We start from the raw sequence: 57,201 nt of genomic DNA, 5'->3' as shown, positions 1-57,201 counted from the left end.
GACATCGGCGAAGCGCTGGACTGGCTGGACAGCGTCAGCGAAACCAGCGTCGAGCCCTATCTGGGCGCCGACGAGGGCAGCAGCCTGCGCGTCTACGCCGACAGCGAGCTGGAACACCTGCCGCCCGACGTGCGCGGCCTGATCCAGTTTCTGGAAGACAACGGCGCGCTCAGCCCCGCCCAGCGCGAAATGGTGATCGACCGCCTGCTGGAGCTGGACCCCGAGGATCTGGACGTCGATACCGCCAAGCTGCTGGTGCTGATGGTGTTGTGGGCGCAACAGGCGGAACTGCCCATCTTGCTGGGCGAGGCGCTGCTGGAAGCGGTGCATGGCGAACCAACCATGCAATAGCTTGTCAGCCTCGGTGTAGCGGGCTTAACATGCCGCCGACCGATCGTGACCCCATTTAGTATTCAAGAGCGCCCTTGCGCTCTTGTTTTGTTTGACGGATATAACAAGATGTGTCGGCCGGGCGCGTCCGGCCTCGAATTTTGCTGAAAAGATAATATGCCCTCCAGCCTCCTGATCGTTGAATCGCCATCGAAGGCGAAAACGCTGAAAAAATACCTGGGCCCGGACTTCGAGGTCCTGGCCTCCTACGGCCACGTGCGCGACCTGGTGCCGAAAAACGGCGCCGTCGATCCGGAAAAAGACTTCGCGATGAAGTACCAGCTGATCGCGCGCAACAGCAAGCACGTCGACGCCATCGTCAGCGCGGTGCGCGAAGCCGACCACGTCTATCTGGCGACTGACCCGGACCGCGAAGGCGAAGCCATTTCCTGGCACCTGGTACAGATCCTAAACAGCAAGAAGCTGCTGAAGGACAAGACCGCCCAGCGCGTGGTGTTCCACGAGATCACCAAGAACGCGGTGCTGGACGCGATCCAGAACCCGCGCGACATCGCGCAGGACCTGGTGGACGCGCAGCAGGCGCGCCGCGCGCTGGACTACCTGGTGGGCTTCAATCTGTCGCCGCTGTTGTGGAAGAAGATCCGCCGCGGCCTGTCCGCCGGCCGCGTGCAGAGCCCGGCGCTGCGGCTGATCTGCGAGCGCGAGAACGAGATCAAGGCCTTCGAGCAGCAGGAATACTGGTCGGTCCACCTCGACAGCCACAAGAGCCGCACCAAGTTCTCCGCCAAGCTGACCCAGCTCGCCGGCAAGAAGCTCGACCAGTTCGACATCCCGAACGAGGCCGAGCAGGCCGCCGTGCTGGCCCGGCTGCAGGGCCTGCCGGCCACGGTCGGCTCCATCGAGAAGAAAAAGAAATCGCGCAGCCCCGCCGCGCCGTTCACCACCTCGACGCTGCAGCAGGAGGCCGTGCGCAAGCTGGGCATGACCACCGACCGCGCGATGCGCACCGCACAGCAGCTGTACGAGGGCATGGACATCGGCCAGGGCACCGTCGGCCTGATCACCTACATGCGTACCGACTCGGTGGCGCTGGCCAACGAGGCGGTGGAGGAGATCCGCGGCTATATCGGCCTGAAGTGGGACGCCGACTTCCTGCCCAAGAACCCGGTGACCTACAAGAGCAAGGCCAAGAACGCCCAGGAAGCGCACGAGGCGATCCGCCCGACCTCCATCCTGCGCACGCCGGAGATGGTGAAGCCCTTCCTGACCACCGACCAGTTCAAGCTCTACGACATGATCTGGAAGCGGACGCTGGCCTGCCAGATGGCACCGGCCAAGTTCGACACCACCAGCGTCGACATCCTGGTGGGCGAAGGCGTGTTCCGCGCCAGCGGCCAAGTGCAGACCTTCGCTGGCTTCCTCGCCGTGTACGAGGAAGACGTCGACGACGCCGAGGACGAAGACAACGCCAAGCTGCCGCAGCTGGCCGAAGGCGAAGAGCTACCGGTGGACAAGCTGTACGGCGAGCAGCACTTCACCCAGCCGCCGCCGCGCTTCTCCGAGGCCAGCCTGGTGAAGGCGCTGGAAGAGTTCGGCATCGGCCGGCCGTCCACCTACGCCAGCATCATCTCGACGCTGAAGGACCGCGAATACGTGATCCTGGACAAGAAGCGCTTCCTGCCGACCGACACCGGCGACATCGTCAACAAGTTCCTGACCGAGCACTTCGCCCAGTACGTCGACTACAACTTCACCGCCAAGCTGGAAGACCAACTGGACGAGATCGCCAACGGCGGCCGCCAGTGGGTGCCGGTGATGGACACCTTCTGGAAGGGCTTCAAGAAGCAGATCGACGAGAAGGAAAGCATCTCGCGCGCCGAGGTCACCACCGAGAGCCTGGACGAGGACTGCCCGAAATGCGGCAAGCCGCTGTCGATCAAGTTCGGCAAGCGCGGCCGCTTCATCGCCTGCACCGGCTACCCGGAATGCGACTACACGCGCAACATGGGCGAGACAGCTGAGCAAGCGGCCGAGGAAGCCGAAGCGCCGACGGTGATCGAAGGCCGCTCCTGCCCGGACTGCGGCGGCGAGCTGCACATCAAGAAAGGCCGCTACGGCAAGTTCATCGGCTGCGCCAACTATCCGAAGTGCAAGCACATCGAGCCTTTGGAGAAGCCGCGCGAAACCGGCGTCACCTGCCCGGAATGCAAGACCGGCCAGCTGATCGAGCGCAAGAGCCGCTACGGCAAGCTGTTCTACAGCTGCAACACCTATCCGAAGTGCAAATACGCGACCTGGAATCCGCCGATCGCCGAGCCGTGCCCGAAGTGCAACTGGCCGATCCTGACGATCAAGACCACCAAGCGCCGCGGCACCGAGAAGGTGTGCCCGCAGAAGGAATGCGGCTACGCCGAGCAGATCGCGCCACCGGAAGGCAAGGAAGCGGCGCCCGCCGAAGAGGCGTAAGCCCGGCGCTCCCGAACCGATCAACAAACAGCCCTGCCGGCGTTGCCGACAGGGCTGTTTTCGTCTCCGGTCAATCGACCGGGCTGGTCAACTCGGCCGGCTTGGCCTGCAGGCTCACTCCCCAGCGCCCAACAGAGTGAAGTTCCCCAAGGGCATATGCACGCTTTGCAATGCCGGCACCGCATGGACTGCGCCGAGCAAAGTCACGGCTTTCAGGTAATGAGGATGCGAATGAGGCACGCACCAAAGCATGCTGATATCCACTGCGGCATCGCTCGGCAGCAGCTTGCCATCCGGCCCCTCCAGATGCAGCTTGAGATGGCCAGCATAATGCGGCGGTACAATCGTGGAGACATGCAGCTCCTGGAAATTGTTCACCACATTCACCAGACCGCTATCAAAGGCCGCCGCCGGATCTTCCGAATACATCCGCAACTTGGATCCAGGCGGCACGCGACGGCATTTCAAGACAAAACTGAATTGCTCAGGCGTTGCGTCCTGATTGTGAAATACCAGAGACTCGTCTTCGCTCTTGAGCTGCGGATCAACATTCCTCCACGCCATTGCGCCGTTATACTGAATCCACTGCGCGGAATTCCAGTTTCCCGTCGTATAAGTCAGCGGATTATTTTTGCTGAAAAATGGATAAGACACCGTAGAGACTATGCAGACATGCTGAGGGGTTCTCAAATCGAGAATAAAGCCTTCCGACGCCCCTTTATCTCCCATATTCAAAAGAGCAAGTCCGCCACGTTCATTTAAAACTTCGCCCTGCTGCTTCCCGCCATCCACAGTACGGCATTGCACCCAAGAGGAAGGCGGCTGATTAAATCCACCATCAGCATAAAACATTTGCACTTTTGCATGGCTTATCTTGCCATTGAATGCCCTATTTTGACAGCGGGTATAAATATAATTCTTGCCAACTTTAGGAATCTTATAAAACTCGGATTCCCATTGACTAATCAATTGCTGAGACGTCAATGGAACATCTTGATTGCAAACAATGTCCAAGGAGTCAGTATAAACCGCTTCAGGTAGAGTGCCTGTATCATATTTGTTTTTCCTGCATAAAATTCCTCTCCACTGCCTCATGGCATTCCTGGCATAGTTCAAGGATGTTTCATAACGAATACCCAAGGCCTCGGTCAGATGATTAGCCATCACTTCAGGATGCTGGCCATCATCCTGCCAGTAGGAATCGATATATACCCCAGCAAACACATTCGCCATATCCTGAGCCGTAAGACTGGCAGACATCTGATCGTATATCTGCTCCATCGCCAAGACATCGCTGATTGGAATTGGAGGATTATCATGCAATCGGCACTTGATAACGGCCTGCCACAGTTGATCCACATTTTGGATCTCATTCAAGCCAATTGCTGATTCTTTCAAAAAATCATTCATGACATAGACTCCCAAATAATTAAAAGCCAGGAATTAGGAGAAGTCCATTTCACGCACAAACACCTTCTCCTATTTTGTGTGCCACCCCATAATATTGGTTTTGGCCCACTGCACGCCCACCATTCGCACATTCAAATCGGCATGTCAAAACGTATGAATAGCAGTTGAATGAAATATCGGCATTCATCAGGAGAAGGTTGAGATATTTTGAAACAAATAAGCCTGACAAAAAGATCAGTCAAAATAATGTTGAAACCTGCTCTTTATAACAGGACTTTGCTGAGAATTTTCAGGATATTGGGTTTTAAAAATAGTAAACCACAATATGGAGTGCCACCTTTGGAACAGCCAGGATTCTACGGATTGACAAATGTTGATGCGGAAGAAGGATGTCAGCCTTGCAGGTGCTGGCCACTGCAGCCTGATGTTGTCGACGGCCGCCGGATGCGGCGCATCCAAGTGCCATGGCGTCCATGACAGAGGGAGCCCCCTGCTCAGAAGAAGCCGGCCACAGCCGCCGCTGATGCAGGTAGGCATCCCCCCAGGCAAGTACCACCGTTGCAGGCGGAAAGCCGGAAGCATGTGTAAGTTATTGATTATATAGAAAACAACTATCCATCCAGCGCTATAGTCGCGGTCTATGGCGAGCCTCCCTCAATCCAATCTGTCGCGGCGCCGCGGATCGCTGCCGCGACACGCCGCCAGCGCAGACCGTGGAGGCCGCCGAATCCGCATCAATGGATAGAAACCATGAAAGTCAGCACTCACCGGCGCCGCCATCCTCACCCTGCTTGGCTTCGCGGGCCACGCCTACCTGATCCTGCCTGTTGCCTTTCCGATCGCCATCGTAGGCCTGTCCGCCGCCGACCGCGAGCAGATCGCCGACATGACGCCGAGCGATGCTGGTGCCGGCGTCCGAACGCCCGTTGCTGCCGCTGGACGCCTTCCGCGGCCAGGATCTGATGTTCTACCAAGCCGGCAGCCCGGTGTACCGCCCCCTGGCCGCGCGCGACTCGCGCTGGCAGCTGCTGGGCGAACAGGGCGAGGTAACTGAGGAGCCCGCTGGCATCCAAGCCTATCCAGACTATCTGTACCGCCAGCAGCCCTGAGAGCTTGTTTCAAGTCCGGCCCGGCAAACTGCCTGCCTCCGCTTCGCGGATCTCGCGCGCCAGGAAGTAATTGAGCGCGGTGCGCAGCACGGCGATGGCGCCAAGCTTGCCGATCTGGTCCCAGCTGGGCGCCACCGCGGTGGACAGGATGTCGGCCGCCAGCTGCAGCTCCAGCGCCAGGGCGAGGAAACGCGCGAAGATCAGCCGCAGCCGGTTGTAGTCGCTAGGCAGCCCGGCCAGGGTCTGCCGCAGCCAGCGGCCCGCCACCAGCAGCACGCCGGCGGCGATCGCCAGCGCGCCGCAGGCCTCCACCGCCAGCTTCAGCCACAACGCCAGGTTCTGCACCAGCTCTTCGACGCCGGCCTGTTGCGGGGAAATCCACATATCGCACTCCTGTTTCCGGACAAGACAAAGGCCCCGCCGCTGCGGGGCCTTGTTGTCAGAACCGGACGACCGCGTTCGGTTCCCTCAGCCGAACAGCACGATGCCCCAGACCGTGGCCAGATTGATCAGGCCCAGCAGCTGGGCGGCGCTGCCCATGTCCTTGGCCCGCTTGGCCAACGGATGGCGCTCCAGCGAGGTGTGGTCGACCGCCGCCTCGATCGCGGAATTGAGCAGCTCGATGATCAGAGTGGCCAGGCTGCTGGCCACCAGCAGCGCGCGGGCCAGCGGCGTGGTGTGGACGATGAAGGCGGCCGGGATCAGGATCAGCGCCAGAATGGTCAACTGGCGGAACGCGTCCTCATGGCGGAACGCCGCCTTCAGACCGTCCAGCGAATAGCCTAAGGCATTGACCAGCCGGGTGATGCCGGTCTTGCCCTTGAACGGACTCTCCTGCGGTTTTCCCATCATCGCTCCACAATCCGGCGGCGCCGGCTTTCAAAAGACCGGCATGGTAGCGCGGATGCGCCGCGCGGAAAAGCGCTCAGTGCTGGCAGCGCCGCTCCAGCGCGTCGAGGTACAGGCCGGCGACGTTGATGCCGGTCTGGTCCATGATCTCGCGGAAGCAGGTCGGGCTGGTGACGTTGACCTCGGTCAGGTAGTTGCCGATCACGTCCAGGCCGGCCAGCAGGATGCCGCGCTTCTTCAGCTCCGGCCCCACCGCCTCGGCGATCTCGCGGTCGCGCGCGCTCAAGGGCCGGGCCTCGCCGCGGCCGCCGGCCGCCAGGTTGCCGCGGGTTTCGCCGGCCGCGGGAATGCGCGCCAGGCAGTGGTCGACCGGCACGCCGTCTATCACCAGGATGCGCTTGTCGCCGTCGCGGATCTCCGGGATGTAGCGCTGCGCCATCACCGTGCGCTTGCCGCGCCAGGTGATGGTTTCGATGATCACCGACAGATTGGGATCGTCCGGCTTGACCCGGAAGATGCTGTCGCCGCCCATGCTGTCCAGCGGCTTCAGGATCACGTCCTGGTGCTGGTTGACGAAGGCGCGCAGGCGGTGGGCCTCGCCGGTGATCAGCGTCGGCGAGATCAGCTCCGGGAAGTGCAGGATGGCCAGCTTCTCGTTGAAGTCCCGCAGCGCCTGGCCGCTGGTGAACACCTTGACGCCCTGCTCCTCGGCCAGCGAGAACAGCTGGGACGCGTACAGGTATTCCATGTCGAACGGCGGGTCCTTGCGCATCACCACCGCGCTGAAGGCGGTCAGCGGCTGGCGCAGCTTCTGGCCCAGCTTGTACCAGTTCTGGCGATCCTCTGTGATGGCCAGGTCGCAGGCGTCCACCTGCAGGCGGCCGCCCTCCACCGACAGCTGGCGCGCCTCGGCGAAGCTGAGCGCATGGCCGCGGCGGTGCGCCTCCTCCATCATCGCGAAAGTGGTGTCCTTGTAAATCTTGAAATGTTCCAGCGGGTCGGCAATGAACAGGATGCGCATGTCTATGCTCCAGCGGGGGTTATTCGGCGTCCGGATCGGTGGCTTCCAGCTCCAGCGAGGCCGCCAGCAGCGCCAGCCGCGAGATCACGCCGTAGGCGTAGAAGCGGTTGGGCGCGCAGTCGGGCAGGCCCTTGCGGTCCGGCAGGCAGGCCGTCTCGAACGACAGCGGCACGAAATGCATGCCCGGCGCATTCAGGTTTTCGTCGATGCCGCGGCCGGTGTGCACGCGGTAGAAGCCGCCGATCACGTAGCGGTCCATCATGTAGACCACCGGCTCGGCCACCGCCTCGTTGACGGTCTCGAAGGTGTACACGCCCTCCTGGACGATCACCTCGGACACTTCCAGGCCTTCCTTGACCACCGACATCTTGTTTCGCGCCTTGCGGTTGAGGCCGATCACCTCGTCCGGACTCTTCACGCTCATCACGCCCATGCCGTAGGTGCCGGCGTCGGCCTTGACGATGACGAAGGGGTCGTTGTCGATGCCGTATTCGCGGTATTTGCGGCGGATCTTGTCCAGCATCTGCGACACGGTCTCGGCCAGCTGCTCCTCGCCGGCGCGGGCGTGGAAGTCCAGGCCGCCACAGCTGGCGAAATAGGGGTTGATGGTCCACGGGTCGATCGAGATCAGCCGGGCGAACTCGTCGCTGACCCGGTTGTAGGCCTCGAAGTGGTGGGTCTTGCGGCGCACCGCCCAGCCGGCATGCAGCGGCGGCAGCAGCGTCTGCTCCAGGTTCTTCAGCTGGTCGGGGATGCCGCCGGACAGGTCATTGTTAAGCAGCACCACGCAGGGGTTGAAACCGTCGGCCAGCACCAGGCGGTTGCCGCGGCGCTCCAGCGGCTCCAGGGTGAGCTTGTCGCCGTTGGCGGCGACCAGCTCGGTCGGCTCGGTGATCTCGGGATTCAGCGAGCCCAGGCGCACCTTCAGCCCGGCCTGCTCGAAGATGTGCACCAGCGTGGCGACGTTCTGCAGATAGAAGGTGTTGCGGGTGTGGTTTTCCGGAATCAGCAGGATGCTGCGCGCTTCCGGGCATACCTTGTCCACCGCGCTCTGCGCAGCTTGCACCGCCAGCGGCAGGAATTCCGGATTCAGATTGTTGTGGCCGCCGGGAAACAGGTTCATGTCCACCGGCGCCAGCTTGAAGCCGCTGTTGCGCAGGTCCACCGAGCCGTAGAACGGCGTGGCGTGGGCATGCCACTGGCTGCGGAACCAGTGCTCGATCTGCGGCTGGGCGGCCAGGATGCGGCTTTCCAGCTCGTAAAGCGGACCGGTGAGAGCGGTGGCCAGGTGCGGAACAGGTGGCATGATATCCCCTTGGAACGGACGTTGAATTCGCTAATGGTGGGGGTGGCGACAGTCATATTCAAGTGCCGGCGCGCAATGCGGCCCGACAGGCAGGCGAAAATCCGGCAGCCGCGGCCCCAGCCGCAGAGCGGCGGCAGACAGTCCCGCGCCGGAGGAATCTCCTCGCCCTTCGCCAGGACTCTCATCATAGTCCGCCGGACAAACAAAAAGGCGCCGCGAAACGCGGCGCCCTCCAAGGCATGACGGCCAGGCCGGATTACAGCGGCCATTCCTCGCCATAGGCTTCGAAGTAGATGTCCTTCAGCGAATCCCAGTCGAAGAAGTGATTCTGGCAGCCCGGCGTGGTGACCTTGATCGCGCCGATCACATTGGCCAGGCGGCCGGTGATCTTCCAGTCCACGCCGCGGCTGATGCCCCACAGCAGGCCGGCGCGGAACGCGTCGCCGCAGCCCATAGGATCCACCGGCTTGATGGGCATCTGCACGCGCGGGATCAGGTGCACGGTGTCGTCGACGTAGATCTCGGCGCCCTTGGAGCCGCGGGTGACGATCAGCGCCTTCACCTTCTTGCGCAGGTCGTCGACGGTCAGTCCGGCGCGCTCGCGCATCAGCTCGCTCTCGTAGTCGTTGATCGCCACGTAGCTGGCCAGCTCGACGATCTCGTGGATCTCGTCGCGCGACAGCAGCGGCAGCTCCTGGCCCGGATCGAAGATGAACGGGATGCCTGCCGCCGCCAGTTCCCGCGAGTGCTGGATGAAGGCGGTGTAGCCCCCGGGCGACAGAATGGCCAGCTCGATCGGGTCCTTGATGTCGGACACGTGGTTCTCGGTGGCGAAATCCATCGCGCCCGGATGGAAAGCCATCAGCTGGTTGCCGTCCTTGTCGGCAATGCCGAAACATTGCGGGGTATACTGCTTGCGGATCAGGCGGATGAAGCGGTCGTCCACGCCCACCCGCTTCAGGTGCTGGCGATATGGCTCGAAGTCTTCGCCCACCACGCCCATCACGATCGGCGTCTCGCCCAGCAGGCACAAGCTGTAGGCGATGTTGCCGGCCATGCCGCCGAATTCGCGGCGCATCGTCGGAGCGAGGAAGGTGGTCGAAATCTTGTGCAGCTGATCCGGCAGGATCTGGCTGTCGAATCGGCCATGGAACGAGAACAGGGTATCGTATGCGAGCGCCCCGCAGACGAGGATAGACATGCCCACTCCGCAAAGTAATCAATCGAACATTTTAACATAAAGTTTATTTTTCGATCATCCCCGGAGAGCCGCAAGTTGCGGAAATCCAAGACAATTCCAATGACATCACAGGAAAAGCCGATGAACACCAAACGCTTGTTCGCCTCCCTGCTGCTGGCCGCGCTGCCGCTGGCCGCCCACGCGGCGCCCTCGCTGGAGCAAAGCCGCTTCGCCGACCTCAACGCCAAACCGGTGGCCGTGTCCGCCTACAAGGGCAAGGTGACGGTGCTGAACTTCTGGGCCACCTGGTGCGGCCCTTGCCGCGAAGAGATGCCGATGCTGAACGGCCTGCGCAAGAAGCTGTCGCCAAAGGGCGTGGAGGTGGTGGGCGTGGCGCTGGACAGCAAGGAGCAGGTGGAGCCCTTCGTCAAGCAGCTGAAGATCGGCTACCCGATCCTGCTGGGCAACGACGACACGCTGGACCTGATGCGCGGCCTGGGCAACAAGACCGGCGGCCTGCCGTACACGCTGGTGCTGGACCGCCAGGGCAAGGTGGCGGCGACGCTAACCGGCAAGCTGGACGAGAAGAAACTGGAAGCGGCGGTCAAACCCTACCTGTAATCGCTTCTCCCGCGGCCCTTCCCTCATGCAGAAAAGGGAGGGGCCGGCTCTTCGCCAACCCGCTCCCCTCGCGCGGCTTATCCCGCGCGCCGCAAGCGAACCCGCTCCATCAGCTCCGCCATCTCCTCCGGCGCTTCCCGCTCGATCAGCCAGTAGCGGCGGCAGTCTCCGGTGCGGCCTATCCAATCGCCCTCCACCAGCTCGCGCCGGATCAGCACGTGGTCGCCGAAAGCCTCCAGCGCGCGGATGGCCGCGTTGACCGCTGGCTCATCCCACGCTTCGCCGCGCGGCAGGCCCGACCACAACGCCCACAGGCAGGCGCGCTGCTCGCTGAATTTCTTCGGCCAGCGCAGCAGCCGGCCTTCGTCGTCGAAATGGCGCAACAGGCGGCGGACGTCATTCGACACGGTTTGCGGCTCCGCCGGCGCCGGGCGGTCGTGCTCGGCTCGCAGGTGCTGGAAATTCTGGAAGCCGGCTGAGCGGGCCAGCATGTTGAGGATCTGCAGATGGCCGGGCGCTTCGGCCTCCGCCATCCACTGCCGCTTCAGGGAACGGGCAAGGGACGAGATATCGCTGCTGTAGAACGGATAAACGGTGCGAGACATGGTTCGAATCCTGTCTGCGTGCCAAGGTCGGGAAGGACTGCCGCGGTCGCCGTTGCGGCCTGGCACGAGTTCGAGCCAAGCGAGATGATGGATGCTGCAAGCCAAGACAGGTTTAGCGTGGCGAAATCGCCGGCGACGCCTGGGTGAACTGTTGACCCGCCGCCATGCTAACACCATGGCATGGCCTTGCAAAGCGCGGCGGCGGACCGGCGCAAAAAAGCCGACGCGGTCGCGTCGGCTTTTTGTTTGGCTGCCGGATCAGGCGATCAGGCTAGGCGGCCGTGGCACTGCTTGTACTTCTTGCCGCTGCCGCAAGGGCAGGCGTCGTTGCGGTTGATGCGCAGGCCTTGCGAGGCCAGCGCTTCCGGCGACAGCGGATTGTCCTCGTCGTCGCCCAGCGCCGAACCCGGCTCGGCGTGCTGCATCTCGAAGTCCGGCAGCGAATGCGGCTCCACCGCGTCCACGTCTTCCTGGCCGCGGATCTGCACCGTCATCAGCACTTGCACCACGCTGCGCTTGATGCGCTCCAGCATGTCGGCGAACAGCTCGAAGGCCTCGCGCTTGTACTCCTGCTTCGGGTTCTTCTGCGCGTAGCCGCGCAGATGGATGCCTTGGCGCAGGTGGTCCATCGCCGCCAAGTGCTCGCGCCAGTGGTTGTCCAGCATCTGCAGCACCAGGCTGCGCTCGAACTGGCGCATCACGCCGTCGCCGGCCTGCTCCACCTTGGCCTGGTAGGCGGCGGCGGCCATGTCGACGATGCGCAGGCGGATCTGCTCGATGTCCAGATTCGGCTCGGCCTTCAGCCACTCGGCCACCGGCGCTTCCAGCAGGAAGTCGGACGCCAGCGTCTTCTCCAGGCCGGCCAGGTCCCACTGCTCTTCCAGCGATTCCGGCGGCAGGTGCAGGTCGACCAGGTCGGAGATCACGCCTTCGCGCATGTTCACCACCACGTCGGACACGTCCTCTTCCACCAGGATCTCGTTGCGCTGCTGGTAGATCACCTTGCGCTGGTCGTTGGCGACGTCGTCGTATTCCAGCAATTGCTTGCGGATGTCGAAGTTGCGGCCTTCCACCTTGCGCTGCGCGTTCTCGATCGAGCGGCTCACCCACGGATGCTCGATGGCCTCGCCTTCCGGCATCTTCAGGCGATCCATGATCGCGGCGACGCGGTCGGAGGCGAAGATGCGCAACAGCGGATCTTCCAGGCACAGGTAGAAACGGGACGAGCCCGGATCGCCCTGGCGGCCGGAACGGCCGCGCAGCTGGTTGTCGATGCGGCGGGACTCGTGGCGCTCGGTGCCGACGATGTGCAGGCCGCCGGCTTCCAGCACCGCGGCGTGGCGTTGCTTCCACTCGGCGCGGATGGCTTCGATCTTGGCTTGCTTGTCGGCGTCGGACAGGCTGTCATCGGCCTCCACCGCCTTGATTTCCGGCGCCGGGTTGCCGCCCAGCACGATGTCGGTGCCGCGGCCGGCCATATTGGTGGCGACGGTGATCACGCCCGGACGGCCGGCCTGCACCACGATGTCCGCTTCGCGGGCGTGCTCCTTGGCGTTCAGCACATTGTGCGGCAGCTTGGCCTGGGACAGCAGATTGGCCACCAGCTCGGAGTTTTCGATGCTGGTGGTGCCCACCAGCACCGGCTGGCCGCGCTCATGGCAGTCCTTGATGTCGGCCAGGATCGCTTCGTACTTCTCCTTGGCGGAACGGTACACCTTGTCCTGCGAATCCTTGCGGATCATCGGCTTGTTGGTCGGGATCACCACGGTTTCCAGATTGTAGATGCTCTGGAATTCGTAGGCCTCGGTGTCGGCGGTGCCGGTCATGCCGGACAGCTTGCCGTACAGGCGGAAGTAGTTCTGGAAGGTGATCGACGCCAGCGTCTGGTTCTCGCGGTTGATCTCCACGCCTTCCTTGGCCTCCACGGCCTGGTGCAGGCCGTCGGACCAGCGGCGGCCCGCCATCAGGCGGCCGGTGAACTCGTCGACGATCACCACCTCGCCGTCCTGCACCACGTAGTGCTGGTCGATATGGAACAGCGAATAGGCGCGCAGCGCGGCCATCAGGTGGTGCATCAGCGTGATGTTGGTGGCGGAGTACAGGCTGTCGCCTTCCTTCAGCAGGCCGAGGCGGGTCAGGATTTCCTCGCTGCGCTCGTGGCCGGCTTCGGACATCAGCACCGAGTGGGCCTTCTCGTCCACCCAGTAGTCGCCTTCGCCTTCTTCGGTTTCCTGGCGGACGAGCAGCGGCGGCACCGCGTTCATGCGCTGGTACATGTCGATGTTGTCGTCGGCCGGGCCGGAGATGATCAGCGGCGTGCGCGCCTCGTCGATCAGGATGGAGTCCACTTCGTCGACCACGGCGAAGGCCAGCTTGCGCTGCACCTTCTCTTCGACGCTGAACACCATGTTGTCGCGCAGGTAGTCGAAACCGAACTCGTTGTTGGTGCCATAGGTGATGTCGCAGGCGTAGGCGGCCTGCTTGTCGTCATGGGCCATCTGCGACAAATTCATGCCGACCGACAGGCCGAGGAAGTTGTACAGCGGCGCCATGATGCCGGCGTCGCGGCTGACCAGGTAGTCGTTGACGGTCACCACGTGGACGCCGTCGCCGGACAGCGCGTTCAGGTAGACCGCGAGCGTGGCGACCAGGGTCTTGCCCTCGCCCGTCTTCATTTCGGGGATCTTGCCCTGGTGCAGCGCCATGCCGCCGATCAGCTGCACGTCGAAGTGGCGCATGCCCATCACGCGGCGCGAGGCCTCGCGGCAGACGGCGAAAGCCTCGGGCAGCAGGTCGTCCAGCGTGCCGCCCTTGGACAGGCGATCGCGGAATTCCTGGGTCTTGGCGGCCAGCGCCTCGTCGGACAGCGCCTGCATCGCCGACTCCAGCGCGTTGATGCGCGCCACCTCTTGGCGATATTGCTTGAGCAGACGATCGTTGCGGCTGCCGAAAACCTTCTTGAGTAGCGAAGAAATCATGTAGTCGAATCCAGAAACCAGCGGGCCGTTGGGAGTGTCCGCAAAAAATGCTGAAAAGTGTAGCACATTCGCAGACAAGGTTATGGGGGCATCCATGCGCCACATCAAGATGTGAGTCGAGAAATCGCTGTTGGTTTTACGCGACGCTCGCTTAGAGCAAACGCTCGATTCAATTGACCGCCCATTCATGCAACTTAAATATTGACCCGCGATAATCCGCAACTTTGTTCATTCCTACAACAAGCGACAATCTCGGGAGAAACGATGGATAGGCGGCAATTCCTCAAGTGGGGCAGTTTCCTGACGGTATCGGTGGCCGCGGCGGGCTGCGGCGGCGGCTCGGACAGCTCCGATTCGGGCAGCCAGCGCCAGCTCGCGGCCGGCCAGGGCTTCGGCCTGGGCGTGGCGTCCGGCGATCCGCGCCCGGACAGCATCATCCTGTGGACCCGCGTCGACGGCGGCGATGGCGCAGCCTCGCTGTCGGTCACCGTGCAGCTGTCGGACAAGGCGGACTTCTCCAACCTGCTGGTCAACCAGGCGCTGAGCGCCGATCCGGGCTGGGACTACACCGTGCGCCACAAGGTGACCGGCCTGGCCAGCGCCACCACCTATTACTACCGCTTCCTGACCGGCAAAACCGTCAGCGCCACCGGCCGCACCAAGACCGCGCCGGCAGCCGGCACCCCGCTGTCGCAGCTGAAGTTCGCCTATATCACCTGCCAGGACTGGAGCGTCAACCACTGGGGCGCCTTCGACGAAATCGTCCAGCTGGACCTGGATTTCGTGATGCACGTCGGCGACTACATCTACGAAACCGTCGGCGCCGGCTTCCAGACCGGCAACAACGAAACCCGCCACCCGCCGCTGACACTGCCCAACGGCACCAAGCGCGCCGACGGCGCGATCTACGCCACCACGCTGGCCGACTACCGCTACCTGTACAAGAGCTACCGCGCCGATCCGCGCATCCAGGCGGTGCACGCCAATTTCCCGGTGATCTCGATCTGGGACGACCACGAATTCTCCGACGACTGCTGGCAAGACCGCCAGGTGTACTACCCCGGCGACGACAGCGCGCCGCAGACGCCGCGCCGCCGCAGCGCCAACCAGGCCTGGTTCGAATACACGCCGGCGGATGTCCAGCTAGACCTGGCCAATCCCTCGTTCCAGAACATCCAGATCTACCGCAGCTTCGCCTTCGGCAACCTGGCCACGCTGGTGATGACCGACCAGCGCCTGTACCGTTCCGACCACATCATTCCGGAAACCGCCGTGCCCGACACCGGCCTGGCCAATCTGGGCAGCCGCTATTTCGTGCCCAAGGCCGCGCTGGCCCAGGCCGAGGCCGCCAAGATGGCCTCCACCGGCGGCAACCTGCTGAACGTGTCTATCCTGGGCACGGCCCAGCGCGCCTGGTGGCAGCAGCAGATGCAGGGCGCCGCCACCACCTGGAAGCTGTGGGGCAACGAGGTGTCGCTGCTGCGCATGGGCGTGGACGGCACCATGGCGGTGGCCAGCCTGCTGGAGCAGGGCCTGTCGGCCGCGCTGGCGCAGAATTTCGGCCTCAACCTCAGCGCCGCCCAGCAGCAACAGCTGACCGGCGCGCTGTATCAGGACCTGCTCGCCGCCGACACCAGCGGCGCGACGCCGGTGCTGAGCTACGCCAACACCCAGCCGCTGCTCGCCGGCTTCAGCGGCGGCGCCATCAGCGCCGGCGTGTTCGCCGCCTCGGTGAAGCCGGTGCTCAACGGCAACCTGCCGCCGAGCATGCTGCTGAACCAGTACATCCTCAACGCCGACCAGTGGGACGGCTACAACGCCGAGCGCAAGGCGCTGATGGCCTTCCTGAAGGGCAACGGCATCGGCAACGTGGTGGGCATCACCGGCGACATCCACGCCTTCTTCGCCGGACAGGTGTATGACGACTTCGACGCCGCCAGCCCGACGCCGGTGATGGTGGACCTGGTCACCGCCGGCATCTCCAGCAACTCCTTCTTCAGCTATTTCAAAAACGTGGTGGACACCGTGCCGGCCTTCGCCAAGGCCGCGCCGCTGATCTACCAGACGGTGAACGGCCAGACGGTCAACACCTTCACCGGCACGCTGCAAACCTTCAACCCGTGGCTGAAGTACGCCGACACCGACGCCCAGGGCTACGCGGTGGTGACGCTGACGCCGGGCAAGCTCAGCTGCGCCTTCCACAAGATGGCCAAGCTGGCGAACGGCGTCGCGCCGTCGCCGGCCACCGCCAGCGTCAAGACCGTCGAGGTGCTTGCCGGAACGCCGGCCGTCAACGTGCTGTAAGCGGTTTCTCTCCCCAAGGTTGGCCGCGCTTGCGCGGCCAACCATTTCAATCAGTACATTTCGTCACAAAATCCCTACAAAGCCTCCTGGTTTTTAACATTCGTTTTATGGCTTCTCTGGTAGCATCCATGCCCTGAAACCGGAAGGCGCGACGCCGCTTCCGGGATTGCTTGCAATGCTCTCCAGCACGGCTTTTGACATGGCGGACGCATCGTTGCGCGGCGCTCGGCATGCCGAACGTCGAGGACGCCATCCGCCACCCGCTCCAGAGTTGTCATAATAGAAGCGGGCCGGTTGCCGCCCGCCGCGATAAACATAGAAAACGGAGAGGCCTGATGACCACCGCCGTCCGCCACTTCATGCCCGCCACCGCCCGGCGGCTGATCCCCAACCGCTGGGACCTGATCGCGTTTCCGCTGATCCTGGGATTCCTGTTGATGGCCACCACCGGCATCCGCGAAACCTGGGCCCCGATCACCGCGCTGCAGACCGCGCCGATCTCGCTGGAGCCCGGCAACCTGCCCGAATACGCGCTGCGCACCACGCTGCGGATGCTGGCGGCGATGGCCGCCGCGCTGGCCTTCACCCTGGTCTACGGCACGCTGGCCGCCAAGAGCCGCCGCGCCGGCCTCTTGCTGGTGCCGATACTGGACATCCTGCAATCGGTGCCGGTGCTGGGCTACATCTCGTTCACCGTCACCTTCTTCCTCGCCTTGTTCCCCGGCCGGGTGCTGGGCGCCGAATTCGCCGCCATCTTCGCCATCTTCACCAGCCAGGCGTGGAACATGACCTTCAGCTTCTACCAGTCGCTGCGCACCGTGCCGCGCGACTTGCAGGAGGTATCGGTCAACCTCAGGCTCACCGCCTGGCAGAAATTCTGGAAGCTGGAGGTGCCCTACGCCATGCCCGGCATGATCTGGAACATGATGATGAGCATGTCCGGCGGCTGGTTCTTCGTGGTGGCGTCGGAGGCGATCACCGTCGGCGACAAGACCGTGATGCTGCCCGGCGTCGGCTCCTACCTGGCGCTGGCGATCCAGAACAAGGATCTGGCCGCCGTCGGCTGGGTGATCCTGACCATGTCGGTGGTGATCCTGATCTACGACCAGTTCCTGTTCCGACCGCTGGTGGCCTGGGCCGACAAGTTCCGCCTGGAGGACACCGCCAGCCAGAACGCGCCGGAATCGTGGGTGCTGAACCTGATCCAGCGCACCCATTTCATCCAGCAGCTGCTCAAGCCCTTCGGCAAGCTGCTGAAGAAGACCGCCCGTCTGCGGCTGAACGTCAGCCTGCCCAAGGGCATCCACTCGGAAGACCACACGCCGGTGTCCCGCGGCATCGACGTGCTGTGGTGGGCGCTGGTGGCGCTGCTCGCCGTCGCCGTCGCCAGCAAGCTGGTGCACTTCATCGCCACCGAAGTCGGCGCCTGGGAGGTGCTGCGGGTGTTCGGCCTGGGCCTGATCACGCTGGTGCGCGTCAGCCTGCTGATCGCCGTCGCATCGGTGATCTGGGTGCCGCTGGGCGTGCTGATCGGCCTGCGCCCCCGGCTGGCCGAAAAGGTCCAGCCGCTGGCGCAGTTCCTGGCCGCCTTCCCGGCCAACCTGCTGTTCCCGGTATTCGTGATCGTCATCGTCCACTACAAGCTGAACCCGGACATCTGGCTGTCGCCGCTGATCGTGCTGGGCACCCAGTGGTACATCCTGTTCAACGTCATCGCCGGCGCCACCGCCTTCCCCAACGACTTCAGGGAAGCCGCCGACAATTTCCGCATCCGCGGCTGGCAGTGGTGGCGCAAGGTGATACTGCCGGGCATCTTCCCCTACTACGTCACCGGCGCGATCACCGCGTCCGGCGGCGCCTGGAACGCCAGCATCGTGTCCGAGTTCGTGTCCTGGGGCGACGACAAGCTGGCCGCCCACGGCCTGGGCGCCTATATCGCGCAAACCACCGCCGCCGGCGACTATCCCAAGATACTGCTGGGCATCGTGGTGATGTCGCTGTTCGTGGTGCTGTTCAATCGCCTGCTGTGGCGCCCGATGTACGCCATCGCCGAAAACAAACTCCGTCTCAACTGAGGGGGCATCAAGCATGACTACCGAAAACAACGCCCTGGGACAGGAAATCTTCAAGCTGAAGAACGTCTGCCGCGGCTTCTCCAAGGGCAGCGACGAGATCCAGGTGCTGGACGATGTGAACCTGACGCTGCGCGAAGGCGAGATCGTCGGCCTCCTGGGCCGCTCCGGCTCCGGCAAATCCACGCTGCTGCGCATCATCGCCGGCCTGATCCCGCAAAGCGGCGGCGAGGTCAACTACCAGGGCAAGCCGCTGAAGGGGCCGGCCGAAGGCGTGGCCATGGTGTTCCAGACCTTCGCGCTGTTCCCGTGGCTGACCGTGCTGCAGAACGTGGAGGCCGGCCTGGAGGCGCTGGGCGTGGACGCCAAGGAGCGCCGCCGCCGCGCGCTGGCCGCGATCGACCTGATCGGCCTGGACGGCTTCGAGAACGCCTACCCGCGCGAGCTGTCCGGCGGCATGCGCCAGCGCGTCGGCTTCGCCCGCGGCCTGGTGGTCAACCCGACGCTGCTGCTGATGGACGAGCCGTTCTCGGCGCTTGACGTGCTGACCGCCGAGACGCTGCGCACCGACATGCTGGACCTGTGGAGCGAAGGCCAGCTGCCGATCAAGTCGGTGCTGATCGTCACCCACAACATAGAAGAAGCGGTGTTCATGTGCGACCGCATCCTGGTGCTATCGTCCAATCCCGGCCGCGTGGTGGCCGAGATCAAGGTGCCGTTCCCGCACCGCCGCAACCGGCTGGACCCGGCCTTCCGCAAGATGGTGGACGACATCTACGCGCTGATGACCGCGCGCCGCAGCGCCCACACCCTGCACAAGCTGCCGCTCGAGATCGGCAGCCACCTGACCGAGGTGTCCACCAACCTGATGGCCGGCCTGATCGAGGAGGTGGCGCAGGAGCCCTACTTCGGCAAGGCCGACATGCCGGAAATCGCCGAGAAGCTGCTGCTGGAGGTGGATGACCTGTTCCCGGTGGCCGAGGTGCTGGAGCACCTGGGCTTCGTCGAGCTGAAGGACGGCGACATGCTGCTGACCGCCGCCGGCAAGCTGTTCGCCGACTACGGCACCCAGGAGCGCAAGGTGATGTTCGCCGAGCACCTGTTGCGCCACGTGCCGATGGCCGCCCACATCCGCAAGGTGCTGCAGGAGCGCCCCGGCCAGCGCGCGCCGCGGCTGCGCTTCGCCCAGGAGCTGGAAGACTCGCTGTCCGACCAGTCGGCCGAGGAGACGCTGGACACCGTGATCAGCTGGGGCCGCTACGCCGAAATCTTCTCCTACAACGACCACACCGAGACCTTCAGCCTGGAAGACGTCGAGGGCGGCCAGTAAGCTTCGGCGAGCCACGACAACGGGCGCCCGGACGGCGCCCGTTTTGTTTCGCCGGCCGCAAGCCTGCTCGATGCTACAATACGGCATCGACCGTTTCCCCACACGCCCATGTCCGGACGCCCGCTCAACGACATCACCCGCCAGGATCAGACCCTGGCCCGCCTCTCCGCCGCCGCGCACGAGTTGATGGCGCTGGACCGCGCCTTCAAGAAGCTGATTCCGCCGGCGATGGGCGAGGCTTGCCGCGCGGTGCGCATCCGCGACGACGAGCTGGTGATCCACGCCGACAACGGCATCGTCGCCGCCCGGCTGCGGATGACCGCGCCCGGGCTGCTGCCGCAGCTGGCGCAGCAGGGCTATCCGGCGTCCAAGGTGCGGGTCAAGGTGGCGCTGCAACTGGTCCGCGTCAAAAAGCCGAAGACCCTGGCGATCAGCGAAACCGCGCTGGACGGCATGGAGCAGGCATCCGACTGCATCAGCCACCCCGACGTCAAGCGCGCGCTGCAGCGGCTGATCGCGCGCCAGCGCCGCGGCTGACTGTACCGACAGCCAGTTTTCCCGCCGCGGCGTTTCGACGCCAATAGTCTCCTTTCGATTGATCTCCGCAGGAAGCGCCATGACCGCTCTGCAACGCTTCTCTCCCGATCACCCCGCATCCTGCATCGCGGCCGCGCTGGAGCGCGACGGCGGCGTCATCATAGAAGGGCTGCTCTGCCCCGAGCGGCTGGCCCGCTTCCGCGCCGAGCTCTTCCCGCTGCTGGACGCCGCGCCCGACTGCCAGGGCGACTTCTACGGCTACGCCACCCGCCGCCTGTCCGGCCTGATCGCCCGCGTGCCCGTCTGCCGCGAGCTGGCCATCCACCCGCTGATCCTGCAACTGATGGACATCATGCTGCTCAGGGGCTGCCGCGAATACCAGCTCAACCTGACCCAGGCGATACGCATCGGCCCGGGCGAGCCGCGCCAGTTCCTGCACAGCGACGCGCTGATGTTTCCGGTCAAGGTTCCCGGATCGGAAACCATGATCAACTGCATGTACGCGCTGGACGACTTCACCGAGGACAACGGCGCCACCAACGTCGCGCCGGGCAGCCACCGCTGGACCGAGGAGCGGCTGCCGGACGAGAGCGAAGTGGTTCCGGCCGCGATGCCCGCCGGCTCGGTGCTGATCTATTTCGGCTCCGTCATCCACGCCGGCGGCGCCAACCGCACCGGCCAGCCCCGCACCGGCGTGGTGCTCAGCTACTGCCTGGGCTGGCTGCGCCAGGCGGAAAACCACTACCTGGCGGTGCCGCGCGAGCTGGCGCGCGAACTGCCCGAACGGCTGCAGCGGCTGCTCGGCTACTTCGTGCACGCGCCCAACCTGGGCAGCGTCGACGGCCAGGACCCGGTCGCGCTGCTGCGCGAGCCGCCGGCCGAGCCGCCGCGCTTCGCCGAATTCCTGCCGGAAGAAGCCAAAACGCTGCTGGCCGAGGCCCGCGCCGCCATGCAAAACGATTGATCGCCTTCAGATAGACATCAAAGCGGAGTAAAGTGGCGGTTTCCCGCTCTACGTCCAGCACCACAGGATAATCGCCATGTCCGAACACGATAAGCCCGAAACCACTCCCGAAACCGCGCCTCAGGACCCGTCGCGCCGCCGCCTGTTCGAAGGCCTGGCCGTCATCGGCGCCGCCGGCGTGCTGCCCGCCGTCGCCAGCCAGGCGGCCGACGCCACGCCGGCCGCCCACGGCCCGCTGGACGACAGGCTGCGCCATCACGTGAAGAACGTGGTGGTGATCTACCTGGAGAACCGCAGCTTCAACAATCTGTACGGCAACTTCCCCGGCGTCAGGCATCCGCTGTCCAAGGCGCCGGCCGAAGCCTGTATCCAGCTGGACCGCGACGGCTCCAGGCTGAAGAACCTGCCCAAGATCTGGGGCGGCATGGTGCAGCGCGGCCAGACCGTGGCCGGCAAGTACTATCTGATCGAGGAAGACAAGATCCAGAACCTGCCCAACGGCCCGTTCCCGCTGAAGGACGCCGACGGCGAGCCGCTGCCGGAAGCCGTGATCACCCGCGACCTGTGGCATTTGTTCTACCAGAACCAGATGCAGATCAACGGCGGCAAGAACGACCAGTTCGCCGCCTGGGCCGACTCCGGCGCGCTGGTGATGGGCTATTACAGCGAAACCGCGAAGAACCTCAACCAGTGGAAGATCGCCCAGCAATACACGCTGTGCGACAACTTCTTCATGGCGGCCTTCGGCGGCTCCTACCTGAACCACCAATTCCTGATCTCCGCGCGCACGCCGGAATACTTCAACGCCAAGGACACCGCGGCGGCGAAGAAGATCGCCGTGCTGGACGACGGCCCCAAGGGCTACAAGCTGAAGGTGAAAGCGCCCAGCTCGGCGATGGACGGCCCGCCGCAATTCGTCAACAACGGCGCGATCACGCCGGACGGCTACGCGGTCAACACCATGGCGCCGCCGTTCCAGCCCAGCTACGTCAAGCCGGCCGAAGGCGGCGACAAGCGCTACGCGGACCCGGCCGACGCCAGCACCCTGCCGCCGCAGACCTACGACACCATCGGCGACCTGCTGTCGCGCAAGGGCGTGGCTTGGGCCTGGTACGGCGGCAGCTGGCAGGCGGCGCTGGACGGCAAGGGCGGTCCGGACGCGCCCAACTTCCAGTACCACCACCAGCCGTTCAACTACTTCAAGAACTTCGCGCCCGGCACCCAGGCCCGCGCCGAGCACCTGCGCGACGGCGGCCTGGGCGACAGCCCGATCAGCAACCGCTTCATCGCCGACGCGGTGGCCGGCAAGCTGCCGGCGGTGGCCTTCTACAAGCCGCAGGGCAATCTGAACATGCACGCCGGCTACTCCGACGTGGAAAGCGGCGACCGCCACGTCGCCAACGTGCTGCAGCACCTGATGAGCGGGCCGCAGTGGAAGAACATGGTGGTGGTCATCACCCACGACGAGAACGGCGGCTGGTGGGACCACGTGGCGCCGCCCAAGGGCGACCGCTGGGGCCCGGGCAGCCGCATCCCGGCCATCGTGGTGTCGCCGTTCGCCAAAAAAGGCCATGTCGACCACACCTTCTACGACACCACCTCGATCATCCGCTTCATCAGCCGCCTGCACGGCCTGCCGGAGCTGGAGGGCGTAAAGGTTCGCAACCAGGCCTTCCGCGAGCGCGGCGCGCAGCCGCCGGGCGACCTGACCGGCGCGCTGCAACTCTAAGCCCATGGCCGGTTCGCCCCCGCGGGCCGGCCGCCTTTTCCCCCATCATTCCGCGTGCGCACCTTGGAAAACCATAAAAACATGACTCGATACGTCCTACGCCTGTCCGTCCTGCTGCTGCTCGGCCTCCTGTCCTTCCGCGCCTTCGCCTGCGCCGAAGAGACGATGTACAGCCACCATTACGACCAGTGCATGGATCAGGCCGGCGGCGTCACCGCCGGCATGCTGGATTGCCTCTCGGCAGAACACACGCGCCAGGACAAGCAGCTGAACGACACATACCGCAAGCTGATGGCCGCCTTGCCCGCCAAGCGCCAGCAAAGGCTGCAAGTCGCCCAGCGGCTGTGGCTGAAATACCGCGCCGCCAACTGCAGCGCCTACGTCGACCCCGACGGCGGCACCGCAGAATCGCTGGTGGCCGCCGACTGCGAGCTGGCGTCCACCGCCGCCCGCGCCGCCGAACTGACCCGGCTGCAACCCATCCCGCGCTGAATCCCTCGCCCCGCGCCCCGGCGCGGGGCCATCGCCGATCCCGCTGGCCCCGGCCCGGCCTGCCTCTGCATGCCCCTTGCCGGACAATAGCCAATCCACATTCCGACTGTCTCTGTTCGCTGTCAGCGCTTTGGTTTAAGCTGCAAACAATCAGAAAACAACAGCACCGGGACTCTTCGCCATGAACGTCAAAGAATACATGCAGCAGCTGGGCCAGGCCGCGCGCAAAGCATCGCGCCTGCTGGCCCGCGCCGACACCAACCAGAAAAACGCCGCGCTCCACGCCATCGCCGACGCCATCGTCCGCGAACAGGACGCGCTCTTGGCCGCCAACCGCCAGGACCTGGACGCCGCGCGCCAGGCCGGCCTCGACGACGCGATGCTGGACCGGTTGACCCTCAACGCCAAAGGCGTGCTGGCAATGGCCGACGGCCTGCGCCAGATCGCCGCGCTGCCGGACCCGGTGGGCGAAATCGACGAAATGAGCTACCGCCCGTCCGGCATCCAGCTGGGCAAGATGCGGGTGCCGCTGGGCGTGGTGGGCATCATTTACGAGGCCCGCCCCAACGTCACCGCCGACGCCGCCGGCCTGTGCCTGAAATCCGGCAACGCCACCATCCTGCGCGGCGGCTCCGAGGCCTTCCACAGCAACCAGGCCATCGCCGCCTGCGTGCACGAGGGCCTGGCCGCCGCCGGCCTGCCGGCCGAGGCGGTGCAGGTGCTGGCCACCACCGACCGCGCCGCGGTGGGCGAGCTGATCGCGATGCCGGAGTACGTGGACGTGATCGTGCCCCGCGGCGGCAAGGGTCTGATCGCCCGCATCAGCGCCGAGGCGCGGGTGCCGGTGATCAAGCACCTGGACGGCAACTGCCACGTCTACATCGACGACACCGCCAACCCGGACAAGGCGTTCAACATCGCCATCAACGCCAAGACCCATCGCTACGGCACCTGCAACACCATGGAAACGCTGCTGGTGCACAGCGCCTTCGCCGAATTCATGCTGCCGCGGCTGGCCAGCGCCTATTGGGAAAAGGGCGTGGAGCTGCGCGGCTGCGAACGCACCCGCGCCATCCTGGGCGAGCAGGTCAAGGCCGCCACCGACGAGGACTGGGCCACCGAATACCTGGCCCCGGTGCTGGCGGTGAAGGTGGTGAAGGACATGGACGAGGCGATCGAGCACATCAACCACTGGGGCAGCCACCACACCGACGCCATCGTCACCGAGGATTACGGCCGCTCGCGCCGCTTCCTGCGCGAAGTGGACTCGGCCAGCGTGATGGTCAACGCCTCCACCCGTTTCGCCGATGGCTTCGAGTACGGCCTGGGCGCCGAGATCGGCATCTCCACCGACAAGATCCACGCCCGCGGCCCGGTCGGCCTCAACGGCCTGACCAGCCAGAAGTGGATCGTGCTGGGCGACGGGCAGGTCAGACAGTAGGCCGCTTCCGGCCCTTGTGGCGCCTTCCCCTGGACTGCCGGCCAAACCAGCCGTCGGGAGGGGGAGGACGGAAACGCGCGCAAGGGTGTGGACAGGTCGCGCTGTCGACCACACCTCTGTGCGCTGCGCATCCAGATCCCGTGGCCTGCACTGCCTGCTCCGGCGCGTCCCCGCTCAAATGCGCTGCCGTTTTTGGCCGTCGCCAGCGTTAAGAGTCTGTTCGTCTTGATATTGCGGCAGCGGCCATTTCTGTCAAATACAGAGTGCGAAAAACAGCACGCCGCAATGTCGCTCACGGCCAGGAACGTTTGGCAAAGCCACCCGCCGGCAGGGAATGGCCCGAAGGGCAGCCCGGCCGGCCCGGACTCAAAATCAAATCAATGGCTTGAGCTGCAAAACCTGTTGCCCGATGTTAAAAACGGCCTCCCCCTGGTTCAGCACATTGGCGCCAAGCAAACCATCCACCTCCTCCAGCCCCTTGGCTTTCAGCGAGGCGTTCACGCCGGCCAAGTCCATGGTCATCACCTTCTGCTGCCGCAGCGTGAAACGCGGGCCCAACTGCAGGCTGTCCAATAAGTAAAAATGGCTTTCGACGCTGCCTCCGACGCCATGCACCTGATCCGTTCCAGCCTGCCGGGCCAGATGGAACTTGGCGGCGTGCGCGTCATCGGTGACGAATGTCCCGTCCGCGGCCGTGTCGATGATGAAGCGCCCTTTCACGCCATTGACCACCCCCTCCACCATCAACTGCTCGCCTCCCAGCGACGTCAAGGGCAAGCGATCAAAGGCCGCCGCCGGCTTGGCGTCATTTCGCACGCGCAACTGCTGCTGCCCATAATCCAGCACCGCATGCTGCCCGGCCAGCACGTCCATACCGATGACGCCATCCACCGCGGCAATCCCCTCCTCGGCCAAGCCTTGATTGATCGCGTCGAAATCCGTCAGATACACAGCCAGCTTGTCTGCCGCCAATCTACCGCCCCATTCCAGCGGCTTGTCGGCGGCCCGCTTTATCTCCGTCGTCCCGGCGGATCCATGCGAAGCCCTCGTTATCCCTTCATTTTCCAAACCAAACCGGGCCGCCTGCTTGCGATCCACGCAGGTCATCGACGCCCCGCTGTCGAGCAAGAAGCGGCCATCCACACCATTGAGACGCGCCTGGACCGCCATGAAGCCATTGGCTTGCCTCGTCAAGGGCACGCTGAATGGAATCTGCGCCGAATCGGCTCCGCTTGGCGCGGAATGCGCTTGGGAGGCAAAGCCGAAGGCGCCAGCCAGCAACGCCAGCAGTACATTTGTATTTGCTTTCATTTGATGTTCCTCTTCATTTTTATTGACACGCCAGCTCCCTGCTCAGGCCTGCGTAAAATTTGCTCGCTTCACGTAGCCGGAGCGGCAAACATTCAAATTGTCCGGTAATTGAAATTTTCAATGCCAAAATCATTAACTGTGATTTTCACGCGCGCGTCTTCTTGGCGCCGCCTCTCCTATCGCGATATCAGACATCCCGCTCATTTCACGCGATAATCCCCCTTTGCCTCACAAGCTCGCCTTGCCAAAACATGAAAACCCTGACCAACCAAGACCTCGCCGACCTGTCCGCCAAGGCCGCCTGTGCGCCGCGCCTGCGCGCCCACCACAACATCCACGCCGAGCTGGACGACGTCGTCCAGCGCCTGGCCATCGCCATGGAGCCGGGCACCTATGTCCGCCCGCACCGCCACCCCGGCAGCCCGGAATTGCTGATCATGCTGTCCGGCGCGCTGGACTGGATCGAATTCGACGCCGCCGGCGAAACCGTGGTCGCCCGCCACCGTCTGGGCGACGGCGGCGCGCGCGCGTTCGAGATGCCGGCCGGCACCTGGCATTCGGTGGTGTCGCTGGAGCCGGGCAGCGTGGTGTTCGAAGTGAAGCGCGGCCCATACCAGCCCCTGCCCGAGTCCGATCAGGCCGCCTGGGCCCCGATCGAAGGCGACGCCCGCGTCGCCGACATGCTGGCCTTCCTGCTCCGCTGCCAGCCCGGCGACCGCTTCGCGTAACATCGCTTAACATCTTGCCGCCGCGAATGACGGAACCCGCGGCGGCGGCCGGCCCACCAAAAGGCATTGTTTCACCAACCCATGCCCAAGCCGATGTTCCTATTCCGCGCCGTTCTTCCCCTCGTCGTCTCCTTGTCCCTGCTGGCCTGCGCCACGCCGCTGCGCGCCGCCCCCTCGCTCAGCCTGAACAGCCAGCGCCCGCCGCAGCAAGTGGCCGACTGCCTGCAGCAAGGCTTGCAAAAGCTGCATATCCCCGATGATTTCGTCGAGCGCCGCGACGAGCGCGACGGCAGCCGCAGCCTGGCGCTGCGCAACCCGGTCAGCGACGCCTCCGGCACTCGGGTGGACATCCTGCCGCAAGGGGAAGGCAGCCTGCTGGAGGTCAGATTGAACGGCATGCCGCTCAGCCCGGCCTGGAAGAAGCAGATTCACGGCTGCGCCCGCAAATGACTGTGGATAAGTCCAGCATTCCGCGACTGGCTGTGGATGATCTGGATATCCCGGGATAAGACTGTGGGAAACTGTCAGGAAACCGCTTATTCCTTGCCGACTATGTGGGTAAGTGATTTCATCCACAACAGCCTGTGCATAATGTGGACAATTTCAGAACAAGCTGTGAATAAGCGCCAGCGGCGAAACCTGGCTGGCTTACCGAACCGCGTCGGCAGCGCGCCACCCGCCCCGCGCGGTTACACTGACGGCATACGCCACAAACGGACTCGCCGATGACCACCGCCTCCCATCCCAAGTACGATCAGCACTACGCCGACGGCAAGGCCCGCCGCAGCCAATGCCCTCGCTCCAGCCAGGCCGAACTCCACCTGGCGCCGGAACGCGACGTGGTGGCTCAGGTGGAGTCCACCTCCCAGGGCCGGGTGCCGGCGCTGGTGCCGCTGCGCTACGCGCGCATGCACGCGTCGCCGTTCGCCTTCTTCCGCGGCATGGCGATGATCCAGGCCGCCGACCTGGCCGCCGGCCCCGACAGCGGCCTGCGCCTGCAAATCTGCGGCGACGCCCACTTGATGAACTTCGGCTTCTTCGCCTCGCCGGAACGGCAACTGGTGTTCGACATCAACGATTTCGACGAAACCCATCCCGGCCCCTGGGAATGGGACGTCAAGCGGCTGGCGGTCAGCCTGGTGCTGGCCGGCCGCAGCCGCGGCTTCGACGCCCAGGTCACCCGCGAGATCGTTCAGCGCCTGTCCGCCACCTATCGCCGCCGCATCGGCGCTTTCTCGCAGATGAGCCAGCTGGACCTGTGGTACTGCCGCGTCGATTTCGAACAATTGCTGTCCCAGGCCACCGACGAGGGCATGCGCCAGCAATTGAACAAAGTGGCCGGCAAGGCGCGCAACCAGACCCAGGAACGGCTGCTGCCCAAGATGACCGACCTTGAGGACGGCGGCTTGCGGCTGCGCGACAACCCGCCGGTGATTTTCCACCTCGACGACCGGAACGGCCCGTTGGCCGCCTGCGACGACTGGCTGGGCGGCGACAGCATGGCCAAGATCCAGCGCATGCTGACCGGCTACATCGACACCCTGAAGGAAGACCGCCGCGAGCTGCTGCAACGCTTCCGGCTGGTGGACGCCGCCTTCAAGGTGGTGGGCGTCGGCAGCGTCGGCACCCGCTGCCTGGCGCTGCTGCTGCAGGACGACTACGACCAGCCGCTGTTCCTGCAGTTGAAGGAGGCGCGGCCGTCGGTGCTGGAGGCCTTTACCCAGCCGTGCGTGCACGGCAACCAGGGCAAGCGAGTGGTGTTCGGCCAACGATTGATGCAGGCCACCAGCGACCTGTTCCTGGGCTGGACCCAGGGCGCCGACGGCCATCACTTCTACATGCGCCAGCTGCGCGACATGAAGGCCGCCCCGGCGCTGGAAGCATTCACCAATGCCGAAGAGCTGGCCAGCTACGGCCAGGCCTGCGGCTGGACGCTGGCGCGCGCGCATGCCAAGTCGGGCGGCTGCGCGGCCGAAATCGCCGGCTATCTGGGGGAGTCGGACAAGTTCGACCAAGCGCTGGCCGATTACGCGCAGGCCTATGCCGACCAGGTGGAAGCCGACTACCGGCTGTTCGACGCCGCGGTCCGCGGCGGACGCTTGCCCACCGCCGCGGCATGACGATTGGCATTAGGGAAAATTGCGATGTTGCCAGTTGTGTCATGAACTAGACTGTAACAACAGAAACGTATAATCAGCCGGCGCCGGACCGTCCCCCACGGGCCCGCGCCGCCGCCGCATCTGCGGCGGCTTGTTCCCTTATACCTGAGTGTCGAAAATGCAGCTGAATACTCGCCTGATCATCATCATCGTCGCCAGCTTGGTGGCGCTGCTCGGCCTGTCCACCGTCGCCTTGCTTTCCACCCGCGCCACCCTGCATCAGGAAAAAAGCGAACAAATCGTCCACCTGCTGAAAATGGCCGAGAACAGCCTCACCCACTTCCAGCAGCTGGAGGCCAAGGGCATGCCGCGCGCCGAGGCGCAGAAGCAGGCCATCGCCGCGCTCTCCGCGCTGAAGGTGGACGACATCTACTTCTTCGGCCGCAACCGCGAGCACCGCGTGCTGTTCCACCCCAGCAAGGACCGCGTCGGCAAGCTGGACATGGGCAGCAAGCTGCCGGACGGCCGCACCACGGTGGAAGCCTACGACGATGCGATGAAGGACGCACACTACGGCGTGCTGGTGATCCAGACCAAGCGCAAGGGCAGCGGCGACGAGGAGTTTCCCAAGCTGAACGGCGTGTTCCGTTTCGAGCCGTGGGACTGGACGATAGGCACCGGCATCTTCATCGACGACATCGACCAGCTGTTCTGGAGCGAGGCGCGAACGCTGATGATCGTCGCCGTGGTCTGCGCGGTGGTGCTGGGCACGCTGGTGGGCTGGATGTCGCGCTCCATCCTGCAATCGCTGGGCGGCGAGCCGCGTTACGCCGCCGACGTGGTCAAGGCGATCGCCGACGGCGATCTCAGCGTGGAGATCGAAGTCAAAGGCGGGCCCAACAGCCTGCTGGGCGCGATGAACGACATGCGCGGCAAGCTGCGCCTGATGATAGAGGAGATCGGCCGCGCCACCTCCAGCATCAACCACTCCTGCCATCAGTTGTCCAGCGACATGGACAAGGTGCATGAGGTGTCCGGCATCGCCAGCTCGTCCACCACCTCGGCCGCCGCCGCCATCGAGCAGTTGTCGGTCAGCATAGACCACGTCAGCGCCAGCACCCGCGACACCGAGACCGGCGCGCGCGATACCGCCCAGCTGGCCAGCGAGGGCAAGACCCTGGCCGGCAACGCCGCCGACGGCATCCGCCAGATCGCCGACCAGATCCACGGCGCCAGCGACATGGTGGGCCAGCTGGCCGAACGCAGCCGCAGCATCAGCAGCATCGCCGAAACCATCCGCGACATCGCCAACCAGACCAATCTGCTGGCGCTGAACGCCGCCATCGAAGCCGCGCGCGCCGGCGAGATGGGCCGCGGCTTCGCGGTGGTGGCCGACGAAGTGCGCAAGCTGGCCGAGCGCACCGCCAGCGCCACCGACGAGATCAGCAGCATCGTGCAGGCGGTGATCAACGAAACCGGCAACGTCTCCGGCCGCATGGACGAGATCCGCCCCGCGGTGCAGGCCGGCGTCGAGCAGGTGCAGCAGGCCGCCGAAACGCTGGAGTCGATCAGCCGGCAGGCCAGCACCGCGCTCGAGCACGTGCACAACGTGGTAGTGGCGATGGGCGAGCAGAGCCAGGCCGGCACCAATATCGCCGGCAACGTCGAACAGGTGGCCGGCGTGGTCGAGGAAACCCAGAACTCGGTCAGCCACGCGGTGGAGGCGGTGCGCGACATCGACCAGCAGGCGACCAATCTGCACCAGACAGTCAGCCGCTTCCGGCTCTGAGCGCCGCGCGATACGTTTCCCGCCGCCGCGTCTTGAACTGCGGCGGCAGAACACTCGCCGCGAAGTTGTAAACCGGCTCTGGGCATCGCCGCACTTGCCGCCGCCGTTGCGGCTGGCATAATGGCTACGGGCACACGCTCCATGACAGCAAGAAAAAAAACTGAGGACAGACAGGAACCCCAGCACGCTTCAGTGGAGAATCGTATGTCTGATGCCCGCATGCCGGCAGGCCTCATCGAATGGCTGCAACACAGCAAGGCGCGGGACGTCGAGCTCGCCTTTGCCGACGTCCATGGTTTTCCCCGCGGCAAGACCCTGCCCGCCGCCGCCTTCATCAAGGGGCAGCCGCTGCGCATCGCGCGCGCGGTGCCGCTGCAAAGCTGTATCGGCGAATTTCCCGACTACAGCTTCTACGGCGAACACGATCCGGACGTCACGCTGGCGCCGGACTACGACACGCTGCGTCCGGTGCCCTGGGCCAAGACTCCGCGCGCGATGGTGATCTGCGATTGCGTCGATCACGACGGCAGCCTGTCGCCGCTGGCGCCGCGCTCGGTGCTGAAGCAGGTGCTGGCGCGCTACGACGCCCATGGCTGGACGCCGGTGGTCGCGCCGGAGCTGGAGTTCTACCTGTTCGCCGCCCACGGCGACCCGGCGCAGCCGTTCCAGCCGCCCGCGCTCGCCAGCGGCCGCCGCGAAACCGGCTTCGACGCCTTCGGCTTCTCCGCGCTGGGCGAGCTGGAAGCCTTCTTCGACGAGCTGTACCAGGCCTGCGAGACGCTCGGCATCGCCACCGACACCTGCGTGCACGAGATGGGCCCCAGCCAGTTCGAGATCAACCTCAAGCACGGCGACGCGCTGAAGCTGGCCGACGACACCTTCCTGTTCAAGACCGCGCTGAAGGAAATCGCCCATCGCCACGGCCTCAGCGCCGTGTGCATGGCCAAGCCGCTGCCCGGCCAGCCCGGCAGCTCTATGCACATCCACCAGAGCGTGGTCGACCGCCAGGGCCGCAACGCCTTCAGCCGCGCCGATGGTTCGGAAAGCCCGGAATTCTTCAGCTTCATCGCCGGCCTGCAGCGCTTCCTGCCCGAGCTGATGCCGCTGTTCTGCCCCAACCCCAACTCCTACCGCCGCTTCGTCAAGGGCATGGCGGCGCCGGTCAACCTCAGCTGGGGGTTGGACAACCGCTCGGTCGGGCTCAGGGTGCCGGTGTCCGGCCCCGAGGCGCGGCGGGTGGAAAACCGCCTGCCCGGCTGCGACGCCAACCCCTATCTGGCGCTGGCCGCCAGCCTGGGCGCCGGCCTGGCCGGCATCGAGCGGAAGCTGGTCCCGGACGAGGCGGTGCACGGCAATGTGTTCAAGCAGCAGGCCGCCAGCCTGCCCACCACGCTGGACGCCGCCTGCGCCGCGATGGCAGTCGGCTGCGCCGAGGCGCTGTTCGGGCCCGACTTCAGCCGCGCCTATCTGGCGGTGAAGGAGGTGGAGCTGAACGACTATCACCACCAGGTCACCGCCTGGGAGCGGCAGTATCTGGGATTCCTGGTCTAAAGCGTCCCAACGTTGATTGTTTGTCGACAGGCGCCACATCCCCTTCGGCTCGCGCCGGCAAGACAGCCTTGGTCCAGTGGCCTTTGAGCCGCCGTTTTTTCGATCGGCGGCGTCTGGGCCAAGGCTGTCTTGCCGGGGTTTCGCGGGCCGCAGGGGTCGCCTAGGGTCGTCGGGAAGCTGGCGAAACAGCTCCCCGACCTGCCCGGCGGGCAGCCCCGCCATGGAATCATTCGTCCGCGCAGCGGACTCCATAAACCAAACCGAACCCATGGCCTGGTTCGAGTCAGGCATGGCAGCCCGCGAGTTTGCCCTGGATCAATACCCGCGCTCGCCCGGCGAGACACCGCCGCCGCCATCGGAGTATGCTGAAGGCATCCCACCAAGCCGGTGTTTCGAAGGAGCAGCCCATGTATCGTCACATCATCGCCGCGATAGACGGCAGCAACAATTCCGACAAAGCCCTGCATGAAGCCATCCGCGTCGCCAAGTTCACCGAAGCCAGGCTGAGCCTGATCCACGTCGCCAGCCTGCGCGACCTGGCGGTCGACAGCCTGGGCGTCTACGCCGGCGACCCCGGCTACGATTTGGCGCTGGAGCAAGGCCAGGAAGCGCTGGCCCGCGCCCAGACCATCGCCCGCAACGCGGGCCTGACCGATGTGGTCAGCCATCTGGAGAAAAGCTGGGAAGGCGGCCATGACCTGGCCGATCTGCTGATAGGCTACGCCAGCGCGCAGCAGGCGGACCTGATCGTGCTGGGCACCCATGGCCGCAGCGGCCTGGCCCATCTGTTCCTGGGCAGCTTCGCCGAGGACATCCTGCGCCGCAGCCAGTGCCCGCTGCTGGTAGTGCGCAGCCAGGAAGACGACGACATCCGCGTCGAGTAAGTCCCGGCCAGCGCGCCGGCCCCGTTGCCATCGGGGCCGTCATGCCATCCGGCCCGCCTTGCGCGGGCCTCGTCGTTTGTCAGCGGCGCTCGGCGTGGACGAAGAACTCGCGGTTGCCGTCGCCGCCCTTGATCGGGCTGTCGAACCAGGCCAGCGTCTTCATGTTCTGCTCGGCCAGCACCCGGTCGATCTTGTCCTTAACCTGCGGATACAGGCTTTCGTCGCGGACGATGCCGCCGTGGGACAGCCCTTCCCGCCCCACCTCGAACTGCGGCTTGACCAGGCTGAGCAGACGCCCGCCCGGCGTCAACAGCGGCAGCGCCGACGGCAGCACCAGGCTCAGCGAGATGAAGGACACGTCGCACACCATCAAGTCGAAGCCGTCGCCCTCATTGACTGCCAACAGCGCCGCGCGGTCCAGCGCGCGCGCGTTGACACCTTCGAAATAGCGTACCCGCGCGTCTTCCCGCATCCGCGGATGCAACTGGTCGTGGCCGACGTCCACGCCCACCACCCGGCGCGCGCCGGCCTGCAGCAAGCAGTCGGTGAAGCCGCCGGTGGATTGGCCGACGTCCAGCGCGGTCCAGCCGGCGATGTCCAGCCCGGCCGCGTCCAGCGCGCCGCGCATTTTCAACCCGCCGCGCGACACGTAGCGGTCGGCCTCGTCGGCGACGATGTCGAACGCCGCGTCCGCCGGAAATTTCTGGCTGGACTTGGCCACCACCGCGCCGCCGCAGCTGACGCGGCCGGCCGCCACCAGGTTCTGCGCGGCGGTGCGCGACGCGGCAAGCCCTTGTTCCACCAGCAAAATATCCACTCGAATCATGTCCGTTCCCGCTGCCCGAATTCCGATGAACGCGACAGGTTGGCGAAGCCGCCACCCGCTGTCAAGCGAAGCCGCCAACCTTGTCCATTTGCATCAAATCTCGCAACAGATGTTTACAAGAAAATGCTAATAATGATAGTCTAAAAAGCAATTCATTGATTTTATTCATATATTCAAACAGCCCCGCCGGCATCGGACAGAAAGCGCCCGCCCCATCCCGCGCGCCCTTATCCATCCATGCTGGCCCGCTCCGCCAGCGCCCGGCAGCAAACGGCCGTTGGCGGCAGAGTCCCGCAGCAGGCTCTGGCCCGGGCAAGGCTTTCGCGCCGGCCGTCGCCGGTTTCGCCCGCGGCTCAGGCCTCGCCTCGCATCACCATCCATCACGGCTGCGCGCCCCGCGCGGGGACGCGCGCCGCCATGCAAGGAGTACCGATGGTCCTACGCCTGTCGTTGTTGTTCGCCGTATTGTTCGCGCTCTGGGGCGCCGTCGCCCCCGAGCACATGACCGCCACCGCCTCCGAGTGGCTGAGCTTCACCATTTCCCGCTTCGGCTGGTTCTATCTGCTGTCGGTGTTCGGCTTCCTGCTGTTCGCGCTCTATCTGGCCTTCGGCCGCTTCGGCCATATCCGGCTGGGCAAGGAGGACGACGAGCCGGAGTTTTCCCGCCTGAGCTGGTTTTCCATGCTGTTTTCCGCCGGCATGGGCATCGGCCTGGTGTTCTGGGGCGTGGCCGAGCCGCTGTCCCACTTCGCCACGCCGGCAAGCGCGTCCACCGCGCCGGAATCGGCCGAGGCCGCGCGGCTGGCGATGCGCCACGCCTTCTTCCACTGGGGCCTGCACCCATGGGCGGTGTACAGCCTGACCGCGCTGGCGCTGGCCTACTTCAAGTTCAACCGCGGCCAGAAGGGCCTGATCAGCGCCGCCTTCCGTCCACTCTTGGGCGACCGCGTCGACGGCCCGCTCGGCACCGCCATCGACGTGATGGCGGTGCTGGCCACCGTGTTCGGCGTCGCCACCACGCTGGGCTTCGGCACGCTGCAGATCGAAAGCGGCCTGGAGATGCTGTTCGGCCTGACGCCGTCCGCCACGCTGACCGTGGCCATCGTCGCCATCGCCACCGCGCTGTTCCTGCTGTCGTCGCTGACCGGCCTGTCGCGCGGCATCAAGTGGCTGTCCAACCTCAACATCCTGCTGGCGGCGCTGCTGTTCCTGGCGGTGGTGGTCCTGGGGCCCACCGGCTTCATCTTCGACACCTTCACCACCACGCTGGGCGACTACCTGGGCAACCTGACCAGCACCAGCCTGCGCATGAGCCCGTTCACCCAGGGCACCTGGATGGCCAACTGGACGCTGTTCTACTGGGCCTGGTGGGTCACCTGGGCGCCCTTCGTCGGCATGTTCATCGCCCGCGTCTCGCGCGGCCGCACCGTGCGCGAATTCATCGTCGGCGTGCTCCTGGTGCCGTCGCTGGCCAGCTTCGTCTGGTTCTCCGCCTTTGGCGGCACCGCGCTGGACCTGCAGCTGTTCGGCGGCGCCGACCTGCTGTCCGCGATCAAGACCGACGTCTCCACCGCGCTGTACGTGATGTTCGAGCAGCTGCCCGGCGGCCGCGTCCTGTCGCTGCTGGCGATGACGCTGGTGATCATCTTCTTCGTCACCTCGGCCGATTCCGCCACCTTCGTGCTGGGCATGTTCACCAGCGGCGGCGACCTGAACCCCAGCCACCGCGTCAAGCTGATCTGGGGCGTGCTCTTGGCCGCCATCGCGCTGGTGCTGCTGCAAAGCGGCGGCCTGAAGGCGCTGCAGGCGGTGCTGATCGTCAGCGCGCTGCCCTTCATGCTGATCATGATAGGCATGGCGGTGTCGCTGTACCGCGCGCTGGACGAGGAGGAGCACGACAGCCGCCTGCGCGAGATCCGTCGCCTGCGCCAGCTGGAAGCGCTGGAAAAACGCCAGCAGGATTGACCAGGCCGCGGGACGGCCGGCGGATTTGATGCGATCATGACAGTATTGTCTCGCCATGGAGGATGTATGGACACGCATCAACTCGACCCGATGGAGGTGCGCGTGCTGGGCGCGCTGCTGGAGAAGCAGGCGCTGACGCCCGACGCCTACCCGCTGACACTGAACGCGCTGGTCGGCGCCTGCAACCAGCTGACCAGCCGCGAGCCGGTGATGCAGCTGTCCGAGGCCGACGCCAGCGCCGCGCTGGACGCGCTGATCGCCAAGAAGCTGGTGGCCGAGCGGCTGCCGGCCGGCAGCCGGGTGGCCAAGTACGAGCACCGGCTCAACTACGAGTGGAACATCGATGGCGCGCGGCTGGCCGCGCTATGCCTGCTGACGCTGCGCGGCCCGCAGACCGGCGCCGAGATCCGCGCCCGCGCCGGCCGCATCTACAGCTTCTCCGGCGTGGACGAGGTGGAAACCGCGCTGAACGCGCTGGCCGACAAATACCCGCCGCTGGCGATGAAGCTGGAGCGCCAGCCGGGCGAGCGCGAGGCGCGCTGGTGCCACCTGCTGTCCGGCGAGCCGCAGATCATCCCTGTGCAAGCCTGCGAAGTGATAGACGTGGGCCTGACCGGCAGGGTGGCGGCGCTGGAGGCCGAAGTGGCGGCGCTGAAAACCATGGTGCTGGCGCTGGAGCAGCGGCTGAGCAATTGACGGGCTGAACTTGTTTTTTAGAAATTGGTCACTATCTGTTGTCGTTTGAATCAACAGGAATGGACCGCATGAAGCATTTCGCAATCGCCCTGGCGCTGGCCGGGCTGGCCGGCGGCGCCCACGCCGCCGACTACATGTTCGGCGCCGGCAACGGCACCCAGCAACTCACCCGCACGCCGGACGGTTTCGGCATCGGCCTCAATCTCGACTACCTGCGCGACGACCACAAGGGCAGCGCCGGCGGCGCCGGCCTGGAGTTCGCGCTGCCGCTGGGCCCGCTGACCGTGGCCGGCGGCGGCAAGCTGATGGCGCTGTCGCCGGACAGCGGCTCCGCCACCGCCGCGCTGGTCGGCGGCCGCGCCAGTTTCGACCTCGTGCCCAAGGTCAAGCTGTTCGGCCAGGCCTACTACGCGCCGAGCAGCTTCGCCAGCGGCAGCGTCGACCGCGTCAGCGACTACGCCGCCGGCGTGCGCTGGAACGTGGTCGGCCCGCTCAGCGTGGAAGCCGGCTACCGCTACTTCGACATCCGCCGCGACAACGACAGCCGCAGCCGCACGCTGGCCGACGGCGCCTACCTGGGCGCGGGACTGAGCTTCTAATCCTCGCCCGTCCTCCTCACGGCTCCCCAGGGAGCCGTTTTCTCTTCCACACGCCCGCCGAATCCACGCCTTCTTGAGCGCGATCAACCCCTTTTCCCGCAGCAAACTGTTTACAATATTCAAAAAAGATTATTCCTAACGTATACTATGCCGCCTCACATATGGCATACGTCTAAAAATCCATACAGATATGGTATGGATTACGAAAGGAATGCTTTCTTGAAATCCACGCTACGCTCCTTATGGCTGGCCATTGGCCTATTGCTGGCCGCAACGGCCTCCCATGCCGCCACAGTGACGTTCGCCGGCCTATCCTATTCCGGCGACAGCAAGTCCATTCCCGCCCGCTTTCCCTACAGCCTGAAGCTGGAAAAGACGCTGGCCGCGCGCGGCAACCCGCTGAACAAACAGCTAGCGGCCAAGCTGGCCGCCGACAAGCCGCTGCATTTCGACCTGAACCAGCAGGGCCTGACTTCGCTGAAGGGGCAGGACCAGGCCATCGTCGCCACGCTGCTGATTACCGGCGAGACCGTTTCCGCCGAACGCTTCGGCAATGTCGCCAAACTGATGACCCAGGTACGCGCCCAGGCGATGTTCTTCGATTTCAAGAACATGACCGTGCTGCGCGCCTATCCGCTCAGCTTCGCCTACTTGGACCTGATCGACCACTACCCCAGCGAGCGGGAAATGCACGATCGCTTCGCCGCGCTCTACTACGGCGAACAGGACAAGCCCGGCATTCTGCAGCGCTTCGCCGACATCATGCATGAGGCCGCCGTGCCCGATCAGGTTCCGCGCTTCCTGCAAGTCGCCAAGGTCCGCATCGGCGACGACGCCCGCAAGGCATTGCCCCCCGAGCTGACGCGCACGCCGGGCACCGCGGAAACCTGGGCCGCGGATCTGTTCGCGGAAAACCTGTCCAGCAAGACCGGCGTGCCGCTGCTGCCTTACACCAAGGGCTACGCCATCGGCAACACGCTGTCCATGCGCGTATCCGAGGGCGACGTGTTCATGCTCAAGCTGCCGGAGGCCGACTACGCCATCACCCTGGACATCCCTAAGCTCCGCCGCATCACCAGCGGAGAAGTGGCCGCCGGCACCAGCTATATCTACGGCGCCTACGCCCACGTCAACATCCAGGAGCCGGTATCCGGCAAGAACTATCTGGACGCCGACTTCAAGAACGGCGAGATCAAGCTGGTGCCGGCGTCGCAAGACACCATAGACGACTTCCCCGCCTATCACGAAGCCATCAAGGGCCTGTTCGCCAAGCTGGCCGACAATCTGGCCGGCAACCGCAATGGCTGGCTGAAATCGTCCACCTCCGCGTCCGACATCGACAAACAGATCCAATCCACCCAGCAATTACTGAAAGCCTGCAAATGATCCGTAGTCTCCTGATCGCATTCCTGATGCTGTTCGGCGCCCAGGCGTTGGCGGCGACCGCCACGGCCAAGGGCCAGGCGACCGTCAAGTACGAGTCCTCGCTGTTCGGCAAGAAGGTCACGCCCGAAGTCCGCGCCCAGGCCGTGCTGCAGGCGCAGTTGAAGGCCATCGACAAGTACTATGCCGAGGCCGGCGACTCGCAGTCGCAGAACCTCGACGCCATCCGCGAAAAAGTGAAGGCGGACCCGGATCGGTACATCCTGGATACCGCGATCCTGAACGAGGACGATCGTCCCGACATGGGCCAGTTCACCGTCACCATCCGCGCCACGCTCAACGTTTCCCAACTGAACAACGCGGTCAAGGCATCCTCCGCCGCAGCCCAGGCAGCCAACGGCGGCCAGAAATCCAAGCTGACCTTCATCTTCGTCTCCCGTCAGACCGACAGCTCGCAGCGCTTCGACGACCGCGAGTACCAGGCGGTGGAGCTGAAGGCGCAAGGCAAGGCCGGCCGTTCCGGCGCTCAGTACCGCGAGTCGGTGGAAACCGGCGGCAGCACCACCCGCAAGGCCACCAAGAAAACCTACGCGATCTTCCCCAGCAACTACTTGAAAAGCGTATTCAACGGCGTATTCGCCGGCGCCGGATTCAAGGTGGTGGATGCCGCCTACCTGGAGCCGTACACCAAGGGCCTGCTGAAGATCAAGAGCGTGGAGGCCGACTTCAAATCCGGCAACGACCTGCAGCCGCAGACCGAGCGCAACGTGGCCGCCGGCCTGCAGAACGCCAAGGTGCCTTATATCGCCTATGGCACGCTGGACGTGCGCCTGGCCGACACCGATCCCGCCACCGGCATGTTCCGCGTATCGGTAGCCGCCACCGGCAAACTGCTGGACGCCAGCGACTCCATCCCCGAAACCAAGGCTGAAGTCGGTCCGATCCAAGCCGCCGGCCTTGGTCCGACCGAGGAAGAAGCGCAAGTCAACGCGCTGAAGAAAGCCGCCGAGGACGTCGCCCGCGAATTGCTGAGCCAGATGACCAACGCCGGCATCAAATAAACCCGAAAAAACTCACCCAACAACAATGCATCCGGAGATGAAAATGCGCAAAACCCTGATCGTGGCCGCCCTTGCCGGCCTCAGCCTGACCGCCGTGACCGCCCAGGCGGGCATGTTCGACGCCGTGACCAGCCTGACCGGCGGCGCCGGCAACAGCAGCAGCGGCGCCGACCTGATCGGCCAGCAGAAACAACTGGTCGAATCCTACACCGGCGCCAACAAGCAAGTGCTGATGGCCCAGTCCCAAATGGCGACCGCGCTGGGCGCCAAGGATGCCGCCGCGCTGGCCAAGGCCGAAGCCGAAGCCCTGACCTCCGGCGCCACCAAGGACAGCCTGAGCAAGGCTGACTCCGCCCAGAGCGCCGTGTCCAAGGCCATCAGCGAACAGCAAAAGAACACCGGCACGGTGCTGGACGCCGAGGCGAAGAAAGCCTATGCCGAAGGCCTGGGCTCGCTGGCCAAGGGCGTGCTGAAGTACTCCAAGATGGCCAACCAGTTCAGCGGCTTCAAGGATGCGCTGGCATCCGCCTCCCCGCTGGACCTGCCCAAGCTGTCCTCCGGCGCCTACATCGTCACCAGCCTGCCGGGCAACTCCAAGAACCTGTACGAGGCGCTGAAGCAGGCGGTCAGCTTCGCCCAGAGCCACGATATCCCGGTTCCGAAGGATGCGACCCAGGCGCTCTAAGCCCAGACCCGGCCAAGGAAACGACATGAAATTGCGATACGCGATGAGCGCCGCCGCCTTGGCCCTAGGCCTGGCGGCCTGCTCCCACAAGGAAGACGCGGCGACCGCCCCCAAGGCGGATGCCAGCGCGCCGGTCCAGGCCCCGCCTGACGCCGGCAAGCTGACATCGGTGGACAGCGCGGCAACCGGCATCGGCGCCAGCCCGGCGGAAGCCGTCGAGGAAGCGCTGAAACTGGCGATCAAGCAGGTCAACGGCGCCTCCTTCGACATGTCCTCCGAACAGGTCAAGGCCACGCTGTCCGTCGCCGCCGGCAAGGACGCCGATCAGCTCAGCGCTCACGCGTTCGCCGAATATGTCGCCCAGGAATCCGGCGGCGTGGTGACCGGCTTCAAGCTGGTCAAGATGGAAGAGCCCGGCCTGCTGAACAAGAGCTACAAGGCGAGCATCGAAGCCAAGATCGCCAAATTCGTCCAGCCGGCATCCGCCGGCAAGCTGAAGATCGTGGTCGGTCCGGTGTACATCGATCGCGAATCCTTCAAGCTGGCGGGCATCTCGGTGCCGGCCGAACAGGTCGCCCGCGAGATACACCAGCAGACGCTGGACGCGCTGGCCAACACCGGCCGCTTCTCGGTGCTGGACCGCGAGCTGGGCGACGATGTGCAGCAGGAGCTGGACATGATCAGCTCAGGCCAGACGCCTTCCGCCGAGCGCTCCAAGATCAGCCAGGCGCTCAGCGCCGACCTGATCTGGACCGGCCATCTGACCGCATTCGGCTACGACAAGAAGCGCGCCAGCTGGAATCTGTCGCAGCGCGTGATCAACGTGGCCAACCGCCAGGTGCAACTGTCGAACATGCTCGCCGGCGACGCCGGCAAGCTGGGCGATGGCTCCGCCGATGCCGCCCGCCGCGGCATGGAAGGCCAGATCGTCGATCGCATCGTCAGCGCCATCCTGGTCCGCACCTTTCCCATCTCCGTAGCCTCGCGCACCGGCAATAACGTGATTCTCAGCCAAGGCGGGCAGTCCGTCCGCGAGGGCGCGCGTTACAAGCTGGTATCGCTGGGCCAGGAGGTGAAGGATCCGCAGACCGGACAATCGCTGGGCCGCTCCGAATTCGACTGCTGCGAAGTGGTAGTCGACAAGGTGATGCCGACGATGTCCCAGGGCCATCTGGAAAACGTGAAGATGCCGCTGGAGCAGATACCGCCAGGCGGCCTGCAGTTGCGCGAACTGGCGCCGGCCGCGCCGGCGAAAGCCGAGGCTTCCGCCCCGGCAGCCGGCAAGAAGGCGCCGGCCAAGAAGCACAAGCCGGCCGCCGGCATGTTCGACGCCGACAAGGACAAGTGGTAGACGGCGCTTTCCCGCTGCGCTCCACACAGCCGGGCTCCCGAAGGAGCCCGGCTTTTTTTACCACCACAAATGGAAGCGCTGCGCCGGCGGCAAATACATCTTGTCCCCCGGCTTGACGCCGAAGGCCTGGTAGAACGGCTCCAGATTGCGAACGGTGCCGAAGGCGCGCCACTGGTCTGGCGTGTGCGGATCGGACACCATCTGCTGCAGCGTGGCCGCGTCGCGGCTCTTGCTGCGCCAGGACTGGGCGAAGGCGATGAAGAAGCGCTGATCGCCGGTGAGGCCGTCGCGCACCGGAGCTTCCTTGCCGTCCAGCGCGATCTTGTACGCCTTGTAGGCGATCTCCAGGCCGGCGTTGTCGGCGATGTTCTCGCCCAGCGTCAGCTCGCCGTTGACCTTGTGCCCCTTCACCGGCTCGTAGCCGCCGTACTGCTTGACCAATTTGGCGGTCGCCTCCTTGAAGTGCGCCTCGTCGGCCGGCGTCCACCAGTTGCGCATATTGCCGTCGCCGTCGAACAGATGGCCCTGGTCGTCGAAACCATGGCTGATCTCGTGGCCGATGGTGGCGCCGATGCTGCCGTAGTTGACCGCCGGATCGAAGGCGGGGTCAAAGTACGGCGCCTGCAGGATGGCGGCCGGGAACACGATCTCGTTGTTGGCCGGGTTGTAATAGGCGTTGACCGTCTGCGGCGCCATGCCCCATTCGGTCCGGTCCACCGGCTGCCCCAGATGCCTGGCCTGGCGGCGGTAATTGAACGCCGCGACGCGCTCGGCGTTGCCGATCAGGTCGTCCGGGCGGATCTCCAGGCTGGAGTAATCGCGCCACTTGTCCGGATAGCCTATCTTCAGCGTGTATTTGGACAGCTTCAGGTGCGCCTCGCGCTTGGTTTCCGCGCTCATCCAGTCCAGCGTGTCCACGCTGCGGTCGTAGGCCGCCAGCAGATTGCGCACCAATTCGTCGGCCTGGCGCTTGGCCTCCGGCGTGAAGTACTTGGCCACATACAGCTTGCCCACCGCCTCGCCCATGCCATCGTCCACCAGCGTCACCGCCTTCTTCCAGCGCGGCCGGTCGGCGCTGCGGCCATCCAGCGCCTTGCCGTAGAAAGCGAAGCGCGCCGCCGTCCACGGCTTGTCGAGATAAGGCGCGTAGGCGTCCAGCAGGCGCAGCGTCAGGTAGTCGCGCAGCGCCGGCAGCGGCGTCGCGCGCAACAGGCCGGGCAGCTGTTCCAGATAGCTGGGCTGATCCAGGTTGAGATCGGCTGCGGCGGACAGTTGCGCGTCCTTCAACAACGCCGGCCAGTCGTAGCCGGGCAGGCGCTTGGCCAACTCGGCCGCGCCGGTCTTGTTGTAGGTCTTCTGCGCGTCGCGGTTGTCGACATTGCTCCACTGCGCCTTGGCCAGCCGTGCCTCCAGCTCTAGCACCGCGGCGGCGCGCGGCAGGGCATCCTTTTCGCCGGCCAGCGTCAGCAGCCTGGCCAGATAGGCGCGGTAGGCCTTGCGCGCCGCGGCGAAATCAGCGGATTGGAGCAAATAATAGTCGCGGTCCATCGCCAGGCCGGACTGGCCGACGCCGGCCAGGTAGGCCGCGGAGTTCTTGTTGTCCTGCGCCACGTAGAAGCGGAACGGCGTGTCTTCCGGCTGGTCCTGCAGCCGGCCCATGTAGGCGATGACGGCGTCGGCGCTGTCCAGCGCGGCGATGGCGGCCAGCTTGGACTTCAACGGCGCCAGGCCGCGACGGGCGATGGTCTGTTCATCGAGAAAGCTGCGATAGAGATCGGCGATCTTGCGCGAGTCGACCGAAGCCGCCGGATCGGCATGCTCGATCAATTCCCGCACCCGCTGCTGATTGCGGTCGTACAGCAACTCGGATACGCCGGTCGACGAGCGGTCGGCCGGAATCCGCGCGCGCTTCATCCAGCCACCGTTGGCATGCAGCGCGATATTGTCCTGCGGCCGCACCGCGCGGTCCATTCCCTGGAAATCTATGCCGTACGCGCCATAGTCCAACCCTCCGGCCCAGGCCGCCTGCAGGCACAACAGCATGGCCAGCGGCAGCAATTTCTTCCCTTGCATGGTTTTCCTCTTATCGTTCTGAAGCGGCCGGGCTCTGCCCGGCCTCGAGCGATGGTACGCCCGCGCTTCCCGCGGCGGCAATCGGCAAAATGCAAACGACATCATCACTCAAGGAATCGGCCAGGAAAGGCAGGCCGCAATGAAAAAGGGCGCTCTCGCGCCCTTTGCTGCCACATCGTCGGCCTCAATCGCACAAGCGCTGATACAGATACACCAGCACCCGCGCCAGCTCGGCGGCGGTGTCCTCCTGGCCGGCGTTGCCGGCGTGGCCGCCGCCGTCGGTCTCGTAGAACAGCGCGTCGTGGCCCAGCTCCAGCAGCCGCGCCGCCATCTTGCGGGCATGGCCGGGATGGACGCGGTCGTCGCTGGCGCTGGTGGTGAACAAGGCCAGCGGGTAGCGCGCGTCGGCGCGCAGATTGTGGTACGGCGAATAGGCGGCCAGCGCGGCGCGCTCGGCCTCGTCGTCCGGATCGCCGTATTCGTCTATCCAGCTGGCGCCGGCCAAGAGCTGGGTGTAGCGAAGCATGTCCAGCAGCGGCACTTCGCACACCACTGCCTGGAACAGCTCGGGCCGCTGCGCCATCGCCGCCCCCACCAGCAGGCCGCCGTTGCTGCCGCCCTCTATCGCCAGCTTGGCCGACGAGGTCAGCTTGCGGCGGATCAGGTCTTCCGCCACCGCGATGAAGTCGTCGAAGCTGACCTGGCGTTTCGGCCCCTGCGCCGCCTGGTGCCAGTGCGGGCCGAACTCGCCGCCGCCGCGGATGCAGGCCAGCACGAAGGCGCCGCCCCTGGCCAGCCAGTGCGGGCCGAAGTTCTCGATGTAATACGGCAGCATCGGCACCTCGAAGCCGCCGTAGCCGTACAGCAGCGTCGGCGTGGCGCCGTCGAACGGCGCGTCGCGCCGCCGCACCACGAAGTACGGGATTTGCTCGCCGTCGGGCGCCGTCGCCTGCCATTGCTCGGCGACATAGGGCGAGGGATCGAAAGCCTCCGGCTGGCGGCGCAGGCATTCGCGCTCGCCGCTGGCCAGGTCCAGCCTGTACAGGCCGCTGGGGGTCAGGAAATCGCTGTAGCTGTAGTAGAACACATCGCTCTGCCACGGCTGGTCGGCGATCTCGATCACGCCGTCGGCCGGCAGGTCCAGCGGCTGCGGCGTCCACGCGCCATCCTGCTTGGCGAAGCACAGCATGCGGCTCTTGACGTTGTCCAGCAGGTTGACCAGCAGCCGGCCGCGGGTGGTTTCCACCGCCGCCACAGCCAGCCGCGGCTCGGGCGCCTGCAACAGCTGCGGCGCGGGGCCGTCGCCGATCAGGCCGGACAAGCCGACCGCCAGCAGGCTGCCGCTGGCGTAAGTCTCGCCGCGCCAGGACCAGTCCTCGGCCAGCTTGACGATGAAATCGCCGCCGATATAGGCCTCGATCTCGGCCTTGGGCGGCAAGGGCAGCGCGTGCGCCTCCAGGCCGCCGTCCAGCAGATGGTAGGTTTTGCGGTAGAAGCCGTCGGAGGCCTCGATCAGGTCGACGGCGCTGCCGTCGCTGTCGAGGAAGCGCCAGGCGGCGGTCATCATCGCGTCTTCCGGCGCGGCGAATAGCTGGGTCCAGCCGTGCTGGCCGTCCGCGCCGCGCGCCACCAGCCACACTTCGCGCGGGTAGCCGGAGCGGGTCAGCGGCGCGCCCTTCCAGCCCGGGCAGACGAAGGCGCTGTCCGGATCGCGCCAGGCGATGTGGTTCTTGCCTTCCGGGAAGCTGAAGCCGTTCTCGACCCAGCGCCGCGCCTCGACGTCATACTCGCGCGCCACGGTGGCGTCGCCGCCGCCGTCGGTCAGATGCACCAGCGCCCGCTCGGGCCGGACCGTGCAGTGGGACACGCCGTCCAGATACCAGTCGCGCTCATCGGCGTCGGCCAGCGCGTCGATGTCCAGCACCGCCTGCCAGTCCTGGCTGCCGGCGCGGTAGGCGTCCAAGGTGGTTCTGCGGTAGAGGCCGCGCGGATGCGCCTCGTCCTGGTGGAAGTTGTACAGCCAGCCGGCGTGCTCGGCGAAGTATGGTATCTGTCGCGTGTCGCGCAGGTGGGCGAGGATGTCCGCCTTCAGGCCAGCGAAGCGCGGATCGGCGTCCAGCACGCCCTCGGTGCGGGCGTTCTGCGCGGCCACCCAGTCGGCGGCTTGGTCGGAATCCAGGCTTTCCAGCCAGGCGTGTGGGTCGTGGGATGGCGTCATGATGTCGGCGATAGGAAATCCAAGGATGGCGGCGAGGGTAGCACCGGCGCGCCCCAACCGCCATAGCGTCCTCTCAACGGCGGCCGTGCGCCAGCATCCACGCGCCGGCCAGGCCCAGCGCCCGCGCCTCGATGCCGTTGTAGCCGTGCCAGGCCCAAGGCTGGCATGGATCGCCCTCGTTCTTGCCGCCGTCCAGCAGCATCAGCTCGCGCGGCGCGTCGGCGCGCAGCCGGTCCACCACCGGCCCCAGATTGCCGGGCCGGCTGGCGCGGCATTCATCGCGGCGGTGCTGGATCATCAGCACCGGGATGGCCAGCCTCTCCAGGGGCAGGCCGGCCAGGCTGCCGCGGCCGCTATCTATGCTGGAGGTCAGCAGCAGGCCATCCGCCGCGTCCGGCCGGTTCAACGCCGCCGCCGCCGCGGAGGTGGTGCCGCGGCTGGTGCCGGCCAGCCATACCGGCAGCGCCGCTCCCTGGCGCAGGTAGCCGGACACCGCGGCGATGTCGGCCGCGTGCTCCGGGCTCTCGCGAAAATCGCCCAACAGGCCCCGCGGCATGTCGGATGGCGCGTCCGCCACCGCGACTCGGAAACCCATGTCGGCCCAGCCTTGGCGGGTGCGCACCAGGAAATTCCCCTTGCCCGCGCCCAGCTCGCCCTCGGCCGACAGTTTGAGCAGGCCCTCGCCGCCGGCGAGCAGGATCAGGTTGGCGCGCGCAGGCCCCGGCGGCTCCAGCAGCAGGAAACGCAGCGTGACGCCGGGACGGGTGGGGATCTCCACCAGCCGCTCGGCCCAGGCGGGCAGCGCCAGCAGGCAGCACAGCAGCAGTCGAGTGCGCATGGCGTTCTCCCTTGACAGCGGTTCACGATGTCTGGCGCGGCACGCCAGCGCCTTCCAGCCGGCAGGCGCTCAGGGCAACTCTGCTGCCGCGGCCCGAAACCGGGCGATCACCTCGGACGGCGTGTCCTTGTTGAACGCGGCGTAGAGGCCGCTGTCCAGCTTGTCCAGCCGGATGCCGCGCGCCACGAGCGCGCGGTCCAGACCCAACGCCTTCAGCTTGCCGGCGATCCCGCTCTCGGTGGACGGCAACAGGTCGCAACGGCCGGCCGCCAGCTTCCTGACATTGAGCGTGGAGTCCGGCGACACCTCCAGCCTGGCGAAGCCCTGCTCCTCCAGAAACTCGTGGCGATAGTCGTTCAGCACCACGCAGATGCTGTATTTGCGCGCCTCGTCCAGCGTGCGCGGCTGGATGTCGTTGCGCGCGGCCAGCCGGTAAAAATAGATGTCGGTGTCGATGATCTTGAAAGTGAAGTCCAGGTATTTTTCCCGCTCCCGGGTCCTGGCGATGGGAAACACCATCGCATACGGCCGGCTCTTCGCCTCCTGGTAGGCGCGGGCCCACGGCGCCGCCTGCAGCGCGCTGAACGGCAGGCCCAGCTTGCGCATCACCCGCGTCACCTTCTCCACCGTGGTGCCGCCCATCACTTGTCCGCCCGGGCCCACCATCACGTAGGGCGGATCGTCGTCGGTGTAGATGCGCACCTGCGCCAGGCCATCGGCCCGTCCCGGCATCGGAAACAGGAGAATGGCCGCCAGCAGCGCGCCGAGCTGCAAGCGTAGCCGCATCCGGCCTGCTCCCATCGGTTCCCATCTACTGGTTATAGGCTCCCGGGCCGGTTCTCGATCCTTTTGCGAGCCCCGCGCCCGGGAAACGGCCGGAAAGCGCTCAGTCGCTGAGCACGCGCTGCATCACGTCCAGCAGGCGGTCGATATCGGCGCGCCCCACCTGCCAGTGCGTGACCAGCCGCATCGCGCCCTGATGCGGCGGGTTGGCCAGGAAGCCGGCCTGCTTCAACGCCGACATCAGCTCGGCGGCGTCGATGTCGGCGTTGAAGCGGAACCACACCAGATTGATGTGGACGTCGGCCGGATCGATGTCCACGCACGGCAGCTTGGCCAGACCCTCGGCCAGATAGCGGGCGTTGCGGTGGTCCTCGTCCAGCCGCGCCGCCATTTCGGTCAGCGCCAGGATGCCGGGCGCGGCGATCACGCCGGCCTGGCGCAGGCCGCCGCCCAGCAGCTTGCGCTTGCGGCGCGCCTGATCGATAAAATCGGCGGAGCCGGCCAGGATGGAGCCGATCGGCGCGGCCAGGCCCTTGGACAGGCAGGCCATCACGCTATCGACGTGGCGGGTGATCTCGCGCGCGTCGCAGCCCAGGTGGGCGGCGGCGTTGAACACCCGCGCGCCGTCCAGATGCACCGGCACACCGTGCTCGCGCGCCAGCGCGGCGGTGTCGGCCATCGCCGACAGCGGCAGCACGCGGCCGTTGCCGTGGGCGTTCTCCAGGCAGATCAGGCCGGTGCGCGGCTCATGGATGTCGTCGCCGACGCGGATGCGGCGCTCGATCGCGTCCACCACCATCAGGCCGTTGTCGCCTTCTATCGTCCGCAGGTGGGCGCCGGCGATCACCGCCGCCGCGCCGGCCTCGTGCCAGACGATGTGGCTGTTGTCCTCGACGATCACCTCGTCGCCGCGGCGACAGTGGGTGAACAGCGCCAGCTGGTTGCCGAAGGTGCCGCTGGGGACGAACAGCGCCGCCTCCTTGCCCAGCTTGTCGGCGGCCAGCTCCTCCAGCCTCAGCACGGTGGGGTCGTCGCCGTAGACGTCGTCGCCGACCTCGGCCTCGGCCATCGCGCGGCGCATCGCCGGCGTCGGGTGGGTGACGGTATCGCTGCGAAAGTCTATCCACTGCATCTGCGCTTCTCCTCAAGTGTGGTGATATGCCGGCAGGGCCAGATAGCCCGCCAGCGCGTCGGTAATCGCTTGCTCCAGCGCCTCGGCCTGCGGATCGGCGTCCAGCAGCAGGCCGTGCACCAGGCTGTCGGCCATCCGCAGCAGCAGCCCGGCCCGGGCGGGATCGCCGCCGGCTTCGGCCAGCCAGGCCGCGATCCGCGCATGGAGCGCGGCGTCGATGGGATTGCTGGCCGGCGGCTCGTCGTAGATCGGCCATTCTCGCTCCAGCACCCGGTGCAGGCCCAGCTCGCGCCGATGCAGATCCAGCGCTGCGGCCACCATCGCCGCCAGTTGCTCCCGCGGCGGCCGGCCGGCGCTGCGCGCCAGCGCGTCGTCCAGCGCCGCCAGCGTCTCCTCGCCATGCCGGCGGTGCAGCGCGGCCAGCACGGCCTGCTTGTTGGGGAAGTACTGGTACAGCGAGCCGATGCCGACGCCGGACAGCTCGGCGACGCGGTTGGTGTTGAACGCGGCGTAGCCGTCGCCGGCCAGAATGCGAGCCGCCGCCTCCAGAATGGCGGCGACGGCGTGACGGGAACGGGCCTGGCGCGGCTGTTTGCGCGGCTGCGGAATGGCGGTCATGGGCTTAGCTAAACACGAGTTTTCCGGCGTCGCAAGCGCGCTTACATTAGCGGCTGGCGCGGAGCCGGCCCGCCCTCTCTTTCCATTCATACGGGAATATCGCCATGTCCAAGACCCTGACTTTCTTCGCGCTGATGCGCGTCCACCCCAACTGGCTGCGGCTGAGCCGGCCGGAGCGCCGCCGCTTCGAGGACGATACCCTGAAGCCGATCTACGCCCGCTATCCCGAGGTGCGCATGCGCTGGTTCGACGCCGAAGCCTTCACCGCCCGCTGCAGCGACGTGGCGATGTTCGAGACCGAATCGGCGCAGGCCTTCTATTACCTGATCGACGCGCTGCGCGACAGCCCGCTGATGACCGAACCTTATTTCGAGTTCGTCGACATCATTCCGGCGGTGGAGGATGGCTTCCGCGACTACGACGCCCAGCTGGCGCAATAGGCCGAATGCCGACGGCGGCCGCTGGGGCCGCCGTCATCGGACATGCATCGGAGATTCAGGCTTGGCCTGATAAGGCCGGCGCGGAAGGCCGGCGTCTTGCATTCAACGGATTGTCAGTCTAGGCGGTTCAGTGGATTCGGTACGATTGTCGGATCGCGTCGGCTTGACGCTCCGCCTTCTGGATGTCCGGCGTGGCCATCGTGATGTCGGCGCCGCAACTGCAGCGCAGCGCATGGTCGGGTAACAAGGCCTTCAGATGTTGGCGGGTTTCTCGCCCGCACTCCTCGCAGGCGATGACCACGGTGGCGTTGTAATGCTTATCCAGATCGATGTCGAACCTTTGCTGCTTCATCGGATTCTCCCTAGAACTGAGAGTCGACCGGCAGAGGACCTGCCGACGGCAATTCGTGCCGGTCTCGGAACGCGGCCGGCAAAACCGGCGCGTATAGAAGAAGATAGGGCAACCAGAAAAAGGTTCCAATCTATCAAGCAGTTGGATTGTAAAAAAATCTTCACGCGGAGCCAGAAACGCCACACCCGGAACCCCGCCGCCGCCGCCAGGCCGCGCCCGGACTGGCACCCCGCCCTCGGCTTGGTTATCCTTGGCCGTTTTTGCGCAACAGGTTATCCCGATGGACCACTCCGCCGATCTCGACCGCCGCTTCGGCGGCATTGCCCGCCTGTACGGCGACGACGCGCTCGCGCGCTTCGGCCGCGCCCACGTCTGCGTGGTGGGCGTAGGCGGCGTCGGCTCCTGGGTGGTGGAAGCGTTGGCGCGCAGCGCGATCGGCCGCCTGACGCTGATCGACCTGGACAACGTCGCCGAATCCAACACCAACCGCCAGCTGCCGGCGCTGGACCCGCTGTACGGCATGGCCAAGGTGACGGCGCTGGCCGAGCGGGTCAAGGCCATCAACCCGGCCTGCGAGGTGACGGAGATAGAAGACTTCGTCACCGAAGAGAATATGGACGAGATGCTGGGCCGCGGCTACGACTACATCGTCGACTGCATCGACAGCCTGAAAGTAAAGACGGCGATGGCCGCCTGGTGCGCCAGGAAACGCCAGCGCTTCATCGTCTCCGGCGGCGCCGGCGGCCAGATGGACCCGAGCAAGATCAAACTGGCCGACCTGTCCGAGGTGACGCAGGACCCGCTGCTGTCCAAGCTGCGCTACAACCTGCGCCGCCACCACGGCTTCGCCCGCGACGGCAAGAAGATGGGCGTGCCCTGCGTCTACTCCACCGAGCAGCTGGTCTACCCGCAGGCCCAGGCCTGCGACGCGGGAGACGCGCGCGGACCACAGGGCTTGTCCTGCGCCGGCTTCGGCGCCGGCATGGTGGTGACGGCCAGCTTCGGCCTGTTCGCCGCGTCGCGGGTGCTGACGGAACTGGCGAAGGCCAAGAAATCAGCCAAGCCCGCATAGCGGTTTGTTAGTCTTCCATTCCGCGCGGACCGCTAGCAACGCGCCCATTTTCCCCTTCAGTACGCGCCGGCAAAAAACGTCTGGCCAGGTTTTAAGCCGCCGATATGTTCGACGCCGCGCGACGCTAGCGCGCGGCTAGTTTCGACGGCGCCTGGCCAGATGCTTTTTTGCCGGGGTTTCGCGGACTGCAGGGGCGGCCTGGGATCGCTAAGGGGCTGGCCGCACAGCCCCTGGCCCGTTTGGCGGGCGGAACCGCCACCTGAAACATCGTCCGCGCAGCGGACACATCAGCCTAGGCCAAATGAGCCAACGCCTGTAATTGGGGCATAACTATCAAGCAAGCCCACCTCAGTTGCTGCGCTGAATCAGATCCCACTGATTGCCGCACAGGTCGCGGAACACCGCCACCGTGCCGTAGTCCTGCTCCATCGGCGGGCGGGTGAACTCGACGCCCGCCGCGCGGTAGCGCTCGTAATCGCGCCAGAAATCATCGGTATTCAGGAACAGCCACACCCTGCCGCCCGCCTGGTTGCCGATGGCCGCGCGCTGGACATCGTCGCTGGCCCGGGCCAGCAGTAGGCCGGCCGCCGAGCCCGGCGGCGTCACCACCACCCAGCGCTTGTCCTGCTCGGCCTGGTAACTGTCCTCGGTCAGCTCGAAACCCAGCTTGCCGACAAAGAAATCAATGGCCTCGTCGTAGTCGGCCACCACCAGCGACACCAGCGCCAAACTCTGCTTCATGCTCTCTCTCCGCCGCCGAGCGCCGCCGCCGGCGGGACATCCGCCAGCCTGCGCCGCGCTTCGGCCAGGGCGCGATGATACAGCGGGTGGCTGCCTTCCGGCGCCTCGCGCTCAAGCGGATGCCAGAAAAATTCCAGCAGCAGGCCGCCGTCGTCCATGCAGAAATGGCTCCAGGCTTCCGGCAAGGCGGATTCCGCGACACAAAGCTGGAACGACCAGATCTGCGCCTGGTAGCCCGACGACCACTCGCCCAGGTCGAACGCGAGGCGGGCATCGCCGATGCCCGCCTCCTCGGCCAGTTCGCGCAGCGCCGCCTTCGCCGCCGTTTCGCCCGGCTCCACCGTGCCCTTGACCAATTGGCAGCCCGCCGACGGATGGCGGAACCAGAGCAGCGCGCCGTCGCTTCGCAGCAGCAACGGGCAAGCCTTGTTGGCGCTCACGGCTGCAGAATCCGGCAGGCGTGGTCCTGCAGCTCTTCGGCCGAGCCGCGGTTGATTTCGAACAGATCGGCGCGGGTGGCCAGCAGCACGAAGCCTTCACCGTCGCCGAAGCGCGCCGGCAGCATCGCCATGCCATAGCGGCCCATCTCGGCGCGCGCGCCCGGCAGCTCGTTGGCCAGCAGCCGGAAGGGATCTTCCCTGGGGTCGCCGTTCTGGTCGGCGTCCACCCGCCGCGCCCAGTACGCGTGCCCCTTCAGCTTCAGCTCCACCGGCAGCTGCCGCCAGCGGTAGCCCAGGCCGTCGGCCAGATCGTCGATCTGCTGGCGCACGACGGAATCGGTGCAGGAGATGTGGATGTGCAGCTGGTTCTGGCTGCGGCCGTACTGGGAATTGACGGTCAGGGACAACGCCAGCTTGGGCAGCGGCTGCCCGCGCCGGGCGTCCAGATAGCGCCTCGCCTGCCAGGCCGAGCGCCAATAACCGGGCGCGCCGTCGCCCAGCAGCTGCGGGCTTTCGATGCCGCTCACCTTGTCGGTGGGAATCAACAGGTATTGCAGCGGCCCGTTGCGGTCTTTCAGCACCGCCACGCCCCGCTGCAGCGCCACTTCGGCGCAGGGGCCGGGCTGGCCCTGCGCCTGCTGGGCCGGCACGCACTGCTCGCCGACGATGCGCCACAGAGCGTCGCTGTCCGCCAGCGCGTAGAAAGACGCGCCCGCGGCCAGCAGGCCGGCCAGGCCAACGCCGGCCAGGATTCTTCTTTTCATTGCGACTCCATGGGTGGGGGATCAAGCGCGGCAGCCGCCGCCGTCCATCGCCGCATCCTATCCGAATCCGGATTGGAGCAAAAACTCATGCCAATAGCGTTGCCAAAACAACAAAATTGATTCCAATTAAATACAAATTGGCGACCTGATATTTCCCAAAAACACCAAAAATCGGCACAAAACAAAAAAGCCATCCCAAAGGACAGGGATTCCATCTGATTACTTGACCTACTCTGTGCGCCCTCCATGCCGAACAAACTCGGCGCCCAGCCATACATAGACATTCTGCGAAAACTGCAACAATCATGCCAGAAGAATCATTCCGTCCGCTGCTTCACAACATTTCCCGCCGCCAGGCGCTGCTGTTCTGCCTATTGCTCACCGCCTTCGAACTGCTGACCTACCTGGCCAGCGACATGGTGATGCCGGCCATGCTGCGCGTCACCGCCGATCTCTCCGCCGACAGCCGCCACGTGCCTACCGCGCTGAACGCCTTCCTGCTGGGCGGCATCGCCTTCCAGTGGCTGATCGGCCCGCTGTCCGACCGCTTCGGCCGCCGCCCGACGCTGCTGGCCGGCACGCTGATCTTCGCGCTCGCCTGCCTGGCCGCCTCCGGCAGCCAGCACATCGTCTGGTTCAACCTGCTGCGCTTCGTTCAGGGCATCGCGCTGGGCTTCATCGTGGTGGTCAGCTACCCGGCGCTGCAAGAAACCTTCGCCGAGCGCGACGCGGTGCGGCTGATGGCGCTGCTGGCCAATATCGCGCTGCTGTCGCCGCTGGCCGGCCCGCTGCTGGGCAGCCTGCTGCTGGAAGTCCTGTCCTGGCGCCAGCTGTTCGCCGCGCTTGCCGCGGCCACCGCGCTGGTGGCGCTGGGCCTGTGGCGCTGGATGCCGGAAACGCTGGGCGCGCCGCGGCGCCACGCCCAGGCGCAGCAGCCGGTGCCGCTGCGCCTGGGCGTGGCGCTGGCCAATTACCTGGCGCTGCTGAAGCACCGCGACTTCGTCTGCGGCAGTCTGGCGCTGGGCCTGTTGACCATGCCGCTGATCGCCTGGATCGGCCTGTCGCCGCTGCTGCTGATCCGCCATCTCGGCTACAGCGGCCTGGAATACGGCCTGTGGCAATTGCCGGTGTTCGGCGCGGTGATCGCCGGCAACCTGCTGCTGAACCGGCTGGCCGGCCGGATGGAGTTGTCCCGCCTGCTGCGGCTGGCGCTGTGGCCGATGGCCGGCGGCCTGCTGCTGACCGGCCTCGCCGCGCCGCTATCGCCGTCGCTGCCGGCGCTGGTCGCCTGCCTGGCGGTCTACGCCTTCGGCCTGGGCCTGGGCAACGCCACGCTGTACCGGCTGACGCTGTATAGCAGCGACAACGCCAAGGGCAGCGTCGCCGCGATGCTGGGCATGCTGTCCACCGCGATGCTGGGCGGCGGCAGCGCCGTCCTGGCGCTGCTGGACGCCGGCGACAGCCCTGCCCGCTTCGCCGCCGGGGTCAGCCTGGCCTCGCTGCTGGCCTTGCCGCCCTTGTGGCTGCTGCTGCGCCGCCCGCAGCCCCAACCCATCGCCGCCTGACGCCCGCTTTCTTCATCACTGGAACCGCCATGACCACGCTTTCCCATGTCGAGGCGCTGTGCGCGCTGGAACAACCCTACCGCGCCGACGCCGAATGCGACCGCCTGTTCGACGCCGCGATGCGCGAACTGGTCGACTATCACTGCGAGCACAGCCCCGGCTACCGCCGCTGGCTGGAGCAGAACGGCTTCACCCCGGAACGGCTGGCCGGCCTGTCCGACTGGTCGCAGCTGCCGCCCATCTTCGCCAACTACTTCAAGCGCAAGCTGCTGCTGAGCAAGACCGGCGAGGACGCGCTGGAGCTGACCTCCTCCGGCACCACCGGCCAGAAAAGCCGGATGCGCTACGACGAACGCAGCATCGGCGCCGCCCAGCGCATGGTGGACCGCATCTTCGACCACTACGGCTGGAACACCCCGGAGCAGCCGTGCAACTACCTGCTGCTCAGCTACGAGCCGGCCGGCGCCATCACCTTGGGCACCGCCTACACCGACCAATTCCTGTGCAAGTACGCGCCGGTGAACCGCGCCGTCTACACGTTGCGCCACAACGGCAAGGGCAATGAGTTCGATCCCTTCGGCGCGATGCGCGCGCTGCAGGAATTCGCCGCCGAAGGATTGCCGGTGCGCATCCTCGGCTTTCCCGCCTTCCTGTGGTTCACGCTGGAGCGGATGCGCGACATGGGCCTGCCGCCGCTTTCCCTGCACCCGGAATCGCTGGTCTTCCTCGGCGGCGGCTGGAAAACCCATGCCGACAAGGCGATATCGAAGGCCGAGCTCTACCGCCGGCTGGGCGAGCAGCTGGGCCTGCCGGACGAGCGCTGCCGCGACGGCTACGGCTCGGTCGAGCACCCGGTGCCCTACGTCGAGTGCCCGAATCACCGCTTCCACGCGCCCAGCTGGGCCCGCGCCTGGGCGCGCGACACCGCGACGCTGGCGCGGCTGCCCTACGGCGAGGCCGGCTTCCTGCACCTGGTTTCGCCTTACATCACCTCCAGCCCGGCGCACAGCATGCTGCTGAGCGATCTCGCCGTGCTGCATCCGGCCGAAAGCTGCGGCTGCGGCCTGGCCACCGACTGGTTCGAACTCTTGGGCCGCGCCGGCACCAGCAAGAGCCGCAGCTGCGCGATGGCCGCGTCCGAACTGATCAAGGAGTCCTGACATGTATCTGATTGATGGAGAATTGCGCGCCGACATCGAGCTCGACGCCGCATTGGCCGCGTTGCGCGGCAGCCTGCCCGACGCGCTGGCCGCGGAACCGGACGTCGACGCCGTGCTGTCCTGCGCCGAGCGCTTCGCCGACGCGCTGGCCCGCGCCGAGCGCCACCCGCTGCTGGACGAGGCCGGCCGCGCGCAACTGGCCGCCTTCTGCCGCCGCGAGGCGCTGCAGGCCAAGCTGGAGCGCGAGCTGGGCGAGCGGCCGTTCTCGCTGCGCCGCCCCGACTACCGGGAAGCGCGCTTCGAGGCCTGGCGGCCGCTGGGCCTGGTTCTGCACGTGACGCCGTCCAACGCCGCGCTGCTGCCCTTCATGGCGGCGCTGGAAGGCCTGCTGGCCGGCAACGTCAACTGGCTGCGCCCCAGCTCCAGCGACCAGGGTCTCAGCGCCCGGCTGCTGGCCGAGCTGCTGCGCCACGACGCCAGCGGCCGGCTGGCCGCCCGCGTCGCCGTGCTGCCGGCGCCGAGCGAGGCGCTCTCGCGGCTGATGGCCGACGCCGACGGCGTGTCGGCCTGGGGCGGCGACGCCGCCTTGTCCGCGATCCGCGCGCAGCTGCCGGCCGGCTGCCGCTGGATAGACTGGGGCCATCGCGTCAGCTTCGCCTATCTCGACCCCGCCGCCGCCGCGGACGAGGCGCTGGACGCGCTGGCCGACGATATCTGCCGCTTCGACCAGCAAGCCTGCTCCAGCCCGCAGGCGCTGCTGGTGGACAGCGACGATCCGTCAGCGATCCACGACATGGCGCGCCGGCTGGCCGCCGCGCTCGCCCGCCGCGCGCCGCTGTGGCCGGCGCTGACGCCGGACCTGCAGGAAGCGGCCGAGATCAGCGCCCGGATGGCCTTCCACAAGCTGGACCAGGCCTTCGCCGACGACCAGGGCCAGGTGCTGTCCGGCCAGGGCTGGCGGCTGGCCTGGAACATGAATCAGGAGCTGGCGCCGTCGCCGCTGTTCCGCACCGTGGAGCTGAGGCCGGCTCCCCGCGCGGCGCTGGCCCGCATCCTGCGCCCCTGGCGCACCCATCTGCAAAGCTGCGGCATGATCGCGCCCGCCGTCCGGCTGCCGGAACTGAGCCGCGCGCTGTTGGCCGCCGGCGTCAGCCGCGTCGCGCCGGCCGGCCGCATGCACGACGGCTACCACGGCGAGCCGCACGACGGCGTCTACGCGCTGCAGCGGCTGTCGCGCCGGGTGTCGGTGAGCCTGGACGCCGCCGCGCTGCCCGGCCACGCCCACCTGGACGCGCCGCCGGCCGAGCCCGAG

50 protein-coding genes (1 of these 50 only partly in view) are annotated in these 57,201 nt (G+C 65.9%); 30 read left to right on the top strand and 20 right to left on the bottom strand.

From position 1 onward, the window contains the following. Positions 1–351: the 3' portion of a Smg family protein gene (locus VL52_RS15825; protein WP_046157930.1), read on the top strand. The gene continues 108 nt to the left of window position 1, outside the view; 351 of the gene's 459 nt are visible here — the last part of the coding sequence; its start codon lies off the left edge, out of view; its stop codon occupies positions 349–351. 156 nt (positions 352–507) lie between these two features. Next, positions 508–2,817, top strand: coding sequence for a type I DNA topoisomerase (gene topA, locus VL52_RS15820; RefSeq protein ID WP_046157929.1), 2,310 nt, complete (start codon positions 508–510; stop codon positions 2,815–2,817). A gap of 114 nt (positions 2,818–2,931) precedes the next feature. Here the strand turns inward: topA and VL52_RS24685 are convergent, their stop codons facing one another. After that, positions 2,932–4,227, bottom strand: coding sequence for a hypothetical protein (locus VL52_RS24685; protein WP_144410292.1), 1,296 nt, complete (start codon positions 4,225–4,227; stop codon positions 2,932–2,934). A gap of 899 nt (positions 4,228–5,126) precedes the next feature. Between VL52_RS24685 and VL52_RS25435 the strand changes: the two genes are divergently transcribed. After that, the gene (locus tag VL52_RS25435; protein ID WP_235429317.1) at positions 5,127–5,336 is read left to right on the top strand and encodes a hypothetical protein; all 210 of its coding nucleotides are present in this window, start codon (positions 5,127–5,129) and stop codon (positions 5,334–5,336) included. Positions 5,337–5,345: 9 nt separating this feature from the next. Here VL52_RS25435 and VL52_RS15800 read toward each other — a convergent pair whose 3' ends face one another. The 5 genes from VL52_RS15800 to VL52_RS15775 form a co-directional block, all read right to left on the bottom strand. Further along, positions 5,346–5,720, bottom strand: coding sequence for a DUF1622 domain-containing protein (locus VL52_RS15800; protein ID WP_046157926.1), 375 nt, complete (start codon positions 5,718–5,720; stop codon positions 5,346–5,348). Between the two features lie 84 nt (positions 5,721–5,804). Then, positions 5,805–6,185: a diacylglycerol kinase gene (locus tag VL52_RS15795; RefSeq protein ID WP_046157936.1), complete on the bottom strand. Its 381-nt coding sequence runs from the start codon at positions 6,183–6,185 to the stop codon at positions 5,805–5,807. A 76-nt stretch (positions 6,186–6,261) separates the two neighbouring features. Further along, complete coding sequence (gene gshB / locus VL52_RS15790; protein ID WP_046157925.1) at positions 6,262–7,206, bottom strand: glutathione synthase; 945 nt, start codon at positions 7,204–7,206, stop codon at positions 6,262–6,264. A gap of 19 nt (positions 7,207–7,225) precedes the next feature. Beyond that, on the bottom strand, positions 7,226–8,512 hold the full coding sequence (gene gshA / locus VL52_RS15785; protein ID WP_046157924.1) for a glutamate--cysteine ligase: 1,287 nt from the start codon (positions 8,510–8,512) through the stop codon (positions 7,226–7,228). Between the two features lie 256 nt (positions 8,513–8,768). After that, on the bottom strand, positions 8,769–9,713 hold the full coding sequence (locus tag VL52_RS15775; RefSeq protein WP_046157922.1) for a carbohydrate kinase family protein: 945 nt from the start codon (positions 9,711–9,713) through the stop codon (positions 8,769–8,771). A gap of 120 nt (positions 9,714–9,833) precedes the next feature. On the opposite strand from VL52_RS15775, the gene VL52_RS15770 reads away from it, so the two are divergent. After that, a complete protein-coding gene (locus VL52_RS15770) occupies positions 9,834–10,313 on the top strand; it encodes a TlpA family protein disulfide reductase (protein WP_082113790.1) in 480 nt (159 codons plus the stop codon). Positions 10,314–10,390: 77 nt separating this feature from the next. Here the strand turns inward: VL52_RS15770 and VL52_RS15765 are convergent, their stop codons facing one another. Together VL52_RS15765 and secA are read right to left on the bottom strand one after the other, a co-directional pair. After that, positions 10,391–10,918, bottom strand: a complete 528-nt coding sequence (locus VL52_RS15765; protein ID WP_046157920.1) for a DUF2087 domain-containing protein — start codon at positions 10,916–10,918, stop codon at positions 10,391–10,393. A gap of 266 nt (positions 10,919–11,184) precedes the next feature. After that, the gene (gene secA / locus VL52_RS15760) at positions 11,185–13,896 is read right to left on the bottom strand and encodes a preprotein translocase subunit SecA (RefSeq protein WP_046157919.1); all 2,712 of its coding nucleotides are present in this window, start codon (positions 13,894–13,896) and stop codon (positions 11,185–11,187) included. A gap of 264 nt (positions 13,897–14,160) precedes the next feature. Between secA and VL52_RS15755 the strand changes: the two genes are divergently transcribed. From VL52_RS15755 to VL52_RS15720, 8 genes are all read left to right on the top strand, one after another. After that, entirely contained in the window at positions 14,161–16,200 is a 2,040-nt protein-coding gene (locus tag VL52_RS15755) for an alkaline phosphatase D family protein (protein ID WP_046157918.1), read from the top strand. Positions 16,201–16,535: 335 nt separating this feature from the next. Then, entirely contained in the window at positions 16,536–18,275 is a 1,740-nt protein-coding gene (locus tag VL52_RS15750) for an ABC transporter permease (RefSeq protein ID WP_046157917.1), read from the top strand. 13 nt (positions 18,276–18,288) lie between these two features. Further along, positions 18,289–19,602 (top strand): ABC transporter ATP-binding protein, encoded by a 1,314-nt coding sequence (locus VL52_RS15745; protein WP_021475560.1) that lies wholly within the window; start codon positions 18,289–18,291, stop codon positions 19,600–19,602. A gap of 108 nt (positions 19,603–19,710) precedes the next feature. Further along, positions 19,711–20,139 carry a DUF721 domain-containing protein gene (locus VL52_RS15740; protein ID WP_021475559.1) on the top strand — a complete coding sequence of 143 codons (429 nt, stop codon included), beginning with the start codon at positions 19,711–19,713 and terminating at the stop codon, positions 20,137–20,139. Positions 20,140–20,218: 79 nt separating this feature from the next. Then, positions 20,219–21,103 (top strand): phytanoyl-CoA dioxygenase family protein, encoded by an 885-nt coding sequence (locus tag VL52_RS15735; protein WP_052729336.1) that lies wholly within the window; start codon positions 20,219–20,221, stop codon positions 21,101–21,103. Positions 21,104–21,179: 76 nt separating this feature from the next. After that, positions 21,180–22,832, top strand: a complete 1,653-nt coding sequence (locus VL52_RS15730) for an acid phosphatase (protein WP_046157916.1) — start codon at positions 21,180–21,182, stop codon at positions 22,830–22,832. A gap of 81 nt (positions 22,833–22,913) precedes the next feature. After that, positions 22,914–23,324, top strand: coding sequence for a lysozyme inhibitor LprI family protein (locus VL52_RS15725; protein ID WP_046157915.1), 411 nt, complete (start codon positions 22,914–22,916; stop codon positions 23,322–23,324). Positions 23,325–23,505: 181 nt separating this feature from the next. Further along, the gene (locus VL52_RS15720) at positions 23,506–24,765 is read left to right on the top strand and encodes a glutamate-5-semialdehyde dehydrogenase (RefSeq protein ID WP_046157914.1); all 1,260 of its coding nucleotides are present in this window, start codon (positions 23,506–23,508) and stop codon (positions 24,763–24,765) included. 372 nt (positions 24,766–25,137) lie between these two features. Here VL52_RS15720 and VL52_RS15715 read toward each other — a convergent pair whose 3' ends face one another. Beyond that, positions 25,138–26,076, bottom strand: coding sequence for an aspartyl protease family protein (locus VL52_RS15715; protein WP_046157913.1), 939 nt, complete (start codon positions 26,074–26,076; stop codon positions 25,138–25,140). A gap of 251 nt (positions 26,077–26,327) precedes the next feature. Between VL52_RS15715 and VL52_RS15710 the strand changes: the two genes are divergently transcribed. From VL52_RS15710 to VL52_RS15685, 6 genes are all read left to right on the top strand, one after another. After that, complete coding sequence (locus VL52_RS15710; RefSeq protein WP_046157912.1) at positions 26,328–26,804, top strand: WbuC family cupin fold metalloprotein; 477 nt, start codon at positions 26,328–26,330, stop codon at positions 26,802–26,804. A 93-nt stretch (positions 26,805–26,897) separates the two neighbouring features. Next, entirely contained in the window at positions 26,898–27,254 is a 357-nt protein-coding gene (locus tag VL52_RS15705) for a hypothetical protein (protein WP_144410291.1), read from the top strand. A 275-nt stretch (positions 27,255–27,529) separates the two neighbouring features. Further along, entirely contained in the window at positions 27,530–28,924 is a 1,395-nt protein-coding gene (locus tag VL52_RS15700; protein WP_046157910.1) for a DUF2252 domain-containing protein, read from the top strand. A gap of 157 nt (positions 28,925–29,081) precedes the next feature. Next, positions 29,082–30,692 (top strand): methyl-accepting chemotaxis protein, encoded by a 1,611-nt coding sequence (locus tag VL52_RS15695; RefSeq protein WP_046157909.1) that lies wholly within the window; start codon positions 29,082–29,084, stop codon positions 30,690–30,692. A 204-nt stretch (positions 30,693–30,896) separates the two neighbouring features. After that, the gene (locus VL52_RS15690) at positions 30,897–32,243 is read left to right on the top strand and encodes a glutamine synthetase family protein (RefSeq protein WP_046157908.1); all 1,347 of its coding nucleotides are present in this window, start codon (positions 30,897–30,899) and stop codon (positions 32,241–32,243) included. A 407-nt stretch (positions 32,244–32,650) separates the two neighbouring features. Continuing rightward, entirely contained in the window at positions 32,651–33,127 is a 477-nt protein-coding gene (locus VL52_RS15685) for a universal stress protein (protein ID WP_046157907.1), read from the top strand. A gap of 79 nt (positions 33,128–33,206) precedes the next feature. Here VL52_RS15685 and VL52_RS15680 read toward each other — a convergent pair whose 3' ends face one another. Beyond that, entirely contained in the window at positions 33,207–33,953 is a 747-nt protein-coding gene (locus tag VL52_RS15680; protein WP_046157906.1) for a TlyA family RNA methyltransferase, read from the bottom strand. A gap of 432 nt (positions 33,954–34,385) precedes the next feature. Here VL52_RS15680 and VL52_RS15675 point away from each other — a divergent pair, with 432 nt between their 5' ends. From VL52_RS15675 to VL52_RS15645, 7 genes are all read left to right on the top strand, one after another. Next, positions 34,386–35,918 carry a glycine betaine uptake BCCT transporter gene (locus VL52_RS15675; protein ID WP_046157905.1) on the top strand — a complete coding sequence of 511 codons (1,533 nt, stop codon included), beginning with the start codon at positions 34,386–34,388 and terminating at the stop codon, positions 35,916–35,918. A gap of 66 nt (positions 35,919–35,984) precedes the next feature. Then, positions 35,985–36,614, top strand: coding sequence for a YceH family protein (locus VL52_RS15670; protein ID WP_046157904.1), 630 nt, complete (start codon positions 35,985–35,987; stop codon positions 36,612–36,614). Between the two features lie 68 nt (positions 36,615–36,682). After that, positions 36,683–37,213, top strand: coding sequence for a YfaZ family outer membrane protein (locus VL52_RS15665; protein WP_046157934.1), 531 nt, complete (start codon positions 36,683–36,685; stop codon positions 37,211–37,213). A gap of 219 nt (positions 37,214–37,432) precedes the next feature. Continuing rightward, entirely contained in the window at positions 37,433–38,599 is a 1,167-nt protein-coding gene (locus VL52_RS15660) for an acetate and sugar kinases/Hsc70/actin family protein (RefSeq protein ID WP_046157903.1), read from the top strand. Further along, positions 38,596–39,657, top strand: a complete 1,062-nt coding sequence (locus tag VL52_RS15655; RefSeq protein WP_052717436.1) for a hypothetical protein — start codon at positions 38,596–38,598, stop codon at positions 39,655–39,657. Before VL52_RS15660 ends, VL52_RS15655 begins: the two co-directional genes overlap by 4 nt. A 43-nt stretch (positions 39,658–39,700) precedes the next feature. Further along, positions 39,701–40,342, top strand: a complete 642-nt coding sequence (locus tag VL52_RS15650; RefSeq protein ID WP_046157933.1) for a hypothetical protein — start codon at positions 39,701–39,703, stop codon at positions 40,340–40,342. A gap of 25 nt (positions 40,343–40,367) precedes the next feature. Then, positions 40,368–41,693 carry a CsgG/HfaB family protein gene (locus VL52_RS15645; protein WP_046157901.1) on the top strand — a complete coding sequence of 442 codons (1,326 nt, stop codon included), beginning with the start codon at positions 40,368–40,370 and terminating at the stop codon, positions 41,691–41,693. Positions 41,694–41,750: 57 nt separating this feature from the next. Here the strand turns inward: VL52_RS15645 and VL52_RS15640 are convergent, their stop codons facing one another. The 6 genes from VL52_RS15640 to VL52_RS15615 all read right to left on the bottom strand — a co-directional run bounded on the left by VL52_RS15640 (position 41,751) and on the right by VL52_RS15615 (position 49,355). Beyond that, positions 41,751–43,766 carry a M13 family metallopeptidase gene (locus tag VL52_RS15640; RefSeq protein WP_235429316.1) on the bottom strand — a complete coding sequence of 672 codons (2,016 nt, stop codon included), beginning with the start codon at positions 43,764–43,766 and terminating at the stop codon, positions 41,751–41,753. A 184-nt stretch (positions 43,767–43,950) separates the two neighbouring features. Continuing rightward, positions 43,951–45,984, bottom strand: a complete 2,034-nt coding sequence (locus tag VL52_RS15635) for a prolyl oligopeptidase family serine peptidase (protein ID WP_046157900.1) — start codon at positions 45,982–45,984, stop codon at positions 43,951–43,953. A 73-nt stretch (positions 45,985–46,057) separates the two neighbouring features. Continuing rightward, positions 46,058–46,822, bottom strand: a complete 765-nt coding sequence (locus VL52_RS15630; protein WP_046157899.1) for an alpha/beta hydrolase — start codon at positions 46,820–46,822, stop codon at positions 46,058–46,060. A gap of 69 nt (positions 46,823–46,891) precedes the next feature. Continuing rightward, on the bottom strand, positions 46,892–47,608 hold the full coding sequence (locus VL52_RS15625; protein WP_046157898.1) for a substrate-binding periplasmic protein: 717 nt from the start codon (positions 47,606–47,608) through the stop codon (positions 46,892–46,894). 100 nt (positions 47,609–47,708) lie between these two features. Continuing rightward, complete coding sequence (ltaE, locus tag VL52_RS15620) at positions 47,709–48,737, bottom strand: low-specificity L-threonine aldolase (RefSeq protein WP_046157897.1); 1,029 nt, start codon at positions 48,735–48,737, stop codon at positions 47,709–47,711. Positions 48,738–48,749: 12 nt separating this feature from the next. After that, on the bottom strand, positions 48,750–49,355 hold the full coding sequence (locus VL52_RS15615) for a TetR/AcrR family transcriptional regulator (protein WP_046157896.1): 606 nt from the start codon (positions 49,353–49,355) through the stop codon (positions 48,750–48,752). Between the two features lie 104 nt (positions 49,356–49,459). On the opposite strand from VL52_RS15615, the gene VL52_RS15610 reads away from it, so the two are divergent. Next, positions 49,460–49,795, top strand: coding sequence for a darcynin family protein (locus VL52_RS15610; protein ID WP_046157895.1), 336 nt, complete (start codon positions 49,460–49,462; stop codon positions 49,793–49,795). Positions 49,796–49,922: 127 nt separating this feature from the next. Here the strand turns inward: VL52_RS15610 and VL52_RS15605 are convergent, their stop codons facing one another. Beyond that, positions 49,923–50,147 carry a hypothetical protein gene (locus VL52_RS15605; RefSeq protein WP_021475044.1) on the bottom strand — a complete coding sequence of 75 codons (225 nt, stop codon included), beginning with the start codon at positions 50,145–50,147 and terminating at the stop codon, positions 49,923–49,925. 280 nt (positions 50,148–50,427) lie between these two features. Between VL52_RS15605 and VL52_RS15600 the strand changes: the two genes are divergently transcribed. Continuing rightward, a complete protein-coding gene (locus VL52_RS15600; protein WP_046157894.1) occupies positions 50,428–51,219 on the top strand; it encodes a tRNA threonylcarbamoyladenosine dehydratase in 792 nt (263 codons plus the stop codon). Between the two features lie 348 nt (positions 51,220–51,567). Here VL52_RS15600 and VL52_RS15595 read toward each other — a convergent pair whose 3' ends face one another. The 3 genes from VL52_RS15595 to VL52_RS15585 are packed head-to-tail and all read right to left on the bottom strand — an operon-like array spanning position 51,568 to position 53,164. After that, on the bottom strand, positions 51,568–51,960 hold the full coding sequence (locus tag VL52_RS15595) for a VOC family protein (RefSeq protein ID WP_046157893.1): 393 nt from the start codon (positions 51,958–51,960) through the stop codon (positions 51,568–51,570). After that, positions 51,957–52,400: an NUDIX hydrolase gene (locus VL52_RS15590; protein WP_046157892.1), complete on the bottom strand. Its 444-nt coding sequence runs from the start codon at positions 52,398–52,400 to the stop codon at positions 51,957–51,959. Before VL52_RS15590 ends, VL52_RS15595 begins: the two co-directional genes overlap by 4 nt. Further along, complete coding sequence (locus VL52_RS15585; RefSeq protein WP_046157891.1) at positions 52,397–53,164, bottom strand: CDP-diacylglycerol diphosphatase; 768 nt, start codon at positions 53,162–53,164, stop codon at positions 52,397–52,399. The genes VL52_RS15590 and VL52_RS15585 overlap by 4 nt, the downstream gene beginning before the upstream one ends. Before the next feature lie 305 nt (positions 53,165–53,469). On the opposite strand from VL52_RS15585, the gene VL52_RS15580 reads away from it, so the two are divergent. The 3 genes from VL52_RS15580 to VL52_RS15570 all read left to right on the top strand — a co-directional run. Next, positions 53,470–54,729, top strand: coding sequence for an MFS transporter (locus VL52_RS15580; RefSeq protein ID WP_046157890.1), 1,260 nt, complete (start codon positions 53,470–53,472; stop codon positions 54,727–54,729). A 29-nt stretch (positions 54,730–54,758) separates the two neighbouring features. Then, the gene (locus VL52_RS15575; protein ID WP_046157889.1) at positions 54,759–55,889 is read left to right on the top strand and encodes a LuxE/PaaK family acyltransferase; all 1,131 of its coding nucleotides are present in this window, start codon (positions 54,759–54,761) and stop codon (positions 55,887–55,889) included. A 1-nt stretch (position 55,890) separates the two neighbouring features. Continuing rightward, positions 55,891–57,201, top strand: a 1,311-nt coding sequence (locus VL52_RS15570; RefSeq protein WP_046157888.1) for an aldehyde dehydrogenase family protein, incomplete at its 3' end; no start/stop codon positions are given.

This window comes from Chromobacterium vaccinii, from assembly GCF_000971335.1.
Lineage (GTDB): Bacteria > Pseudomonadota > Gammaproteobacteria > Burkholderiales > Chromobacteriaceae > Chromobacterium > Chromobacterium vaccinii.
Note: the sequence above shows the minus strand (reverse complement) of the source record. Positions and strands in the feature narration are given on the sequence as shown.

Bases quoted from the DNA above. Each gene is read 5' to 3' on its own strand.
- VL52_RS15675 (WP_046157905.1), top strand. From the start codon at position 34,386: ATGGTCCTACGCCTGTCGTTGTTGTTCGCCGTATTGTTCGCGCTCTGG.
- VL52_RS15640 (WP_235429316.1), bottom strand. From the start codon at position 43,766: ATGCAAGGGAAGAAATTGCTGCCGCTGGCCATGCTGTTGTGCCTGCAG.
- VL52_RS25435 (WP_235429317.1), top strand. From the start codon at position 5,127: ATGCTGGTGCCGGCGTCCGAACGCCCGTTGCTGCCGCTGGACGCCTTC.
- VL52_RS15575 (WP_046157889.1), top strand. From the start codon at position 54,759: ATGACCACGCTTTCCCATGTCGAGGCGCTGTGCGCGCTGGAACAACCC.
- VL52_RS15775 (WP_046157922.1), bottom strand. From the start codon at position 9,713: ATGTCTATCCTCGTCTGCGGGGCGCTCGCATACGATACCCTGTTCTCG.
- VL52_RS15745 (WP_021475560.1), top strand. From the start codon at position 18,289: ATGACTACCGAAAACAACGCCCTGGGACAGGAAATCTTCAAGCTGAAG.
- VL52_RS15750 (WP_046157917.1), top strand. From the start codon at position 16,536: ATGACCACCGCCGTCCGCCACTTCATGCCCGCCACCGCCCGGCGGCTG.
- VL52_RS15600 (WP_046157894.1), top strand. From the start codon at position 50,428: ATGGACCACTCCGCCGATCTCGACCGCCGCTTCGGCGGCATTGCCCGC.
- VL52_RS15730 (WP_046157916.1), top strand. From the start codon at position 21,180: ATGTCCGAACACGATAAGCCCGAAACCACTCCCGAAACCGCGCCTCAG.
- VL52_RS15740 (WP_021475559.1), top strand. From the start codon at position 19,711: ATGTCCGGACGCCCGCTCAACGACATCACCCGCCAGGATCAGACCCTG.
- VL52_RS24685 (WP_144410292.1), bottom strand. From the start codon at position 4,227: ATGAATGATTTTTTGAAAGAATCAGCAATTGGCTTGAATGAGATCCAA.
- gshB (WP_046157925.1), bottom strand. From the start codon at position 7,206: ATGCGCATCCTGTTCATTGCCGACCCGCTGGAACATTTCAAGATTTAC.
- VL52_RS15585 (WP_046157891.1), bottom strand. From the start codon at position 53,164: ATGAAAAGAAGAATCCTGGCCGGCGTTGGCCTGGCCGGCCTGCTGGCC.
- VL52_RS15700 (WP_046157910.1), top strand. From the start codon at position 27,530: ATGACCACCGCCTCCCATCCCAAGTACGATCAGCACTACGCCGACGGC.
- VL52_RS15725 (WP_046157915.1), top strand. From the start codon at position 22,914: ATGACTCGATACGTCCTACGCCTGTCCGTCCTGCTGCTGCTCGGCCTC.
- VL52_RS15635 (WP_046157900.1), bottom strand. From the start codon at position 45,984: ATGACGCCATCCCACGACCCACACGCCTGGCTGGAAAGCCTGGATTCC.
- VL52_RS15655 (WP_052717436.1), top strand. From the start codon at position 38,596: ATGATCCGTAGTCTCCTGATCGCATTCCTGATGCTGTTCGGCGCCCAG.
- VL52_RS15735 (WP_052729336.1), top strand. From the start codon at position 20,219: ATGACCGCTCTGCAACGCTTCTCTCCCGATCACCCCGCATCCTGCATC.
- VL52_RS15580 (WP_046157890.1), top strand. From the start codon at position 53,470: ATGCCAGAAGAATCATTCCGTCCGCTGCTTCACAACATTTCCCGCCGC.
- VL52_RS15595 (WP_046157893.1), bottom strand. From the start codon at position 51,960: ATGAAGCAGAGTTTGGCGCTGGTGTCGCTGGTGGTGGCCGACTACGAC.
- VL52_RS15710 (WP_046157912.1), top strand. From the start codon at position 26,328: ATGAAAACCCTGACCAACCAAGACCTCGCCGACCTGTCCGCCAAGGCC.
- VL52_RS15665 (WP_046157934.1), top strand. From the start codon at position 36,683: ATGAAGCATTTCGCAATCGCCCTGGCGCTGGCCGGGCTGGCCGGCGGC.
- VL52_RS15715 (WP_046157913.1), bottom strand. From the start codon at position 26,076: ATGAAAGCAAATACAAATGTACTGCTGGCGTTGCTGGCTGGCGCCTTC.
- VL52_RS15615 (WP_046157896.1), bottom strand. From the start codon at position 49,355: ATGACCGCCATTCCGCAGCCGCGCAAACAGCCGCGCCAGGCCCGTTCC.
- VL52_RS15685 (WP_046157907.1), top strand. From the start codon at position 32,651: ATGTATCGTCACATCATCGCCGCGATAGACGGCAGCAACAATTCCGAC.
- VL52_RS15720 (WP_046157914.1), top strand. From the start codon at position 23,506: ATGAACGTCAAAGAATACATGCAGCAGCTGGGCCAGGCCGCGCGCAAA.
- VL52_RS15770 (WP_082113790.1), top strand. From the start codon at position 9,834: ATGAACACCAAACGCTTGTTCGCCTCCCTGCTGCTGGCCGCGCTGCCG.
- VL52_RS15610 (WP_046157895.1), top strand. From the start codon at position 49,460: ATGTCCAAGACCCTGACTTTCTTCGCGCTGATGCGCGTCCACCCCAAC.
- VL52_RS15680 (WP_046157906.1), bottom strand. From the start codon at position 33,953: ATGATTCGAGTGGATATTTTGCTGGTGGAACAAGGGCTTGCCGCGTCG.
- VL52_RS15630 (WP_046157899.1), bottom strand. From the start codon at position 46,822: ATGCGCACTCGACTGCTGCTGTGCTGCCTGCTGGCGCTGCCCGCCTGG.
- VL52_RS15625 (WP_046157898.1), bottom strand. From the start codon at position 47,608: ATGCGGCTACGCTTGCAGCTCGGCGCGCTGCTGGCGGCCATTCTCCTG.
- VL52_RS15690 (WP_046157908.1), top strand. From the start codon at position 30,897: ATGTCTGATGCCCGCATGCCGGCAGGCCTCATCGAATGGCTGCAACAC.
- VL52_RS15650 (WP_046157933.1), top strand. From the start codon at position 39,701: ATGCGCAAAACCCTGATCGTGGCCGCCCTTGCCGGCCTCAGCCTGACC.
- ltaE (WP_046157897.1), bottom strand. From the start codon at position 48,737: ATGCAGTGGATAGACTTTCGCAGCGATACCGTCACCCACCCGACGCCG.
- VL52_RS15705 (WP_144410291.1), top strand. From the start codon at position 26,898: ATGTTCCTATTCCGCGCCGTTCTTCCCCTCGTCGTCTCCTTGTCCCTG.
- secA (WP_046157919.1), bottom strand. From the start codon at position 13,896: ATGATTTCTTCGCTACTCAAGAAGGTTTTCGGCAGCCGCAACGATCGT.
- VL52_RS15695 (WP_046157909.1), top strand. From the start codon at position 29,082: ATGCAGCTGAATACTCGCCTGATCATCATCATCGTCGCCAGCTTGGTG.
- VL52_RS15645 (WP_046157901.1), top strand. From the start codon at position 40,368: ATGAAATTGCGATACGCGATGAGCGCCGCCGCCTTGGCCCTAGGCCTG.
- VL52_RS15800 (WP_046157926.1), bottom strand. From the start codon at position 5,720: ATGTGGATTTCCCCGCAACAGGCCGGCGTCGAAGAGCTGGTGCAGAAC.
- VL52_RS15605 (WP_021475044.1), bottom strand. From the start codon at position 50,147: ATGAAGCAGCAAAGGTTCGACATCGATCTGGATAAGCATTACAACGCC.
- VL52_RS15755 (WP_046157918.1), top strand. From the start codon at position 14,161: ATGGATAGGCGGCAATTCCTCAAGTGGGGCAGTTTCCTGACGGTATCG.
- VL52_RS15795 (WP_046157936.1), bottom strand. From the start codon at position 6,185: ATGGGAAAACCGCAGGAGAGTCCGTTCAAGGGCAAGACCGGCATCACC.
- topA (WP_046157929.1), top strand. From the start codon at position 508: ATGCCCTCCAGCCTCCTGATCGTTGAATCGCCATCGAAGGCGAAAACG.
- VL52_RS15670 (WP_046157904.1), top strand. From the start codon at position 35,985: ATGGACACGCATCAACTCGACCCGATGGAGGTGCGCGTGCTGGGCGCG.
- gshA (WP_046157924.1), bottom strand. From the start codon at position 8,512: ATGCCACCTGTTCCGCACCTGGCCACCGCTCTCACCGGTCCGCTTTAC.
- VL52_RS15765 (WP_046157920.1), bottom strand. From the start codon at position 10,918: ATGTCTCGCACCGTTTATCCGTTCTACAGCAGCGATATCTCGTCCCTT.